This window comes from Micromonospora lacuserhaii, from assembly GCF_036902735.1.
Taxonomy (GTDB): domain Bacteria; phylum Actinomycetota; class Actinomycetes; order Mycobacteriales; family Micromonosporaceae; genus Micromonospora.
In genome coordinates this window covers 1-43,451 of the sequence record NZ_JBAKHO010000045.1, presented here as the reverse complement: position 1 = coordinate 43,451, position 43,451 = coordinate 1, and the positions used below count along the sequence as shown (strand labels likewise).

Here is a 43,451-nt window from a genome sequence, read left to right as displayed (position 1 = left end):
CTGGCCCTTCGACAACGCGTTCATCGCCTGGGGCCTTCGGCGCTACGGCTTCACCCACGAGGCAGGGCGCATCGCCGAGGGGATCATCGACGCCGCCGAGTTCTTCGACGGCCGGCTGCCGGAGGCGTTCGGCGGCTACGACCGCCAGCTGACCAGGTACCCGGTCCTGTACCCCACGGCGTGCAGTCCGCAGGCGTGGTCCACGGGCACCCCCTTGCTGTTGCTGCGGACAATGCTCGGAATGGAGCCGCGCGGGGACCACCTCGTGACCAAACCGGCCGTGCCCCCGGGCATGGGCCGCATCGAGCTGCTCCACATCCCCGGACGGTGGGGCCGGGCCGGCGCCCTCGGTCGCGCCCACGCGGCGCGACACTGACCGCGGCATCGCGTTCGCCGGTAGACCTGCGACACGCCCCGGCGGCCGGCAGCAACTACTACGCCAGGCGTACGTGGAGAGTCGCCCTACGGACGACGGCTCCGTTGCCTTCGTCACCTACCGTGACGAAAGACGGCGCGGCGGGGTTGACCATGACGTGGCGTCAGGTCCTAGCGTCGACGCTTGCGCTGTCCCGGGGTGCGGGAATCACGGTCGACCGTCGACGGCTCAGGGGCAACCCTGAGCCGGGGTCGGGGCCGACCCGCAGCGGGAAATCCGCCCCGGGTCACCCCGGAGGCGGAGGGATCCGGGCGGCACGGCGTCGAGGATGGGATCAACCCCACCGACCAGCGGGGGCGGTGGGTGCCGCAGGCAGACGGAAGAGGTAGATGAACGTGACCGCGACGGTAGGCCGGCAGGCGCAGGCCGCGGCCCGGGCCAGTGACGTGTGGAAGGTGTACGGCAGCGGCGAGGCGCAGGTCGTCGCGCTGCGGGGGGTCAGCGCCGAGTTCGAGCGCGGCCGGTTCACCGCCATCATGGGCCCGTCGGGCTCCGGCAAGTCGACGCTGATGCACTGCCTGGCCGGGCTGGACTCGGTCACCCGGGGCACCGTGTCGATCGGCGACACCACGGTCACCGGGCTGGGCGACGCCGGCCTGACGAAGCTGCGCCGGGACAAGGTCGGCTTCATCTTTCAGCAGTTCAACCTGCTGCCCACGCTGACCGCGCAGGAGAACATCGTGCTGCCGCTGTCGATCGCCGGCCGCCGGCCCGACCCGGCCTGGTACGACACGGTGATCGACACGGTCGGTCTGCGGGACCGGCTGGGTCACCGGCCGGCGCAGCTCTCCGGTGGCCAGCAGCAGCGGGTCGCCTGCGCGCGGGCGCTGGTCTCCCGCCCCGATGTGATCTTCGCCGACGAGCCGACCGGCAACCTGGACTCCCGGTCCGGCGCCGAGGTGCTGCGGTTCCTGCGCGACTCCGTGCGCGAGCACGGCCAGACCATCGTGATGGTCACCCACGACCCGACCGCCGCCGCGTACGCCGACCGGGTGATCTTCCTGGCCGACGGGCAGATCGTCTCCGAGCTGATCGAGCCGACCGCGGACACGGTGCTGGACACGATGAAGAAGCTCGACGCTCCCGCCGAGGTGGGTCACTGATGTTCCGCGCGACGTGGAAGAGCCTGCTGGCGCGGAAGGTACGCCTTCTGCTGTCCGGCCTGGCGGTGGTGCTGGGCGTCATGTTCGTCTCGGGGGCCTTCGTGCTCACCGACACCCTGGGCCGGTCATTCGACGCGGTCTTCGCCGACGGTTTCTCCGAGGTCGACGTCAACGTCGAGGGCAAGCCGAAGGTCGCCCTCGGTGAGACCGAGGGCGAGCAGGTGCCCGCCCCGGTGCCGGCGGCCGCCGTCGAGCAGATCCGCCGGCTGCCCGGCGTGGCGAAGGTGACCGGCCTGGTCAACGCCGACGGCGCCCGGCTGATCGGCAGCAACGGCAAGGTGGTGACCTCGTTCGGGCCGCCGCAGCTGGGCGAGAACTGGGTCGGCGAGGGCGAGCTGGTGGAGCTGCGCCAGGGGCGCGAGCCACGGTCCGACGGCGAGATCGTGATCAACCAGGCGCTGGCCGACGCGGCGAAGGTGAAGGTGGGCGACCGGGTCGGCGTGCTGACCCTGCAGCCGAAGAAGGAGTTCACCCTGGTCGGCGTCTTCGGCTACAGCGGCGGGCGCAGCAGCATCGGCGGCGTCAACGAGGTCGCCTTCACCACCCCGGTGGCGCAGCAGCTGATGCTGGGCGAGCCGGGCACCTTCACCAGCATCGGCGTCCGGGCCGCCGACGGGGTCAGCCCGGAGCGGCTGCGCGACGACGTCGCGGCGGCGCTCGGCGACGGCTACCAGGTGAAGACCGGCGAGCAGGCCGCCGCCGACCAGGCCGCCGGCCTGAAGGAGGGGCTGTCCTTCTTCAACAAGGTGCTGCTGGGCTTCGCCGCGGTGGCGCTGCTGGTCGGCACCTTCCTCATCCTCAACACCTTCTCGATCATCGTGGCGCAGCGGACCCGGGAGCTGGCCCTGATGCGGGCCCTCGGGGCGAGCGGCCGGCAGATCATCGGGTCGGTGGTGCTGGAGGCGATCATGGTGGGCCTGATCGCCTCGGTGCTCGGGCTGGCCGCCGGCATCGGGGTGGGCGCGCTGCTGGCGTACCTGTTCGGCAAGCTGGCCGGCGGGCTCAGCCTGGCCGGGCTCGGGGTGCCACCGGCGGCGGTGATCGGCGCGTTCGGGGTGGGCCTGGTGATCACCGTGGTGGCGGCGCTGCTGCCGGCGCTGCGCGCGGCCCGGATCCCGCCGATCGCCGCCATGCAGGACGTGGCGACGCCGGACCGGCCGCTGACCAAGGTGACGGTGGCCGGCGGGGTGGTCACGGCGATCGGCGCGGTGCTGCTCTTCCTCGGCCTCGGCGGGCACGCCGGTGACAACACCCTGGCCACCATCCTCGGCGGGGTGCTCTTCGCCTTCATCGGCGTGGCGCTGCTGACCCCGCTGATCAGCCGGCCGGTGGTCTCCCTGCTGGGGGCGATCTTCGCCTGGTCGGTGCCGGGCAAGTTGGGCCGGCTCAACTCCGGGCGCAACCCGCGCCGCACCGCGATCACCGCGGCCGCGCTGATGGTCGGCATCGCCCTGGTCACCGGGGTGACGGTGATCCTCGACTCGGCCAAGGGCAGCATCAGCAAGGTCGCCGCGGACACCATCAAGGCCGAGCTGGTCATCTCCGGGGCGCAGAGCGGCCCCCGGCCGCCCAGCTTCGACCCGGCGGTGCTGGAGAAGGCCGCGGCGATCCCGGGCGTCCAACTGGTCGACGGCGAGTACGGCGACATGGCCACCGTCAACGGCACCCGGACCTGGGTGGCGGCGTCGAGCGACGTCAGCGCGCTGGAGCGGATCTTCGGGGCGAAGGCCACCGCCGGTGACATCGGCCGGCTCGGCCCGGACCAGATGCTGTTCAGCTCGGACACCGCCAAGTCGCGGAACGTGTCGGTCGGCTCGACGGTGACGGTGCAGCTGTCGCGCGGGGAGGCCCGCACGTACACGGTCAGCGGCATCTACGAGAGCACCCAGCTGACCAACCCGGTGGTGCTGCCGCCGCAGGCGACGCGGAACTTCGCCATCCCGCAGCCGATCCAGGGCTTCGTGCAGCTGGCCCCCGGCACCCGGGTGGCCGACGTGCAGCCACGGGTGGAGACGCTGCTCGCGGACAGCCCCGAGGTGTCGGTGGCCGACCGGGACGCGTTCATCAAGCAGCAGACCAGCCAGCTGGACACCCCGCTGCGGATGATCCAGATCCTGCTCGCCCTGGCCATCGTGATCGCGGTGCTCGGCATCATCAACACCCTGGCCCTGTCGGTGCTGGAGCGGACCCGCGAGCTGGGTCTGCTGCGGGCGATCGGGCTGCGCCGGTCGCAGACCATGCGGATGATCACCGTCGAGGCGGTGGTGATCTCGATCTTCGGCGCGTTGCTCGGCCTGGCGGTCGGCACCGGCCTGGGCGCCGCGGTGGTCCGGGCGCTCAAGGACGAGGGCATCACCGACCTGCGGCTGCCCTGGGGCCAGATGGCGCTCTTCCTCGGCCTGGCCGCGCTGATCGGCGTGATCGCCGCGGTGCTCCCCGCGATCCGGGCGGCCCGGATCAACGTGCTGGGCGCCATCGCCCACGACTGACCCGGGCACCACGCAACGGCCCCCGCCACCGGAGTGTGCGGGGGCCGTCGCGCGTCCGGCGACCGGATCACCCGATCGCGACCGCGGCGTCGGCCGACCTGACAGGCTGGGGCTGCCGGGGGACGGCACGGGGGTGAGGATGTGACGGAGGGAGGCCCGCACGCGGGCGCTGGGGCAGGGGGTGACCCGCCCGCTCAGGCCGGGGGCTCCCCCAGCAGCGCCGCCAACAGCTCCAGGTCCGCGGCGGTGAGGCTCTCCACCTGGTGTACGCCGTCGGCCGGCGGGATCGGCACCTCCAGCGGTACGGCCAGCACCGCCGCGCCGGCGGCGAGCGCGCTGGCCACCCCGGTCGGCGAGTCCTCGATCGCCACGCACCGTTCGATCGGCACACCGAGCAGCCCGGCGGCGGTCAGGTACGGCTCCGGATGCGGCTTGGCCGCGTCCACCTCGTCGCCGCAGACCACCGCGTCGAAACTGTCCCGCCCCAGGGTGTCCAGGGCGACCTCCACCAGCGGCCGGCCGCTGGAGGTGACCAGCGCGGTCGGGATGCCGGCGGCGCGTACCGCCCGGAGCAGGGCCAACGCGCCCGGCCGCCAGCTCAGGCCGGTGCGGAACAGCTCCAGGATGCGGGCGTTGATCCAGGCGGCGCTCACCTCCGGATCCCGGTCCGGCTGGCCCAGGTCGTCGTGCAGGATCCGCATCGAGGCCGCCATGCTGGTGCCGACGATCGCCCGCCGGGCGGCGTCGGACAGGGTTCCGCCGTACTCGGCCGCCAGCTCCTGGAGCGCGACGTCCCAGAGCTTCTCGCTGTCGACCAGCGTGCCGTCCATGTCGAAGAGCACGGCGGCGGGGTGTGGGCTGCTCAGCGGATCCTCCCGGGTTGCGGTGGCTGCCCCGATCCTGCCAACCGGGCGCCGCCGCGGTGGTCGCCGGGTGCGCCACGGTGACGCAGATCAAAGCCACCGGCCGTGCTCACCGGTCCAGGGCGGTGACGTCGAGCGCAGCCAGCCGTTCCGGGTCGGAGAGCACGTCGATGGCGATCACCTTGCCGGCGGTGACGGTGAAGCCCATCACGGACAGCACCCGGCCCGGCGCGGTGACCACCACCCCGGCGGCACCGTTGACCAGCGCCGGCCGGACGAACGGGGCGAGCCCACGGAACATGATCGCCTGCGCGGCGACCTGGCGCGCGCCGTGGATCGTGACGGTGCCCCGGCCGCCCGGGCCGGCGTCGGCCCGCAGCACCACGTCGGGATCGAGGACGGCGACGAGGGCGTCGAAGTCGCCGTCCCGGGAGGCGGCGAAGAACGCGTCGACGACGTCGCGTTGCCGGCCGGGGTCGGGATCGGGTGCCGGGGCCTGGCCGCGGACCCGGCGGCGGGCCCGGCTGGCCAACTGGCGGGCGGCGGCCGGGGACCGGTCGACCAGCACGGCGATCTCCTCGAACGGCACCGCGAACAGGTCGTGCAGCACGAACGCCAGCCGCTCGGCCGGGGTCAGCGTCTCCAGCACCACCAGCAGGGCCAGCCCGACCGAGTCGGCCAGCAGGGCGTCCTGCTCCGGGTCGACGCCCGCGGCGGGGCTGATGAGCGGTTCGGGCACGTGCACGTCCAGCGGGTCTTCCCGGCGGCGGGTGCGGGAGCGCAGCACATTGAGACACACGCGCGCCACGATGGTCGTCAGCCAGGCCTCGAGGTTCTCCACCTCGCCCGTGCCGGCCCGGGCGACCCGCAGCCAGGCGTCCTGGACGGCGTCGTCCGCCTCGCTCACCGAGCCGAGCATCCGGTAGGCCACCGCCCGCAGCCGGCCCCGGTGCTCCTCGAAACGCTCCGCCAGCCATTGCTGATCGTCCACCGTGTCACACGCCTTTCCCCGCAGGTGTCTGAGTAGTAGACCCACGACATCCGGTGGGTGTGACCGGGGACCGGTTCCCCGGTCGGCGAACTGGAGAGAGTCATGACGTCAACCGTTCTGGTCACCGGCGGCACCGGCACCCTCGGGCGGCACGTGGTGCCCCTGCTGCGCGACGCCGGCCGCCCGGTCCGGGTGCTCAGCCGACACCGGCACGAGCCCACCGACGGCGTCGACCAGGTGACCGGCGACCTGGACAGCGGCGCGGGGATCGAGGCGGCGCTCGCCGGGATCGACACGGTCGTGCACTGCGCCGGCAGCGCCAAGGGCGACGAGGGGAAGGCCCGTACCCTGGTCCGGGCGGCGTCCCGGGCCGGCGTGCGGCACCTGGTGAACATCTCGGTGGTGGGCGCCGAGCGGATCCCGGTCACCGGCCGCGTCGACCGCGCCATGTTCGGCTACTTCGCGGCCAAGCGGGGCGCCGAACAGGTGGTCGCCGACTCGGGCCTGCCGTGGACCAACCTGCGCGCCACCCAGTTCCACGACCTGATGGCGACGGTCCTGGGGCAGCTGGCGAAGCTACCGGTGATCCCGGTGCCGGCCGGGTTCCGGTTCCAGCCGGTCGACGCCGGCGAGGTGGCCGCCCGGCTCGTGGCACTCGCCCTGGACCCGCCGGCCGGCCAGGTGCCGGACCTGGCCGGCCCCCGGGTGTACGGGATGGACGAGCTGGTCCGCGGCTACCTGCGCGCCACCGGGCGGCGCCGGCGGCCGATCGTGCCCGTCCCGGTGCCGGGCGGGGCCGCCCGGGCGCTGCGGGCCGGCGCGAACCTGGCCCCCGACCGGGCCGTCGGTCGCCGCAGCTGGGAGGACTTCCTCGCCGAGCGGGTACGGCCGGGCCGGTGACCCCGGCGTCAGCTCAGGTCGCAGGCGTCCAGCGACTTCTGGTACCCGCGGAAGAACGAGTCGGTGCGCTGCTCGGCGGTGCCGTGGGAGCCCTCGGCGAACCACGGCTGGTCGGGGTCGTCGCCGACCGCGAGCAGCCCCTCCCGGAACTCGTCCAGGTCACCCTGGTCGAGGGTGAGGACGCCGGAGCGCACCGAGTCGCCCAGGTACGCCCCCGCCATGCAGTCCGCCTGCAACTCCTGCTGGATGGTGAAGTTGTAGCGGATGCCGAGGCGGACCTGGACGCCGTGGGCGTACTCGTGGCCGAGCAGGTAGAACACGAACGCGTCGCCGACCTGCCGGAACGCGGCCACCGACCAGTTGACGTCGTAGGCGATGAAGTCGCCCTGCGAGCAGTAGACCGCGTTGTTGCGGGGCAGCGCCTGCCCGCCGCAGGAGACCTCGCCCTCACGCTGGTAGGGAACGATCCGGCGGATCGGGCGGAACTGCTGCCCGGACGCCTTGAACTGCGCGGTCCAGTAGCGCTGCGCGATGGTCACCGCGTCGTCGATGTCGCCCTTGAACTCCTCGACGCTCTTGGTGCCGTCGGGCCGGTTGGTCTGCGTGCCTGGCGAGGCGGCGGGCCCGGACTGCTGAGGTCGGGGCTCCTGCGGCTGCTCCGGGCCGCTCTCCCCCACCCCGCCGACGGCGCAGCCGGCGGCCACGACCAACGCCACCAGCGCGGCGGCGAACCCCCCGCGCGACTGCGGTCCCGAGCGTGCCGTCACAGTTGCCCTCCCAGGCGTGCGAGCCGATGAGATCCGGTACCCCGGCGGTGGGTCGATCATGCCGGGCGCGGACCGCATCGGCCACGGGCCGGACCGGGCACCGCGATCAGTGGGGATCCTGGCCGCGATGGATCACATTGCCCTGGGCGACGTGCCGGGCGCCCTCGTTGCGCTGCTGCGCCTTGAGGGCGGCCCGCGCCGCCGTGTGGTCCTCAGCGGACTGGATCCGCGCCCGGTCGCGCCAGGCCACCCAACCGAACGCCCCCACGAGCACGAGGCCGAACACCGCGAGCACCACCCATGCCGTCGTCATTCATCCACGGTACGACCGGCCCGCTAGGCTGCCCCACCATGACCAGCTTCGATGATCATGAGCGGGATCGCTGGGCGGGCCGGGCGGAGGCGTACCGGCGCAGTTTCGCCCTGCTCTGCGCGTACCCGGTGGGTGAGCTGCTCGACGCGGCGGGCGTCGGGCCCGGCGGCCGGGTGCTCGACGTGGGCTGCGGCACTGGGACGGTGACCGCGCGGGCCGCCGACCGGGGCGCCGCGGTGGACGCCGAGCCGGGCATGCCCGCCCTGCCCACCGCGCTGCTCGCCTCCGGCGTCGTGGGCTGACGGTCGCCTAGTCTCGGCCTGGTCGGGTGTCCGGAACGCCCGGCCGGCTCCGACGTCCCTGTTGCCCGGCCCACACGGGGCCGGCCGAGAGGAGAGACCGTGAAGTACCTGATCATGCTGTACGGCTCGCAGCAGGACTACGACGCGATGGCCGGGCGCCCCGGCGGCCGGCCGCCGATGACGGCCGAGCAGGTCGCCGCCATGCACGCCCACATGGAGGCAGTCCACAAGGACCTCGCCGAGTCCGGCGAACTGGTCGACGGGCGGGGCCTGACCGCTCCGGTGCACGCCCGGCGGGTCCGGCTGCGCGGTGGCGCGCCGGTGGTGACCGACGGGCCGTACCCGGAGACGGAGGAGGTGCTGGCCGGATTCACCGTGGTCGAGTGCGCCAGCTTCGACCGGGCCACCGAAATCGCCGCCCGCTTCGTCGACCCGGCCGCCGAGGACCAGTACGTCGACGTGCGCCCGGTCGCCGACGGCATCGAGGACCTCGACGGCTGACCACCCGGTGACCCCGCACCCCGTCGAGGACCTGCTGCGCTCCCTCGCGCCGCAGGTCCTCGGCGCGCTGGTCCGCCGCTACGGGCACTTCGACACCGCCGAGGACGCCGTCCAGGAGGCGCTGCTGACGGCCGCGACCCGCTGGCCGGCCGAGGGCCTGCCGGACAGTCCGCGCGGCTGGCTGATCACCGTGGCATCGCGCCGCCTCACCGACCTGCTCCGCGCCGAGCAGGCCCGCCGGCGCCGGGAGGACGAGGTGGCCCGCGCCCTGCCCGCGTACGCCGCCCCGGCCGATCGGCGGGAGCCGGACGACGACAGCCTGGTACTGCTCTTCCTCTGCTGCCACCCCGCGCTCCCGCCGCCGGCGCAGATCGCGCTGACCCTGCGGGCGGTCGGTGGGCTGACCACCACCGAGGTCGCCCGCGCCTTCCTGGTGCCCGAGGCCACGATGACCCGCCGGATCACCCGCGCCAAGCAGCGCATCCGGGACAGCGGCGTACCGTTCGCGCTGCCCGGCGCGGCCGAACGGGAGGCCCGCCTGGACGCCGTGCGGCACGTGCTCTACCTGGTCTTCACCGAGGGGTACGCCAGCACCGCCGGCCCCCGGCTGCGCCGCGTCGACCTCTCCGCGGAGGCGATCCGGCTGACCCGGATGCTGCACCGGCTGCTCCCCGACGACCCCGAGGCCACCGGCCTGCTGGCGTTGATGCTGCTCACCGACGCGCGCGGGCCGGCCCGGGTGGGCGCCGACGGGAAACTGGTCACCATGGCCGAGCAGGACCGCCGGCTCTGGCGGGCCGACCAGATCGCCGAGGGCGTGGCGCTGCTCGACGACGTGCTGCCGCGCGGGGACGTCGGGGCGTACCAGCTCCAGGCGGCGATCGCCGCGGTGCACGACGAGGCGCCGAGCGCCGCGGCGACCGACTGGCCGCAGATCGAGGCGCTGTACGCGCTGCTGCTGCGGATCGCCGACAACCCGGTGGTGGCGTTGAACCACGCGGTGGCGGTGGCGATGGCCCGGGGCGCCGCCGCCGGACTGGCCCTGCTGGACGGGCTGGACGGCGACCCGCGGATCGCCGACGACGCCCGGCTGCACGCCACCCGGGCGCACCTGTTGGAGCGGGCCGGCGACCTCGACGGGGCCCGCGCGGCGTACGAGCGGGCGGCCCGACGGGCGACGAACCTGCCCCGGCAGCGCTACCTGTACGCGCGCGCCACCCGGCTGACCGACCGCCGGTGATCGCCCCGGGCTACGGCGGCAGGTGACCGACGGGTCAGCGAGGGGCCGCGACGACGTGGAAGACCGGGTGGCGCTCGGCGACCGCGGCGAAGTCGGCCAGTGGGGCGCGCCGGTCGACGGGCACGTGCGGACGGGCGCCCGGCGCCAGGTCGAGGTAGCGGCGCAGGATCGGCGGCCGGTCGGCCACCGGCACCTCGCGCAGCAGCACCGGCTCCCGACCCCCGCGCCGCAGCACCGCCCGACCGCCGGCCGCCCGGACGTTGTGCACCCAGTTGGCGTCGCGCCCCAGCATGGACACCAGGTAGCGCTCGCCCTCCAGGTCGGCCACCACGACCGGCACGGCGACGGTCCGACCGGTGCGGCGGCCGGTCACCTCCAGGGTGACGGCCCGGCGCGGGGAGAGCCGGCCGGCGGCGAACTGGGCGGCGTCGGCCCAGATCATCACCCCGGCCAGCCGACCCGGCCGGTCACCCGGGTACATCCGGCGTTTGACCTCGTACAGCAGCGCCCCGATCCGGTTCACGATCCACCTCCGCCGTCCTGACTCCAGGGTCGGCCCGGGCCGGCGACGCCGCCAGGGGCGTTGGTCCCCCCGGGGCGGAGGGCGGCCGGGGACCGTCCCGATCGGGGCGGCCGAAGGCCCGCGCGGCGGCGGCACGGCGTCCGGGCGCCTGACGGTGCGATGATGGCCCTCGACCGACCCGTCCGGCGGGAGGACGTGCGATGCGAGCGGTGCGGGCGTTCTGGCTGGACGAACCGGTCGACCGCGAGCAGGCCGCGGACGGCCGCAGCCGGTACGACGCCGAGGTGTGCCGGCGGATCGACGAGTTCCGCGACGCCTGGGGCGACATCGCGCCGGTGACGTTCGCGGTCGCCGCCTGGCGCCTGGCCACCGGGTTGACCCCCGGATTCGTCCGCTGGCACCGGCGGATCGTGGCCGCCGACTGCCGGCGCAGCCCGTGGGACGGCAGCCTGATCTGCGCGGTGACCGTGGTGGCGCCCTGGCCGGCGGAGCTGACCTGGACCCGGCAGTGGGGGCACGACCGGGGCTGGCGGGACTGGCCACAGCTCTTCGGCCAGTACGCGCCGCCGTCCGAGCAGGACCTCACCCGCGCCCCGCACCTGCGGGCGACGCTGCTGGTGGAGGCGCCGGTCCCGCCCGACGACCTGCCGCCCGCGCCGGACGGCCCGACGGACCAGGTGGCCCCGGCCGCCCGGCGCGCCGTCACCGTGCTGGTCCGTCAGCTGGACGAGCTGCTCGCCCCGATGGTCGGGCAGCTGGAGGCCGGGGTGCCGACGGACTCGTGACCGCACGGCCCGCCCGCGCGGCGTCCGGGCGGAGTCACCACAGGTCGCCTGGCACGAGGACCCGCGCTTCGTCGGGCAGCGAGGTCAGCATCCGACGCCGGCCGGTGGTCGGGTCGGCGGCGACCAGTTCGACGGCGCCGGCGGTCCAGCGTTGCAGGAGGAGCTCGGCGCCGGCGAGGCCAAGGAAGTGTTCCCCCGCGCCGCGCCGGGACGCCACGAGGTCGATCCGGCCCGCCGGTCGGCCGGAGCGCAGGTCGACCCCGACCACCGCCGTCGCGGGCACCGCCGGCGCGCCCTCCGGCTGACCCGTCGGGACCTGCTCCTGCCGTGTGAGCATCACCCACGCCGTCGGCGGATCGCCGCCGCCGCGCACGAGCGGGACGATCGCGTTGTAGAACTCGCCGGGGCGCAGCTGGTCGGCGGTGGCCAGCGACACCGACCGGGTGGCGCCCCCGTCGACGTCCCGCACCGTGACGGTGAGCTGGCGTAGCGGCCGCCAGTTCAGGCCGCCGACGCCGAGGTCCACGGTGGCCAGCTGACGCCCGTCCAGGAAGGCCGCCACCGAGCTGAGCTGCTCCCCCCGTACCGCCAGTGGGCGCAGCTTCCCGCCGGGCAGGGTGAGCGCGGTGTACGTCTGACCGGCGGCGGAGAGTTGGACGAGCAGGGCCGCACCCGAGTCGGTCGACCACTGCGACAACTCGTACCCGGGCGGGACGGCCCGCTCGGTGGCCCCGGCGAGGTCGCGGATCCACCACTGCCCATCCCGGCGTACGGCGAGCCACCGGCCGTCCGGGGAGAGCGACTGGCTGGGCTTGCCCAGGCTGGCCGGCGTCAGCCCGACGCCGAACTGTTCACCGGAGGCGGTCACCAGGTAGATCGGGCGTCGAGAGAAGGTGCCGGTCTTCTCGTCGAAGCCGTCGGGGTCCTCGATCTGGTAGAGCAGGGCACCCCGTCCCACCGCTCGGTCGGTGGGCAGGGCGGTCGGGGTGGCCGGCGGCAGCAGCCGGCCGGGCAGCCCGGCGAGGAGTTCCCGGGCCGTGACCGGGGCGGCGGCCTCGGCGGGCGCCGGTGACGGCGGGCTGCTCGTCCGCCAGAACGCCACCCCGGCGGCCCCGCCGACCAGCACCCCGGCCAGCGCGACCGCCAGCCACCCCCGAAACGGGTGCGGTCGCGGCGGCGGAGCCGGTGCCGGTGGCGGTGCCGTGGATTCCATCGTGCTGTCCCCCGATCCGGGCGGTCCCGCCCGCGCACAGCACAAAGGAACCGGCCCGAACCGGTCAACGGCGCGGTCGGATCCGACGCGCGATCGGGGTCGAAACGTGATCTTCGGGGGCTCAGCCCTCGGCGAGCACCTCGCGCAGCCGGGCGGCGAAGGCCGCCGGGTCCTGCACGAAGCCGATGTGGCCGCCGGGGAACATCGTCGGCGCGACACCGAGCGCGTCGGCCAGCGCCCGGGAACTGCGGTCGCAGAGCTCACCGGCGGAGTGCTCGCCGATGCCGACGACGACCCGGACCGGGCCGGCGCGCAGCGCCGCGACGTCGGGCTGGAACCGGGTGGTGAGGCTGAGCATGTGCAGGTACTGGAAGCGCTCGTCGGCCGCCGCCTGCGGCGCCGGTTCGCCGCCGTACATGGCCAGCACCACCTCCTCGGGAAGGTGGATGTTGGCCGAGGCGAGGAACTTGCGGCCGGCGCCCAGCCGGTCGCCCGCCCGGTAGGTGGCGATCATGTCGTCCTCCCGGGCGCGCAGTTCGTCGCGGTCAGGGACCAGGTCGATCAGCGGTGGCTCGTGGGCGATCACCGTGTGGACGCCCTCCGGGTGGGTCTGCGCGAGGGCGAGGACGGTGACCGCGCCGCCGCTGGAGCCGAGCACCGCGGCCGGTCCGGCGTCGAGGTGGGCCAGCAGCCGGAGGACGTCGTCGGCGCGCAGCTGCGGGGTGGAGTCGCTCTCCGGATCGTGCAGCCGGCTGCGCCCGATGCCGCGCGGGTCGGTGGTGAGGACGGTGTGGTCGACGGCGAGCAGGTCGGCCAGCGGGGCGAAGGCCCCGGCGTCCATCGGCGCGGCGACCAGCGCCACCAGTGGGCCCTGGCCGCGTACCTCGTAGTGCAGGATTCCGTCGGGGATCTCGAGGGTCGCGACGGTGACGTTGTCGGCGGATGTGGTGCTCATCGGCTCTCCCGGGTCGTGGCGTGCGGTGCGTTCACGGTGGAGACTTCCGTCGTACGGCAGAATCGTCGCTGTGAGCGTGACTTTCGCGAAGGCCGCCACGCCGGCGGCCGCCGACCTGGTCCGGGCACGCGCCGGCGACCCCGCCGCGTTCACCGACCTGGTGGCGCCGCTGCGGCGGGAGCTGCACGCGCACTGCTACCGGATGCTCGGCTCCCGCCACGACGCCGACGACGCCCTCCAGGACGCGCTGCTGCGGGCCTGGCGGGCACTGCCCCGCTTCGAGGGGCGCAGCTCGCTGCGCTCCTGGCTCTACACCGTGGCCACCCGCACCTGCCTGGACCTCGCCGCCGGCCGGGCCCGGCGGGCGCTGCCGGTGGACCTGGGCCCGGCCAGCGAGCGCGCCGTGCTGGACAACGCGCCCGCCGGCGACGTCGCCTGGCTGGGGCCGTATCCCGAAGCCGGGCTGCCCGCCGGTCCGGCCGCCCCGGACGTACGCTACGAGCAGCGCGAGGCCGTCGAGCTGGCCTTCGTCGCCGCCCTCCAGCACCTGCCCGGCAACCAGCGTGCCGCGCTGCTCCTGTTCGACGTGCTCGGCTTCTCCGCCGCCGAGATCGCGGCCATGATGGGCACCTCCGCCACCTCGGTGAACTCGGCGCTGGCCCGGGCCCGCCCGATGGTCGCCGACCGGGTGCCGCCGGTCAGCCAGCAGCGGGCCCTGCACCAGCTCGGCGACGCCCGGCTGCGGGCCCTCGTGACCGGCTACGCCACCGCGCTGGAGAACGGCGACGCGGACGCGTTGGTCGCGCTGCTCACCGAGGACGTCACCTGGTCGATGCCGCCGATGCCGCACTGGTACCGGGGCGTGGACGCGGTGCGCGACTTCGCCCGGGAGCTTCCGCTGACCCGCTGTGGCGGCTGGCGGCACCGGCTCACCGCGGCGAACGGGCAGCCGGCGGTCGCCTCCTACCTGCGCGGACCCGGCGAGTCCGGCGGGTACCGCGCCTGGTCGATCAACGTGCTGACGGTGCGGGACGGCCGGATCGCGGCGATCACCTCGTTCCTGGACGTGGCGGAGTTCGCCGCGGTCGGGTTGCCCGCGTCGCTGCCGGCGCGGCCCTGACCAGCACCGTCCGCTCAGCTCCCGGTGGGGGCGGTGCCGATGCAGGCCTCGTTGCCCTCGGCGTCCGCGAGCACCCACCAGGCCGGCGCATACTCGTCGGTCACCAGATGGCCGCCGGCGGCGATCGCCGCTGCTATCCGCGCCTCGGCCTGGTCGTGCGGCACCCAGATGTCGAGGTGGATTCGGTTGCGCTGCGGACGCGGCGCGTCCATCCGCTGGAAGTAGACCAGTGGTCCGCGGCCACGCGGGTCGATCAGGTCCTCCGGGCTGTCGCCCCGATCCCGGTAGCCGAGCACGGCACGCCAGAACGGCAGCACGTCGGCGGCGACGAGCGCGTCCACCGAGATTTGGACGTTCTGCACCACGGACGGGTCGGCGGGCACGCCCAGCCTCCGCGCCACGGCGGAGATATGCCGGGCCAGTTCGACGTCGCGCCTGGTCATGCCGTAGAAGCCGGGCCGGCTCGTGACCAGGCGCACGGTCACGCCCGCCGCGCGCACGTCGACGGCGGGTTGGTGGTCCTGACCGGTCAGCTCGCTGATCTCCTGCACCAGGCGGGCACCACCGGCGAACGTTCCGGTGTGGAAGTACGCGCACGCCCCGTCGCCCAGCACCCGCCAGTCCTGCACGCCGTCGGCCTGGTGGAACTGCGCCGGGCTGATCTGCTCATCCAGGCCACGCACCGTGTCTGCCATGTCGCTCCGTCCGTCCGGGCGTCGCCGGGTCGCGCCGCCGGACCGAGTCTCACCCGAGTTCCCGACACCTTCTGTCGTATATGTGCGCGACCATGGCACCGTGCGTGCCTCGCGGATGATGACGCTGCTGCTGCACCTCCAGGTGCGCGGTCAGGCCAGCGGCCGGGAGCTGGCCCGGCTGCTGGAGGTCAGCGAGCGCACCGTGCAGCGGGACGTGGAGGCCCTGGTGGCCACCGGGATACCGGTACGCGCCACCCGAGGACCGGCCGGCGGGTACCGGCTGGACCGTGGCTACCGGACCCGGCTGACCGGCGTCGGCCTCGACGAGGCCGGGGCGCTGGCGTTCCTCGGGCTCGCCGGCCCGGCCGAGCAACTGGGGCTGGGCGAGCTGCTGCAGGGCGCCCGGACCAAGGTCCTCGCCAGCCTGACCGGCGAGGCCCGGGAACGCGCCGGCCGGACCGCGGAGCGGTTCCACCTCGACCCGATCCGCTGGTACGGCACCCCGGAGCCGGTGCCCTGCCTCACCCCGCTCGCCGACGCGGTCTGGCGCGACCGCCGGGTGCGCCTGCGGTACGTGCGCGACGGGCGGGCGACGACCCGCGAGGTCGACCCGCTCGGGCTGGTGCTCACCGCCGGCGACTGGTACCTGGTGGCGCTGCGCGACCGGCAGCGGCGCACCTACCGGATCTCCCGGGTCCGCTCCGTGGAGGTGCTCGACGAGCCGGCGGTGCGCCCGCCCGCCTTCGATCTCGCCGTCGCGTGGGCCGACGTCCGCCGCGAGTGGGAGGACGAGAAGATCGCCGTGGAGGTCACCCTCCGGGTGGCACCCCGGGCGCTGCCGCGGCTACGTCGTCTCGTGCCCGTGCAGGGGCAGGACCGGCTGCCGGTCACCGCGACCGGCGAGGTCGAGCTGACCGTCCCGTTCGAGAGCGGATCATGGGCCTGCTCGGCGCTGGTCGGCCTGGGCTCCGCCGTCGAGGTGCTGGCGCCGGCCGAGCTGCGGCGGCGGGTGGCGGACGAGTTGCGGGCCGCCGCCGCCCGGTACGCGCCGACGCCGCCGGTTCTCCCCGACGTCGCGGCCCCGCCGGCCGGCCGATAGCTCCGTGCCCTGTTCGTCAGGGTCCGTGCGGCAGGGGCTGGGCCAGCGCCCCCAGGTCGGCCGGCAACTGGGCCAGCACGTCCTCGAGCTCCCGGTGCCCGACCACCCGGTGCAGGGTCTGCAGGACCGCCCGCACGCCCCGCTCCGCGACACCCCGATCCACCCCCGCGCGCTCGGCCACCCGGCGCAGGAACTCGTCGTACCCGAAGACCTCCGGCTCCTCCGCGCCCTTGACCAGCAGCGGGCTCAGCTCGTCGGCGACGTGGCCGGCCAGGGCGGCCGACTGCCCGCCGCTGAGCCGCTGGGCGAGGGTGCCCAGGGTGGCCTCGGCCAGTGACCGCGCCGTCTCCGGCGGAACACCCGCCCGTGCCGCGACCTTGTCGACGAACCCCAGCTCGGCCATTGCCACGTCCTTCCGTCCAGCAGGCACCGTGGCTACCCGCCGCCACCGGCCGCAAACGCGCGTTCCGACCGGGCGCACCGTCGGCGTTGCTCGCGCCCGCCGCACCGGCGGTCGCTCGCCGGTGGACCACTCCCCCGCCGACGGACCAACGCCGCTATCGTGCGCGGATGCGCCTGCAACCGGGACAGACCGCCCTGCGGCGGAGCATCCACCCGGACGGGCGCATCGCGTCCGTCCAGTGTGGCCGGGTGATCGCCGACGACCATCGCGGCCTGCTGCTCTGGGTCGACGTCGGTTCCGCGACGGTCCAGCGCACCGCCCTGGACGGCACGCCGACCCGCGCGCTGCCGATCCGCACCGAGCTGACCATGCCGACGCTGCTGCGTCCCGCCACCTGGGGGCCGTACCGCACGCTGATGCTGACACCGCCGGACGCCGCCCACTCGGTCTGGTGGTCCTGGACCGCCGAGGGGAAGTTCGCCGGCTGGTACGTCAACCTGGAGGCGCCGGTGCGCCGCTGGAGGGGCGGGTGGGACTACCGGGACCACACGCTCGACGTGCTGGTCGCCGCGGACCGCAGCTCGGTGTGGAAGGACGAGGACGAGTTCGCGGCCCAGACCGGTGACCCGTGGTTCTGGGACGCCGAGGGCGCCGCGCGGATACGCGCGGAGGGGAAACGGCTCATCGCCCTGGCCGAGCGGGGCCGGTTCCCGTTCGACGGCACCTGGTGCGACTTCCGGCCGGACCCGGCCTGGTCACCGACCGGCCTGCCGTACTGGTGGGACCTGCCCGGCGACCAGCGCTGACCGTCGTTGGTTGCGCCGGTCCTGGTTGTACCTCACCGGCTGGTGCGGCACGCCGCCGACAACGAGGCCAGCACACCTGCCGGATCATGCACGATGCGGTGTCCGTCCGTGACGACCCGGCGGGTTCCTGGATCGACAGGGTCGGTGTCCGCCCAGCTCACCGGCACGACGCCCAGCTCGACCTCAAGACCTGAGGGTCGCCGTACGCGGACTTCCCGGAGCGGGCCCCAGTCTCCCAGCCGGACGACCCCACCACTGAGCAGACCCGTCCAGACGTCCACCTTCGTATGATGTGGATTGTCCGTGAGGACCAGGATGTCCACGTCGGAGTCCATTCGCGCGGCTCCACGAGCCCAGGAGCCCACGACCAGCACCCCCCGGACGTCCTCGCGCGCTGCCGCCCATCCGGCCACCAGGTCGACGACCGATCGAACTTCTCGGGTCCGCTCCTCCGTCACCACGCGGCCGAGTCTGACACGCGAGCCAGAACACCTACGACCTCACCTCCACCAAGGCACACCAGCCCCTCGCCGCAGTCGGCCGAAGTTCACGCCTGAGGTCAGGCAGCTGAACCAGGCCACTGCGTATTTCGTTCGGACGCGCCGCAGCCCCTCCACCGCCACCAGTTCGAGAGCAAGGTTCAACAGCGCGGGACCGAAGAAGCGCAGCTCTCGGAAAGAGCCGAGAGCCTCGTTGCCCTTGTCAACTGCATCGCCTGAAGAAGCCAGACCCATGGCTGCCCCAAGAGGATGAGAGCCATCCCGGACCCGGAGGATGGGCTCGACCCCGAACCGGTCTTTCGGCTCGTCCACGAGCGTCAGCTCATCGGAGTACTTCTTCGGTGGCTGCCACGGATGACTTCCTTGAGCTCCATCAGAGCATGATCGAAAGCCTCCGAGTTGCCGGGGGAACCTCACATCACCGGAACTGAAAGGCGATAACCGCCTCACCCACAAAGATCCGGACAGTCCCCCGCCCGGGTGGCTGGTTTGACGCCTATCGGTACGGGAAGTCGGGCCGCGACCGGCTCTACGGGAGTCGGGGAGATCCGTCAGCGGTCCGGACGGACGTACAGAAAAGGGATGCCGCATGGGTGCGATCGCGATCGAACCCATGCGGCCGCACCGGCACTGACCGAACTGCCACGCGACACCCGATCGAGGAGGGATCGTGCAGGATCGGTTCGACAATCCAGGGCGTACCCGGTGGCGGCGGTTCGCCGCGATGCTGGTGCCGGCGACCGCCGTCGCTGGCGCGATCGTGGCGAGCGTGGCCAACGGGGCGGTCGCGGCCTCGTTTGCGGTCTCGGGGCAGACATTCAAGGTCTCCGCCTCCGAGCTGCGCGGTGAGGGCTTCGTCCAGTTCGGCGGCATCGCCGAGGAGATCGACGGCACGAAGCATCCGGTGGCCGTTACCGGTATCCGCAACGCGCGGATCTACGACCTCTGCCAGTCGGCGAAGGTGCCCGGCGCTCCCGTGGTGCTCACCATCAACGCCGGCGGCGGCGGCAACCCCGCCACCGCGAGCGACCTGCTGATTGACGTCGACTCGCTCGAGGGCGACACCACGTTCACGAACATCAACATCGGACAGGACGCGTCGACCCTCAAGGGCGGTCCCGACGGCGCGACGGGCGACAGGAAGGGGTTCGGCCAGCAGGCCGACACGGTGACCATCAAGAACCTCCGCCAGGTGGCCCGCTCCACCCACGCCGGGACGTTCCTCCTGACAGGGCTGAAGTTGAAGGTCAACGTTGGCGCGGACGCCAAGGAATGCTTCTGAGCTGACCACCGGGGCCCCAGGGCACGCTCCGCGTGCCCCTTCCCTGCCCTCGACCCTCACCCGGCAGGAGGCATGCGTGACAACCGCCCGACCGCAGCACGCCCGGCGTGACCGGCCCCGCGAGGCATGGCGTGGCCCCCGCCGCTGGCGGCGGACACGGCCGTTCTGGGGCGGCCTGCTCACCGCCCTGGCCGGCCTGGAGATCTTCGGCACCAGCCAGATGTCGCTCGGTGGCCTCTCCTTTCAGATGGGGCCGACCGGCTTCCTTGCCTGGTTGATCCCCACCATCCTGGTGACCTGCGGACTGCTGATGTGGTTCAGGCCGCAGCACCGGATCCTCTACGCCGTGGTCGCCGCGGTGACCACGCTCTTCTCCCTGATCGGGGTGAACCTCGGCGGGTTCTTCGTCGGTCTGCTGCTTGGCTTGGTGGGCAGTGCCCTCGGCTTCGCGTGGGTGCCCGACCCCCACCCGACCGCCCGGCCCGGTCGCGAGTCGGCAGAGGACAGGACGGGGCGCAACGAGTCGGCAGGCGACGGGACGCCGCGGCACGAGTCGCCCGGCCACGAAACCGTGCGGAACGAGTCGCCGGACGACGCGACGGGGCGGGACAAGCCAACGGCCGGCGCGGGCCATGACCTGCCGGCCCCCGACGCAGCCCCCCCGGCACCGAGCGCAAGCAGCCGGCCCTCGTCAACGAGCTGATGTCGAGCCGGAACGGCATCGGTCCGCGCGTGGCCCAGCCGCAACCCACCGCATACGAGAAGACCGGCGGGCCCGGGACGTTCCGGCGAGCCGGGCGGCCGGAGGCGGGGCTGACCCGACAGCGCGATCCGCGGTTCTTCGCGGTGCTGCTCGGGCTGCTCGGTCTCTCCGCTGCCGTGGTCCTCGCTGCACCCAGCCCGACGCGGGCGTCCGCGCTGCTCGCTGCAGGGCGGGACGGGCCCACTTGCCCGACCTGGCCGTCCGCGACCGTGCTGGCCAGCCCCCGGCCTACGGTTTCCGGCGTCGACTGCGCCCGCCCGAAGCCGTCGCCGAGCCCCACCGACGGCGTCCAGGCCGGGAAGCCGTTGCCGCGGATCGCCGCCGAACCGGGGCAGCCCGTGGTGGCGGCGACCTCGTCGAGGCTGACCGGCTCCAAGGTGACCATGACCGGGCTCCAGTTCGAGGGGGTCGTCGCCCTACCCACCGCAGACGGCACCCTCACGGCGTTGAAGTTCAGCATGAACCAAGCGGTCATCGACGATTTTTTGCTACGCACGCCCGGCCCGGCCGGCCGGACCATACGGTTGGCCACCGACCGGCTGACGGTCAGCGGCGACGTCGCCTTCTACACCACCCGTTTCGTCGGGCGACTGTCCGGCACCGAGATCACGCTGGCCCCCGACCTGCCGTTGCCCGACGGTATCCCGATCACGTCGCCAATCCCGACCACCTTCGCCGACCCGGCCATCGACCTGGCCTTCGTGGACAGCGACCTGCTGACCGCGCGGCCGAAGCTGAAGCTGACCCTCGGCTGAACTCGCTCTCCAGCACAGGTGGAATAGTCGGTGAGACCCTGCGATCGATCACGCCTTCGCCGATGATCCGCCGACCCCGGACGGCCTGGAGACGGCATGATCATGCGAATCCGGGCCACTCCGAGTGCTCGGCCGCAGGTCAGAATGCCTGCGGTGATCACTTGGCGTTGAAGTAGTTCGCCTCCGGGTGGTGCACCACGATCGCGTCCGTCGCCTGCTCCGGGACCAGCTGGAACTCCTCGGACAGCTGCACCCCGATCCGCTCCGCGCCCAGCAGCCCGACGATCTTCGCCCGGTCCTCCAGGTCCGGGCAGGCCGGGTAGCCGAACGCGTACCGGCAGCCCCGGTAGTCGTTGCGCAGCAGGCCGGCCAGGTCCGCCGGGTCGTTCTCGGCGACGGTACCGCCGCCGGGCAGGGTCAGCTCGGAGCGGATCCGCCGGTGCCAGTACTCGGCGAGGGCCTCGGTGAGCTGCACGGACAGGCCGTGCACCTCCAGGTAGTCCCGGTACTCGTTGGCGGCGAACATCTTCGCGGTGTAGTCGCTGATCGGCTGGCCGACGGTGACCAGCTGCAACGCCACCACGTCCAGCTGGTCGCCCTTGGGTCGGAAGAAGTCGGCCAGGCAGAGCCGGCGCTCCTGCCGCTGCCGGGGGAAGGAGAACCGGGCCCGCTCCGCGTTGCCGTTCTCGTCCAGCACCACCAGGTCGTTGCCCTCGGCGTACGCCGGGAAGTAGCCGTACACCACGGCCGCCTCCAGCACCTGGTCGGCGGTCAGCCGGTCCAGCCAGTACCGCAGCCGCGGCCGGCCCTCGGTCTCCACCAGCTCCTCGTACGAGGGACCCTGGCCGCCCCGGGCGCCGCGCAGCCCCCACTGGCCGAGGAACGTGGCCCGCTCGTCCAGCAACGCCGCGTAGTCGGCCAACGGCACGCCCTTGACCACCCGGGTGCCGAAGAACGGCGGCGTCGGCACCGCCACGTCGGCGGCCACGTCGGAGCGGACCGAGGAGTCGTGCAGCTCGGGCAGCGCCTCGCTGACCATGGTCCGCTGCTTCTCCCGTCGGGCCCGGCGGGCGGCCAGGGCGGCCTCCCGCTCCGGATCGACCATCGGCGCGCCGCCGCGCTTGGCGGCCATCACCCGGTCCATCAGGGACAGTCCCTCGAACGCGTCCCGGGCGTAGTGCACCTGGCCGGGGAAGAGCGCCCGCAGGTCGTCCTCGACGTACGCCCGGGTCAGCGCCGCCCCGCCGAGCAGCACCGGCCAGCGCTCGGCGACCCCGCGCGAGGCCATCTCGGCGAGGTTCTCCTTCATGATCACGGTGCTCTTGACCAGCAGGCCGGACATCCCGATCGCGTCGGCCCGGTGCTCCTCGGCCGCCTCCAGGATCGCGTTGATCGGCTGCTTGATGCCGATGTTGACGACCTCGTAACCGTTGTTGGACAGGATGATGTCGACCAGGTTCTTGCCGATGTCGTGCACATCGCCCTTGACGGTGGCGAGCACGATGCGGCCCTTGCCGCCGTCCTCGGCGGTCTCCATGTGCGGCTCCAGGTAGGCCACCGCCGTCTTCATCACCTCGGCCGACTGGAGCACGAACGGCAGCTGCATCTGCCCGGAGCCGAACAGCTCGCCGACCACCTTCATCCCGTCCAGCAGGATGTCGTTGATGATGGAGAGCGGGGCCCGGCCGCCGGCCATCGCCGCGTCGAGGTCCGCCTCCAGACCGTTGCGCTCGCCGTCGATGATGCGGCGCTTGAGTCGCTCGTCCAGCGGCAGCGCGGCCAGCTCCTCCGCCCGGGTGGCCCGCGCCGAGGCGGCGTCCACCCCCTCGAAGGCCTCGATGAACCGCTGCACCGGGTCGTACCCCTCGCGGCGCCGGTCGTAGATCAGGTCGAGGGCGATCTCGCGCTGCGCGTCCGGGATCTTCGACATCGGCAGGATCTTGCTGGCGTGCACGATCGCGGAGGTCAGGCCGGCCTGCACGCACTCGTGCAGGAAGACCGAGTTGAGCACCTGCCGGGCGGCCGGGTTGAGCCCGAAGGAGACGTTCGAGATGCCCAGGGTGAAGTTGACCCCTGGGTAGCGGGCGGCGATCTCCCGGATCGCCTCGATGGTCTCGATGCCGTCGCGGCGGGTCTCCTCCTGACCGGTGGCGATCGGGAAGGTCAGCGCGTCGATCAGGATGTCCGACCGGTCCATCCCCCACCGGCCGGTCAGGTCGTCGATCAGCCGGGCGGCGACGCGTACCTTCCAGTCCTTGGTGCGGGCCTGGCCCTCCTCGTCGATGAGCAGCGCGACCACCGCGGCGCCGTGCTCGGCGACCACCGGCATCACCCGGGCGTAGCGCGACCCGGGGCCGTCGCCGTCCTCGAAGTTGACCGAGTTGACCACGCAGCGACCGCCGAGCATCTCCAGCCCGGCCTCGACCACCGCCGGCTCGGTGGAGTCCAGCATGATCGGCAGGGTGGATGCGGTGGCGAAGCGGCCGGCCAGCTCCCGCATGTCCTGCGTGCCGTCGCGGCCGACGTAGTCGACGCAGAGGTCCAGCAGGTGCGAGCCGTCCCGGGCCTGGCTGCGCGCGATCTCCACACAGGCCTGCCAGTCGGCGGCGAGCATCGCGTCCCGGAACGCCTTGGAGCCGTTGGCGTTGGTCCGCTCCCCCACCATCAGCACCGAGGCGTCCTGGGCGAACGGGACCGGGTGGTAGATCGAGGAGACGCCGGCCTCGTGCCGCGGCTCGCGGGCGACCGGGGTGGCGCCGTGCAGCCGCTCGGCCAGCACCCGGATGTGCTCCGGGGTGGTGCCGCAGCAGCCGCCGACCAGGGACACGCCGTAGTCGGCGATGAACCGCTCCAGCGCGTCGGCCAACTCCACCGGGGTCAGCGGGAAGTACGCCCCGTCGGCGGTGAGCACCGGCAGGCCCGCGTTCGGCATCACCGACAGCGGGACCCGGGAGTGCTGGGACAGGTAGCGCAGGTGCTCGCCCATCTCGGCCGGCCCGGTGGAGCAGTTCAGCCCGATCAGGTCCACCCCGAGCGGCTCGATCGCGGCCAGCGCCGCGCCGATCTCGCTGCCCAGCAGCATCGTGCCGGTGGTCTCCATCGCCACCTGGCAGATGATCGGCACCGGTCGCCCCAGCTCGGCCATCGCCCGCTTCGACCCGACGACGGCGGCCTTGACCTGGAGCAGGTCCTGCGAGGTCTCGATGATCAGCGCGTCGGCCCCGCCGGCGATCAGGCCGGCGGCGTTCTCCTGGTACGCGTCCCGCAGGCTCGCGTACGCGGCGTGCCCGAGGGTGGGCAGCTTGGTGCCCGGCCCGATCGAGCCGAGCACGAACCGGGGACGCTCCGGCGTGCTGTGCGCGTCGGCCGCCTCCCGGGCGATCCGGGCCCCGGCCTCGGCCAGCTCCCGGATCCGGTGCGCGATGCCGTACTCGCCGAGGTTGGGCAGGTTGGTGCCGAAGGTGTTGGTCTCGACGCAGTCCGCGCCCGCGGCGAGGTACGCCTCGTGCACGCCGCGCACCACGTCCGGGCGGCTCACGTTGAGGATCTCGCTGCAGCCCTCCAGCCCCTCGTAGTCGTCGAGGGACAGGTCGGCAGCATGCAGCATGGTGCCCATCGCCCCGTCGGCGATGAGAATCCGGTCGGCAAGCACATCCAGCAACGAAGTCCGCACGGCACCAGGTTAGTGCGAAGATCCGGCCACCGGTAACGACCCCTGGCGCGGTCCCACATTCTGCCGCGGTCGACCCGTACCCGTTTCGTGGCTTTCCGCCACCGGGCGCGGCGGCGGACCGGCGCGGCCGACGGGCCGCATCCGGACCCGGCACGTAGGCTGACGGACGTGAAGGACATCAGGGACGCCGCCGTGCACGGGGGGCGGACGACCGGGCCGGCGCCCGGCGCCGGCCCCGACGAGCAGGGTGAGGTGACGGCGTGACCGAGTTCGACGGGCTGCCGGTGCTGCGGTCCCCGGTGGCGATCGCCGCCTTCGAGGGCTGGAACGACGCCGCGGACGCCTCCACCGCCGCCGTGGAGCACCTGGAGCAGGTCTGGCAGGCCCGCCCGGTCACCGAGCTGGACCCGGAGGACTTCTACGACTTCCAGGTCAGCCGTCCGACCATCACGATGGCCGACGGGGAGACCCGGCGGGTGGAGTGGCCCACCACGAAGTTCACGGTGGCCAGCCCCGAGGGCACCGAGCGGGACGTGGTGCTGATCCGCGGCATCGAGCCGAGCATGCGCTGGCGCACCTTCTGCGAGCAGGTCCTGGAGATCTGCCACAGCCTCGAGGTGGAGAGGGTGGTGCTGCTCGGCGCGCTGCTGGCCGACGTGCCATACACCCGGCCGCTGCCGATCAGCGGCAGCGCCTCCGACGCGGAGGCCGCCCAGCGCTACCAGCTCACCCCCACCCGCTACGACGGGCCGACCGGGATCGTCGGGGTGCTCCAGGACGCCTGCACCAAGGCCGAGGTGGACGCCGTCTCGTTCTGGGTGCACGTGCCGCACTACGCCAACAACCCGCCCTGCCCCAAGGCAACCCTGGCCCTGCTGCACCGGGTCGAGGAGGTGCTCGACCTGCCGGTGCCGATGGCCGACCTGGCCGAGGAGGCCGCCGAGTGGGAGCAGCGGGTCCGCGGCGCCGCCGAGCAGGACGCCGAGCTCGGCGAGTACGTGCGTGAGCTGGAGGAGCGGGTCGGCGACGCCGGCATCACCCCGTTGACCGGCGACGAGATCGCCCAGGAGTTCGAGAAGTACCTGCGCCGCCGCGGCGGCTCCGCCGGCCCCACCGCCGGCTCCTGGTGACACTGATTCACTGATCCGCATCCGACGCCGGCGGGGCCCAGCCCTGTCGGCGTCGTTCGTCGTGGGTTCGGGGAAGGGACCGTGTCGGGCTTCCCTCGGCACACCCGCTAGGGCATCCTAGGAACCTAGCTGTCATGAGGAGGCGGCATGCAGATCAACCCGGGGGCGGCCGAGTTCCCGCACCGGCAGATCGCCGCGCAGCTCAAGGCCCAGGTGCGCCGGGGGGACTGGGCGCCCGGCGAGCGGCTGCCGTCCATTCCGGCCATCGCCGAGATGTTCGGCGTCGCCAAGCAGACCGTGCAGCGCGCCGTCGACCAGCTCCGGGTCGAGGGCGTCCTGATCACCAAACCCGGCTCCGGTACGTACGTCCGGGGCACCCGGCGCCGGCTCAACCGGCTCTCCCGGGGCCGGTACGGCGGCTTCCGCGGCTACCACACCGACCTGGCCGCCCGGTACCGGCAGCAACTGGTCTCGGTCGGCCGCGCCCCCGCCCCGCCCGAGGTGGCCGACGCGTTCGGCGTCGCGGACGGCACCGACCTGCTCTGCCGGCGGCACCTGGTGCGCACCGAGGACTCACCGGTGGAGGTGGGCGCCTCCTGGTTCCTGCCCGCCGAGACCGCCGGCACCTCGCTGGAGCGGGCCGAGGCGTTCGGCCGCCCGCTCTACCAGGAGGCCGAGGAGGCCACCGGCCGGCGCTACGCGTCGGCCACCGACACGATCAGCGCCCGCCAGCCCAGCCGGGAGGAGGCGGAGACCCTGCAGATCCGCCCGGACACGCCGGTGCTGCACCTGCTGCACGTCGCCTACGACGCCCACCGCAAGCCCATCGAGGTCGCCCAGGCCACCTGGCCCGGCCCGATGACCACGCTGACCGAGGAGTACCAGATCCCCGCCCCGGCGCCGGACGCCGGCCCGGACCCCGGCCTGGTCCTCGGCTGACGCCGCCGCCGGGCCGGGTGACCCGAGGGTCAGAGGCGGATGCCGAGCAGGGCGTCCACGGTGTCGGCGAAGAGCTTCGGGGCGTCCGCGTCGTCGGCCACGCCGGCCAGGGCCTGCGCCGCCCACTCGTCGGCCAGCGCGATCGCGCCGGGGCTGTCGAGGTCGTCGGCGAGGCGGGCGCGTACCCCGGCCAGGAACGCCGACCCGGACGGCCCGGCGGGGGCCGCGGCCGCCCGGCGCCAGCGGTCCAGCCGCTCCAGTGCGGTGGTGAGCAGGTCGTCGGTCCAGGAGCGGTCCGCGCGGTAGTGGCCGGACATCAGCGCCAGCCGGACCGCCATCGGGTCCACCTGGTCGGCCCGCAGCCGGGAGACGAAGACCAGGTTGCCCCGGGACTTCGACATCTTCTCGCCGTCCAGGCCGATCATGCCGGCGTGCACGTAGTGACCGGCGAACGGCGTCTGGCCGGTGAGCCGCTCGGCGTGCGCGGCCGAACACTCGTGGTGCGGGAAGAGCAGGTCGTTGCCGCCGCCCTGGACGTCGATCCGGTCGCCGAGCAGCTGCAGCGCGATCACCGCGCACTCGATGTGCCAGCCCGGGCGGCCGGCGCCCAACTCGCCGCCGGGCCAGGACGGCTCGCCCTCGCGGGCACCGCGCCAGAGCAGCGGGTCCAGCGGGTCGCGCTTACCGGGCCGCTCCGGGTCGCCGCCGCGCTCCGGGAAGATCTCCAGCATCTGCTCACGGGTCAGGTTGGACTCGTAGCCGAACGCGGGGGCGGCGCTGATGTCGAAGTAGACGTCGCCGGTGCCGTCGTCCAGCCGGTACGCGGCGCCGTCCTTGAGCAGGACGAGGACCTTCTCGGCGATGTCCGGGATCGACTCCACCGCGCCGACGTAGTGCGCCGGCGGGATGATCCGCAGCGCCTCCATGTCCTCGCGGAACAGCGCGGTCTCCCGCATCGCGAGGACCTTCCAGTCCTCGCCGTCGCGGGCCGCGCGCTCCAGCAGCGGGTCGTCGATGTCCGTGACGTTCTGCACGTACCGCACGGGCAGCCCGGCGTCGCGCCACATCCGCTGCACCAGGTCGAACGTGATCATGGTGGCGGCGTGGCCGAGGTGGGTGGCGTCGTAAGGGGTGATCCCGCAGACGTACATGGTGCCGGCGCCGTCCGGCCGGCTGGGGTGGGCACCGCGCCGCGCCGAGTCGTACAAGCTCAGTGGCGCACCGTCACCCGGCAGCCGTGGCACATCGTGTCCCGCCCAAGACTCCATGACCGTCAGCCTAACGAGCCTCCGGCCGCCCGGGAGCGGCCCCACGGGTGATCAACGTGACAGCCGCTCACATCGGTGGCCAGGGCATCGACGGCCACTCCTCCGGCGGCAGCGGGAAGTGCCCGCCGGCACGCAGCCGGTCGATCCGGGCGGCCACCTCGCCGACCTCGCCGATCGTCAGGTGCTCGGCCAGCTCCTCGCCCAGCTCCCCGGCGACCTGCCCGGCCAGCCCGTCGAGCATCTCCACCGCGTCCGGGGGGAGCTGTCGGCCGGCCCAGCCCCAGAGCACGGTGCGCAGCTTCTCCTCCACGTGGAAGCAGACCCCGTGGTCCACGCCGTAGAGCCGGTCGTCCGGGCCGACCAGCACGTGGCCACCCTTGCGGTCGGCGTTGTTGAGCACCGCGTCGAGGACGGCCAGCCGGGCCAGCCGGGGGTCGTCGGCGTGGGCCAGGGCGTACGCGGCGCCGTCGTCGTCACGCGCCGCGGCCACCGGGAACCAGCGCGGCGGCACCGCCTCGGCGGGCACGAACCCGACCAGCGGCTCGGCGTCCTCCGGCTCGTCGATCCAGAGCTGGCAGGAGCCGGGGCCGAACGGGCCGTCGCGCAGCACGGTCGGCGGGACCAGATCCCACCCGGTGGCCCGGGAGACCAGGTACGCCGAGACCTCCCGACCGGCGAGGGTGCCGTCCGGGAAGTCCCAGAGCGGCCGCTCCCCCCGGACCGGCTTGTAGACGCAGCGGGCGCTCTGCCCGTCCAGGGTGAGGATGCCGCGCAGGGTGGTGTTGGAGGCGTCGACCAGCCGACCCTCCAGGGTCAGCTCGCCGTCGCGCAGCAGCCGGAGCGCCGCGCTGCCGTCCAGGCGCCGCAGCTCCGACGAGGTCACCGGTGGTAGCCGTTGTGCCGGGGGCAGAGGTGACCGGCCGGATCCAGCGGCTGGCCGCAGAGCGGGCACGGCGGCCGGCCGGCGTTGACCACCCGTTTGGCCCGCTCGATGAACTCGCGGGTCGCCTCGGGAGTCAGTCGCACCCGGAGCCGGTCGAGGTCCTCGTCCGGCTCCTCGTCGTCGTCCTCGTCGTCCTCGTCGCCCAGCTCGACCTCGGCCTCCACCTCGCCGGCGGCGATCGCCTCGATCACCACGGTCGCGCTGTCGACGTCGAAGGCCAGCCCGAGCGTCCCGACCCGGAACTCCTCGTCGACCGGGGTGTCCAGCGGGTCGTTGTCGCCGACGGCGGTCACCGCCTCCGGCAGGTCCACGCCGAACCGGCGCTGCGCCTCGGAGAGTAGCTCCTCCAGCTTCTCGGCGAGCAGGGACACCTGGACCTTCTCCAGCGCGACGCTGACCAGCCGGCCACCGCCGCGCGCCTGGAGGAAGAACGTGCGCTCCCCCGGCGGCCCGACGGTCCCGGCGACGAACCGCTCCGGCGGTTCGAAGGCGTGCACCTGGTGGGTCATACCCACGACCCTATCCGGCCCGTGGAGGCGTCGCGCACTGCACCGACGCCGGTTCAGCCGAGGGCGAAACGCCGGGGGCCGCCCGGCCCGCCCCGGGCGTGGCGACCCGGCTCACCCCGCCGCCCCCGCGCCACCGCCGACCGCGGCGTCCGAGTCGGTCGGCTTGGTGGCCCGCCGGCGCCGCTTGCGCGGCGGCGGCACCAGCCCGGCCAGGTCGCCGCCGGTGTCGTTCAGCCGGACCAGGAAGGGCCGCAGCGGGGTGTAGCGGATCGCGGTCACCGAGGCCGGGTCCGCGACGATCCGCTGGAACAGATCCAGGTGTACGCCGAGCGCGTCCGCCACGATGGCCTTGATCACATCGCCGTGGCTGCACGCCAGCCAGACCGCCTCCGGACCGTGCTCGGCGCTGACCCGGGCGTCCCAGGACCGGACCGCGGCGACCGCCCGGGCCGACATCTGGGCCATCGACTCCCCGTCGGGGAAGACCGCGGCGCTCGGGTGCTGCTGCACCACCGGCCAGAGCGGCTCCTTGGCCAGCTTCTTCAGCGGCTGCCCCTCCCAGGCGCCGTACCCGCACTCGATCAGGCCCTCCTCCACCACCGGTTCGGCCTGCGGCAGCGCCAGGTCGAGGGTCTGCCGGCAGCGGATCAGCGGGCTGGTCACCACCGCCGCCAGGGGCAGCCCGCGCAGCCGCTCGCCGACCGCGCTCGCCTGGGCCCGGCCGGTGTCGTCCAGCTCGACCGGCTGGCGCCCGGCCAGCCCCCCGTCGGCGTTCGCCGTCGTCCGGCCGTGTCGCAAGAGCAGAAGGGTCGCCACGACACCACCCTAGGTGCCCCGCACGTGCGACGGCCCCCGGCACCGGTGGTGTCGGGGGCCGTCGCGGCGGGGCCGGCTCAGGTGGCGCTGATCGTGCCCGTCAGCAGCAGCGACAGCACCAGCGTGCCGAGCGCCACCCGGTAGAGCACGAAGACGTACAGGGTGTGGTGCGCCACGTAGCGCAGCAGCCAGGCGATGGCCGCGTAGCCGATGCCGAAGGCGATCAGCGTGGCCACCACCGTCTGGGCCACGCTGGGTACCGAGGTCCCCGGCGCGGCCGGCTCGAACACGTCGCCGATGCTGAACACGCCCGACATGACCACCGCCGGGATGGCGAGCAGGAACGAGTACCGGGCCGCCGTCTCCCGGGTCAGGCTGAGCAGCAGGCCGGCGGTGAGGGTGCCGCCGGAGCGGGACACCCCGGGGATGAGCGCCATCGCCTGGGCGAAGCCCATCACGATGCCGTCGCGCATCCGGAAGTTCTCCAGGGTGCGGGTCTGCCGCCCCCAGTACTCGGCGAAGGCCAGCACGAAGGCGAAGACGATCAGCGTGGTCGCCACCACCCACAGGTTCCGGCCGGCGGTGCGGATCTGGTCCTTGAACACGAAGCCGAAGAGCCCGATCGGGATCGAGCCGACGATCACGTACCAGCCCATCCGGTAGTCGAGGCTGGAGCGCACCGAGCGGTCCCGGATGCCCAGCAGCCAGACCCGGGTGATCCGCCAGATGTCCTTGGCGAAGTAGATCAGCACCGCCGCCTCGGTGCCGAGCTGGGTCACCGCCGTGAACGAGGCACCCGCGTCCCGTTCGAAGAAGATCGCCGAGGTGATCCGCAGGTGACCGGACGAGCTGACCGGGAGGAATTCGGTGAGCCCCTGGACGATGCCCAGGACGATGGCCTCGACCCAGGTCACTCGCCGACCCCGGAGAGGTCCAGCGCCTCCGCGACGGTCCGCAGGGTCTGCACGCCGCTGTCCCGGTCGGCGACGAAGAGGGTCACCGAGAGGGTGGTGACGCCGGCCGCGGCGTACTCCCGCATCCGCTCGGCGATGCGCTCCTTCGGGCCGAGCAGCGAGGTGCGGTCGATGAACTCCATCGGGATCGCGGCGGCGGCGTCGCGCTGCCGCTTGGCCAGGTAGAGATCCTGGACCTCGCGCGCCGCGTCGCCGTAGCCCATCCGGGTGGCGAGCTGGTTGTAGAAGTTCTGCTGCCGGCTGCCCATCCCGCCGACGTAGAGCGCGGCGTACCAGCGGACCATCTCGGCGCAGGAGGCGACGTCGTCGCCGACCACCACCGGGACCGAGGGCACCACGTCGAACCCGGCCAGCTCCTTGCCGACCTTCGCGCGGCCGGCCCGCACGGAGGCGAGCTGCTCCTCGGCGAACTCGGGGGCGTAGAAGACGGCCAGCCAGCCGTCGGCGATCTCGCCGGCCAGCTCCAGGTTCTTCGGGCCGACCGCGGCGAGGTAGATCGGGATGTGCTCGCGCGGCGGGTGGAAGCCCAGCCGCAGCGCCTTGCCGGGCCCGTCGGGCAGCGGCAGGGTGTAGTGCTCCCCGTCGTACGCGACCTCCTTGCGGGCCACGGCGAGCTTGACGATGTCGACGTACTCGCGGGTCCGCGCGAGCGGCTTGGCGAACCGTACGCCGTGCCACCCCTCGGAGACCTGCGGGCCGGAGACGCCCAGGCCGAGCCGGAACCGGCCGCCGGAGAGCGCGTCGATGGTGGCCGCGGTCATCGCGGTCATCGCCGGGGTCCGGGCGGGGATCTGCATCACCGCGCTGCCCACGTCGATCCGCTGGGTCTGGCCGGCCATCCAGGCCAGCATGCTGGGCGAGTCGGAGCCGTAGGCCTCCGCCGCCCACACCACTGAGTAGCCGAGGCGGTCCGCCTCCTGGGCGAGCGCCAGGTGATCGGCCGGCGTGCTCCACGCTGTCTGGTATCCGAGGCTGAGCCCGAGTCGCACTGATCCTCCCCCATCCCGCACCACAGGTCGCATCAGGTTACGCAATACCGGCCGTGGGACCGATCACCGGCTCACCCCAGCGCCCCGGGGGCCGCCGATCGTCCCCGCCGGGCGGTCCGGCCCGTTCGGGCCCCGCTGTCGGGGACGCGACGGGCGAAGATGCCGGGAGCGAGGATATCGGTGACGCCACGTTCGAAATAAGGTTCACCCATGCAGCAGCGACCGCTCGGCCGAAGCGGGCTGGCGGTTTCCCGGCTCGCGCTCGGCACCATGACCTGGGGCCGGGACACCGACGCCGACGACGCGGCCGCCCAGCTGAAGAGTTTCCTCGACGCGGGCGGCAACCTGGTCGACACCGCCGACGTGTTCGGCGACGGCGACGCCGAGTCGGTGCTCGGCGAACTGCTGGACACCCTCGTCCCTCGCGACGAGGTGCTCATCGCCACCAAGGCCGGCCTGCGTCCCGGCAGCGGCCGGCGGCGGGACGGGTCCCGTGGGCACCTGCTGCGCACCCTGGACGCGTCGCTGCGCCGGCTGGGCACCGACCACGTGGACCTGTGGCAGGTGCACGGGTACGACCCGGACACCCCGCTGGAGGAGACCCTGGCGGCGCTGGACCACGCGGTGGCCAGTGGCCGGGTCCGCTACGTCGGGGTGTCGAACTTCTCCGGCTGGCAGACCGCCCGGGCGGCGGCCTGGCAGGCGGCCTGGCCGGGGCGGGCCCCCGTGGTCGCCGCCCAGGTGGAGTACTCGCTGCTGGAGCGGGGCGTGGAGCGGGAGGTGCTGCCCGCCTGCGCGGCGCTGGGGCTGGGGGTGCTGCCCTGGTCGCCGCTCGGGCGGGGGGTGCTGACCGGCAAGTACCGAAACGGCCGGCCGGCGGACTCCCGGGCCGCCTCCGCGCACTTCGAGCGGTTCGTCGCCACCTACCTGGAGCCTCGCTGCTCCAGCATCGTGGAGGCGGTCACCATCGCCGCCGGCGGGCTGGGGGTGTCGCCGATGGAGGTGGCGCTGGCCTGGATCCGGGACCGGCCGGGGGTGACCGCGCCGATCCTGGGCGCCCGCACGGTGGGCCAACTGCTCGGCGCGTTGCAGGTGGAGCGGATCACGCTGCCCGAGGAGATCACCACCGCGCTGGACGACGTCTCGGCCGTGCCGGTGGGGTACCCGGAGCGCGACGGCTGACCGGGGGGCGTCGCGGGCGACTGCGGGGCAGCTCGGGTCGTGACGGGACGAGGCCCGGGCCTCCCGCTGCCAGTAGGTGAGGTCGTTTCGGACGGTCACGGTGTCGGGGTGATCGGGGTGGTCGGGTCGAGCCCCTTGTGCCGCAGTTCGACGATCAGCTACGCCAGTGGCTCGGACTGATCGGGGTCAGCAGCTAAATCATTGTCCTGGCATTGACTGCGTTCGCTGTCGCCTCGTGGATTGGGCCGACGAAGCGGGCCGTCTCGGGCGCGCGTACCGCATACCGCGCGGCAGGCTCTGGCTTCTCCAAGGCAGTCAGCATGTCGCCCATAAGGCGTCTTCTTGCGGTTTTCGCAACTGTCCTGGTGCCAACCGCTCAGCTGTCTCTGCTGCTTCTCTGCTACTTCGAATGGAACGTAGCGTCCGTCTTCCTTCGCCAGGACTCTGCCCGGTCGGCTGTTTTGGAACACCACATCCGCAGAGCGATTTTTAACCGCGAGTTTGAGGGCCTGTGGAGTGCTCTTGTGCTGGGGCCTGCCAGGCTTCGGTCAGTGGATCACGCCTGGTTGTTGAGATGTGGAGACCACTGCGACGTCAGTAGCCCACCACTCCTGGAAGGACGGCGCCACCGACTGCGTCACCGGCTGAAGCCGGAACCGGGCGTCCGGGACCACTCGTGCCGACACCACCCCGCACGACCGGCGGACGCGGCGCGGGTCACCGGCGAGGGGGGTGGCGAAGGGCCGCCGGGCTGGGCAGCATGGTTCACATGGACTACGAATACGCGCCGCTGCGGCTGCCGCCGAACGTCGACCGGTTGACCGCCGCGGCGCAGCTGGCGATCCAGGCGGAGTTCTCCGGATGGGAACTGGCCCGGGTGCAGCTGTTCCGGGACGGCACGCGCAAGGTGATGCTGCGCCGCCGTCGGGTGAACCAGCCGCAGCCGGGCCTCTCCTACTGACCCGGGGCACGCCCCCGGCGTACCCCGGACAAGCGCCCGGGCCCGGACCGTGCGGTCCGGGCCCGGGGCGACGCGGGCTCAGTGCTGGTGGCCGGCGTGGTCGTGCTCGTGGTCGTCCTCGTCCAGGAACGGGTGCTCGTCGAGCCGCCCGACCAGCCGGTCGTCGGCGGCCGGCTGGAACGGGCCCACCGGGTCGTCGTCGTCGAAGGACTCCAGGTCCACCGGGGTGCCGACCTCGCTGACCATCACCACGCCGTCCAGCGGCTCCAGCTCGGGCACGTCCAGCGCGCTCAGCGAGCCGTCGCCGCTCTGCAGCAGCTCCAGCACCGCCTCGCCCACCCCCTCGACGGGGGCCGGCTCGTCCTCCTCCGGGGTGCCCTCGCGGCGGGCGATCTCGGCGACCCGGAGCAGCGCCGAGACGCTCGGCACCCGGTAGTCGCGGCGCTGGCGCACCGAGATGACCCGCGGGTGCGGGTCGGTCGCCTCGGCGCCCTCGACCCCGCCGAACCGCTCGTCCGCCTCGTCCGGGTCGATCGACTCCACGTCCCACGGGGTGACCTCGCCGAACGCGTCCAGCAGCTGCTCGTCGTAGGCGAACGAGGCGTTGTTCAACGCGACGTACGCCTGCCAGACGTCGTCGTCGTCGATCCGGCCCTTGGCGGCGCGGACGGCCGACAGGTGGGCCCGGGCGGCGTCGATCACGCGCTCCAGGGCAGCGTCCAGCTCATCGTGCTGGTCGGTCATGAGGCAGTCCCTTCGACTGTGGGGGGAAGGTGCGGCACCGGGGTCGGTCAGCAGTTGCGGAGGAACCGGTCGAGGACCCGCACGCCGAACTGTAGTCCGTCGACCGGGACCCGCTCGTCGATGCCGTGGAACAGGGCGGAGAAATTGAGGTCGGCGGGCAGCCGCAGCGGGGCGAAGCCGAAGCAACGGATGCCGAGCTGGGAGAAGGCCTTGGCGTCGGTGCCGCCGGAGAGCATGTACGGCACCGGCCGGGCGCCCGGGTCCTCCGCGCGCAGCGCTGCCGACATCGCCTCGACCAGGTCACCGTCGAAGGTGGTCTCCAGGGCCGGCTGGCGCTGGATGTACTCGATGTCGATGTCCGGGCCGACCAGCTCGCGCAGCTGCCGCTCCAGCATCTCCGACTGCCCGGGGAGGCTGCGGCAGTCGATGGTGGCGGTGGCCCGGCCGGGGATGACGTTGTCCTTGTAGCCGGCAGCCAGCCGGGTCGGGTTGGCGGTGCTGCGGATGGTCGCGCCGATGATGTTGGCGATCGGGCCGAGCTTGGCGATCGCGGTCTCCGGGTCGTCCGGGTCCAGCGCGACGCCGAGGACGTCGGAGACCTCCTCCAGGAACGCGCGGACGGTGGCGGTGACCGTCACCGGGAAGCGGTGCCGGCCGATGCGGGCGACCGCCTCGGCCAGCGCGGTGACCGCGTTGTCGTCGTGGATGAACGAGCCGTGGCCGGGGCGGCCCTTGGCGTGCAGGCGCAGCCAGTCGATGCCCTTCTCGGCGGTCTCGATGAGGTAGAGCCGGGTGGCGTCGTTCACCGAGTAGGAGAAGCCGCCCACCTCGCCGATCCCCTCGGTGCAGCCGTCGAAGAGATCCCGGTGCCGCTGGGCGAGGAAGTGCGCGCCGTAGTCGCTGCCGGCCTCCTCGTCGGCGGTGTAGGCCAGCACGATGTCGCGCGGCGGCCGGACCCCGGTGCGCTGCCAGTGCCGGACCACCGCCAGCACCATCGCGTCGAAGTCCTTCATGTCGATCGCGCCGCGGCCCCACAGGTAGCCGTCGCGGAGCTCGCCGGAGAACGGATGCACCGACCACTCGTCGGCGTCGGCGGGGACCACGTCCAGGTGGCCGTGCACCAGCAGCGCGTCGCGCCCCGGATCGGCGCCGGGGATCCGGGCGACCAGGTTCGCCCGACCGGGCGCGGACTCGTGGATCTCGCTGTCGATGCCGACCTCGGCGAGCTTCTCCGCGACGTACTCGGCCGCCCGGCGCTCACCGGCGCTGGTGTCGTTGTCGCCGGTGTTGGTGGTGTCGATGCGCAGCAGGTCACGGCAGAGGTCGACGACCTCGTCGGTGGGGTCGGGTCGGGCGGAGGCGACGTCGGGGGTCATCGGCTCTTTCTACCAGCAGCGGGTCCGCGACGAACCGCGCCGGCCGCCGCCGGAGTTTCACGATCATCGGGTACGGGTACCGCGTCGGCGTCCCCGCACCGCCCGTCGTACCGGCCGTGACGCGTGCTCCGGCCACCGTCGAGGAGGGCACCATGACCGTCCCCCTGCCCCCGCTGCCGCCCACCGCCGACGCCGCCTACCGGCCGGGCGGGCGCAGCATGGCCGACATCGCCGACACCGAGCACCGGCAACTGCTCGGCCTGGCTGACCAGGCCACCGACCCGGACCTGCCGCCGGACCGGCGCCGCCAGGTGGTGGAGGTGCTCACCGCGGCGCTGTCCCGGCACCTCTCCGCCGAGGAGCAGTACCTCCTCCCCGCCGCCCGGGCCGCGGTCCCCGAGGCGAGCGAGCGGGTGGACCGGGAGATCGAGGCGGACGCGGCGCTGCTCACCGCGCTCAAGGCGCTCACCGGCCCGGACGACCCGGCGCTGGCCGACGTCGCCGACCGGGTCCGCCGGCACGTCCAGGCGGTCGCCGCGCTGATCACCCCGTTGCGCGAGGTGGCCACCGACGCCGAGCTGATCCGGCTGGGCAACCGGTGGGAGATCGCCGAGGAGGCGGCCCCCACCCGGCCGCACCCGGGCACCCCGTCCGCCCCGCCGTGGAACCGGATCGTCGAGCCGGCGGTGGGCGTACTGGACAAGGTGCGCGACGCGGTTTCCGGGCGGCGGACGTACCTGGCCGACCTGAAGCGGCGTACCCGCGACTGAGACATCGGCGAACGCCGATCCGATCGGGCCCTTCCGCCGACCGGCGCGTGGTCCTACCGTCACCGTATGAACCTCGAGCTGCGGCACCTGCGGGTGGTCTGCGCGATCGCCGAGACGGGGAGCGTGACCAAGGCGGCGTCGACCCTCGGGCTGGCCCAACCGGCGCTCACCGCCCAGCTGCAGCGTATCGAGCGGACCCTCGGCGGGCCGCTGTTCGAACGGGACCGGCGCGGCGCGCGCCCGACCGCCCTCGGCGAGCTGGTGCTCGCCCGGGCCCGGGTGCTGCTGCCGGCGATGAAGGGCCTGCAGGACGAGGCGGCCCGGCTGGCCGGCGCCGACGACACCCTCGGCCGGTACCGCTTCGGCGGGGTGAACAGCCCGATCCTGGGCCGGCTGGTGCACCGGCTCGCCGCCGAGCAGCCGCAGGCCCAGCTGAGCACGTACGCCTCCTGGTCGGCCGGGGAGCTGGCCGCGCTGGTGGCGGGCGGGCGGCTCGACTTCGCGCTCACCGGCGTCTGCGGTGACGCCACGCCGTCGGCCGAGTTCGGGCTCTGCTGGCAGGAGGTGGCCGTCGACCCGGTGCTGGTGCTGCTGCCGGCGAGCCACCCGATGGCCGGGCGGGACGAGATCGACCTGGCGGAGCTGCGCCGCGAGCAGTGGGTGGCCGCGCCGGGCGACGGCTGCTTCGGCGACTGCTTCGCCGCCGCCTGCGCCCGCGCCGGCTTCACCCCCCGCAAGGTGTACGAGACGGACGTGCGCGGGTGCGTGGACCTGGTCGACGCCGGCGAGGCGGTGGCGCTCTGCCAGGCCACCTTCCGGCCGGTGGACGGCCTGGTCACCCGACGGCTGGCCGGTGTGCCGCTGCGCTGGCGGCTGCTGCTCGGCTGGCACCCCGACTCCCCCGCCGCCGGGGTCGCCGAGCTGGTGCTGGAGACGGCGGTGGCCGCGTACACCGACTCGCTGGCGCCGCACCCCGACTACCTGGCCTGGCTGCTGCGCCACCCCGGGTTCGGGGCCCGGCCGGCCGGTGGGGGTGCGAATCGCCTGACGGCGGGTACGCCGGGCGCATGACCGATCTCTACCCCGCCGCCGACCAGCGGGAGCTGCTGCGTCAGGCGGCCGCCGCACACTCCGCCGCCGTCCGGGACGTCGAGGCGTTCCTGCGCCGGCTGCCGGAGGTGCCCGCCGCGGCCGACATCACCGAGTACGCCACCCTGCTCGCCAGGGAGGAGCAGACCCGCGGCGAGCGGCAGGCGACCGCCGACGCCGCCGGGCTCCAACTGCCCAGCGTGGGCACCGAGCAGTAGGGCCCGCCCACGACGGCACCCGGGACCACGGTGGTCCCGGGTGCCGACGGCCGTCGCCTCAGCGTTCGACCAGGACGTCGTGGCCCAGGTCGAGCAGGGAGTGCCGCCACTCGTCGTCGGCGTTGCCGCGGCGCGGCTTCTCCGCCGACAGCGCGCGGATCTGGTCGATCGCCGCCCGCATCACCTCGATGTCCTCCGGGGTCAGGTCCACCTTGCGCTTGCTGAGCACCCGCAGGATCTGCCGGCCCGGCTCGGGCAGGTTGAGGTCCGGGTTCGGCCCGAACGACTCCTCCCCCGAACCCCGGGTCAGCAGCCACTGGCGCAGCTGCTCGGAGGGGACGTTCACCTCGGCGTGGAAGTCGTCCCAGATCACCTCGACCTCGGGGTCGATTCGCTGCTCGCGTGCCATCACGCCTCCTCTTCCGGTGGCCCGGGCGGCGCCGGGTCCCCGTCGTCGGTCTGCTGCTTCAGGCCCTCCGGCGGCACCTTGACCCGGGCCGGGTTCGCCGTCGGTGGCGAGAGGATCGGTTCGCTGCGTTCGGCATGCTCCTCGGTCTGCTCGCGTTCGGTCATGTCCGCCCTCCGGCTCAACGGGGATGGGAGGTGGTGGCGGCGGTGTAGCCCCGCTCACCGGCGCCCACGTCGAAGGTGAGCTGTCCGTCCCGCGCGTCGACGGTGACCTTCTGCCCGGGCGAGATCCGGCTCTCCAGCAGCATCCGGGAGAGTCGGTTGTCCAGCTCCCGCTGGATCACCCGGCGCAGCGGCCGGGCCCCGAACTCCGGCTGGTAGCCGTGCTCGGCGAGCCAGTCCACGCCGGCCATGGTGAACTCCACCTGGATGTCCTGGGCGTGCAGCCGGCGTCGGGTGTCCTCCAGCAGCAGTCCGGTGATCTGGCGCAGCTGCTCGGCCTCCAGCCGCTGGAAGATGATGGTCTCGTCGATCCGGTTGAGGAACTCCGGGCGGAAGTTCTCCTGGAGCCGGCGCATCAGCCGCTCACGCAGCTCGTCGGCCTCCTGCTGGCCGCCGGGCGCGCCGACCCCGAAGCCGACGGTGCGCTGGCTGCCGGTGATCAGCTCCGACCCCAGGTTGCTCGTCATGATCAGCACGGTGTTCTTGAAGTTCACCGTCCGGCCCTGGCTGTCGGTGAGCCGGCCGTCGTCGAGTACCTGGAGCAGGATGTTGAAGACGTCCGGGTGCGCCTTCTCGATCTCGTCGAGCAGCACCACCGCGTACGGGCGGCGGCGCACCGCCTCGGTGAGCTGGCCGGCCTCCTCGTACCCGACGTAGCCGGGCGGCGCCCCGACCAGCCGGGACACGGTGTGCCGTTCCTGGAACTCGCTCATGTCGACCCGGATCATCCGGTCGGCCTCACCGAAGAGCGCCTCGGCCAGGGCCCGGGCCAGCTCGGTCTTGCCGACCCCGGTCGGACCGAGGAAGAGGAAGCTGCCCATCGGCCGGTTCGGGTCGGCCAGCCCGGTCCGCGAGCGGCGCACCGCCTCGGCGACCGCGCTGACCGCGGCGTCCTGGCCGACCACCTTCTCGTGCAGCTGGCCCTCCAGCCGCAGCAGCCGGTCCCGTTCCTCCTCGGTGAGCTGGGCGATCGGGATTCCGGTGGCCCGGGACACCACCTCGGCGATCTCCTGGGTGCCGACCGACGGGACGTGGTTGCCGCCCTCGTCGCCCTTGGCCCGGCGTACCTGCTCCTCGATCTCGGCGAGCCGGTCGCGCAGGCTGGACGCCTTCTCGTACTGCTCGTCGGCGACCGCCTGCTCCTTGTCCCGGCGCACGTCGTCGAGCTGCTGCTCCAGCTCCCGCACGTCAGAGGCGGGGGTACGGGTGCGCAGCCGGACCCGGGCGCCGGCCTGGTCGATCAGGTCGATCGCCTTGTCCGGCAGGAACCGGTCGGTGACGTACCGGTCGGAGAGCTCGGCGGCGGCCACCAGCGCCTCGTCGGTGAAGCGCACCTGGTGGTGCGCCTCGTACCGGTCGCGCAGGCCGCGCAGGATGGCGACGGTGTCCTCGACGCCGGGCTCGGGCACCAGCACCGGCTGGAACCGGCGGGCCAGCGCGGCGTCCTTCTCGATGCTCTTGCGGTACTCGTCCAACGTGGTCGCGCCGATCACCCGCAGCTCACCGCGGGCCAGCGCCGGCTTGAGCATGTTGGAGGCGTCCATGCCACCCTCGCTGCCGGCGCCGCCCGCCCCGACCAGGGTGTGGATCTCGTCCAGGAAGACGATCAGCTCGTCCCGGTGGGCCCGGATCTCGTCGATCACCTTCTTGAGCCGCTCCTCGAAGTCGCCCCGGTAGCGGGTGCCGGCGACCAGGCCGGCCAGGTCGAGCTGCACGACCCGCTTGCCGAGCAGGGTCTGCGGCACGTCGCCGTCGCAGATCCGTTCGGCCAGCCCCTCCACGATGGCGGTCTTGCCGACGCCGGCCTCGCCGATCAGCACCGGGTTGTTCTTGGTCCGGCGGGACAGGATCTCCACCGCCTGCTCGATCTCGGCGGCCCGGCCGATCACCGGGTCGATCTGGTCCATCCGGGCCAGCTCGGTGAGGTCCTGGCCGTACTGGTCCAGGGTGGGGGTGCCGCGGTCCGGCTTCGGGCCGGACGTCGGGCCGCGTTCGGCGCTGGCCGCCTGCAACGACTCCGGCTGGATCCGGCCCGCGGCGAGCATCCGCCCGGCCGGCGACTCCGGGTTGAGCGGCAGCGCCATCAGGATGTGCTCGGGGCCGATGTAGTTCGCCCCCATCGCCCGGGACAGCTGGTGGGCGTCGAGCAGCGCCCGCTTGGCCGCCGGGGTGAGCGAGAGGTTCGGCGGCACCTCCCCCCGCGGGGCCCCTTCGCCCCGCCCACCGAGGGCGTTGACCAGCGCGTCGGGGTCGGCGCCGGCGCGGCGTACCAGGTCGCGCAGCGGCTCCCGCTGCAACGCCGCCCAGAGCAGGTGGTCGGTGTCCAGGTCGTTGCTGTGCTTCTCGGCGGCCCGCCGGGCCGCGTCGGCCAGCATCTCCCGGGCGTCGGCGGTCATCAGCCGGGTGATGTCGACCCGGTGGGCCGGTCGGCGTCCACCCTCACCCCGGCCGAAGTACCGGGCCAGGAATTCGTCCCACGGGTCGGAGCCGAAGTCACCGGGTCCCATCATCTCTGTCCTCCGCTGTCGGGGCGCGGCACGGTCGCCGGGGGCGACACGGGCGCGGCACGGTCGGCGGTGGCTACCCGGCGGTCGGCGCGACAAACGCCGCCGGGTGGCAGGGTGGGGGCATGGATGCTGAGCCGCTGCTGATCGTCGACGGCGCCAACGTGGTCGGCTCCCGCCCGGACGGCTGGTGGCGGGACCGGGCCGGCGCGGCCGCCCGGCTACGGGACCGTCTGGTCCCGCTGGCCGACCACGGGCTGCCGCCGGAGCTGTCGCCCCCGGTCGAGGTGGTGCTGGTGGTCGAGGGGGCGGCCCGGGACGTGCCGGGGGTGCCCGGGGTACGCACGGTGGGCGCGCCCGGTTCCGGGGACGACACGATCGTGGAGCTGGTCGCGGCCGACCCGCAGCGGCGGCGGCTGGTGGTCACCGCCGACCGGGAGCTGCGCGTGCGGGTCGGCGCGCTGGGCGCGGAGGTGCACGGCCCGCGCTGGCTGCGCGGGGAGGCCGGCTGAGCCGGTCCCGTGGCCGGGACCGGCCGACTCGGGTACGGGACCACGGCACGCCCGTCAGGGCCTTGCGCCGCACGTCAGGGCGGTAATCGGACACCCCGGTAGGAACACCGACAGGGCGGATGTTCTCTACCCGCCGGGGATACGTTGTAATGGAGATCTCCCCGCCCCCAGGAGGTCACCGTGGCGAGCGTCGCCGAGCTGAAGGCAGCGATCGATGTCGCGCTCCAACAGATCGGTGACGGGCAGACAGCCGTGCAGGCCGCCGGCGAGAAGCTCTCCGAGGCCCAGCAGACCCTCGCCGGGGCGCTGGAGGGCAGCGGGCACGAGACCGTCGAGGCCGCCCAGGCGTCGCTCACCCAGGCCGGGCAGGAGCTGGAGGAGTGTCTCGCCGCGACCCTCGTCGCGGTGGAGCAGGCGCAGCTCTACGTCGCGTCGCTGTAGCCGCCACCGTGTCCATCATCGAGGACGTCGGGGCGCAGGTCCGCGCCGCCGCCGAGGAACTGCCGCTGGCCCCGCTGGCCCAGGCGCTGGAGAAGTTCGGCCAGGCCACCGAGCGGCTGCGCTGGGTCCGCCAGGAGTCGGCCGACCCGATGGGGGTGCCGGAGCTCTCCGCCGCCGTCGAGCACGCCGAATCGGCCGGGCACGCGCTGCGGGTGGCCCAGGAACAGCTCTCGGCGTACCTGGCCGCGATCGGGCTGGCCCCCGACGGTGCGCCGCCGCCCCGGGCGGCCACCCGCGGGCCGGTCCACGACGCGCCGCGCTCCGACGCCGTACCGCCGGCCGGCCCGCCGCCGGAGCGGGAGGCCGACCCGGAGGTGAAGCGCTGGTGGTCGGTGCGGGTGGCCGAGCTGACCGGCGGCCGGGCAGGCCCGCCGGACGAGCCGGACGAGCGGGTCGGCGACTCCCGCGAGCTGCTGCGCCGGGTGGTCACCGGGATCCGCTCCGGCGACCGGGACCGGCTGCACCGGGAGCTGCGCCGGGCGCACGCCGACGTCGGTCTGGGTCTGGCGGCGATCGCCCCGCCGCTGCTGCGCGACCTCGCCGGGGAACTGCTCGGCCATCCGCCCCGCTCCGCCGACCTGGGCCGGCTCCGCGGCGAGCTGGGCGGGCGGGTCCACGACCTGCTGCCCGGGCTGCCGCCGCCGGTGCTGGAGACCCTGCTGACCCGGGTCTGCCGGATGCCCCCGCCGCGACGCGGCGAGGCGGAGCAGCCGCACGCCGCCGACCCGGCGGTGACCGCCGGGGTGGTCGCCGGGGTGCTGCTGGCCCGGCTCGGCCGGGACCTCCCCCGCGAGCCGGACCGGCCGGTGACCCGCCCCCCGCAGCCCACCGCCGGGCGGCCGGCGGCGCGGCCCCCTGC

At 73.7% G+C, this 43,451-nt stretch carries 46 protein-coding genes and 1 pseudogene; 24 read left to right on the top strand and 23 right to left on the bottom strand.

The window, feature by feature from the left end; genetic code table 11:
* The 3 genes and pseudogenes from V6U81_RS22960 to V6U81_RS22950 all read left to right on the top strand — a co-directional run.
* Positions 1-376 (top strand): annotated as a pseudogene (locus tag V6U81_RS22960) (glycogen debranching N-terminal domain-containing protein); the annotation flags it as partial.
* 395 nt (positions 377-771) lie between these two features.
* The gene (locus tag V6U81_RS22955) at positions 772-1,539 is read left to right on the top strand and encodes an ABC transporter ATP-binding protein (protein ID WP_334491987.1); all 768 of its coding nucleotides are present in this window, start codon (positions 772-774) and stop codon (positions 1,537-1,539) included.
* Entirely contained in the window at positions 1,539-4,088 is a 2,550-nt protein-coding gene (locus V6U81_RS22950) for an ABC transporter permease (RefSeq protein ID WP_334491985.1), read from the top strand. Before V6U81_RS22955 ends, V6U81_RS22950 begins: the two co-directional genes overlap by 1 nt.
* 194 nt (positions 4,089-4,282) lie before the next feature.
* Here V6U81_RS22950 and V6U81_RS22945 read toward each other — a convergent pair whose 3' ends face one another.
* Positions 4,283-4,930 carry an HAD family hydrolase gene (locus V6U81_RS22945; protein ID WP_334491983.1) on the bottom strand — a complete coding sequence of 216 codons (648 nt, stop codon included), beginning with the start codon at positions 4,928-4,930 and terminating at the stop codon, positions 4,283-4,285.
* Between the two features lie 130 nt (positions 4,931-5,060).
* The gene (sigJ, locus tag V6U81_RS22940) at positions 5,061-5,942 is read right to left on the bottom strand and encodes an RNA polymerase sigma factor SigJ (protein ID WP_334491981.1); all 882 of its coding nucleotides are present in this window, start codon (positions 5,940-5,942) and stop codon (positions 5,061-5,063) included.
* Between the two features lie 102 nt (positions 5,943-6,044).
* Here sigJ and V6U81_RS22935 point away from each other — a divergent pair, with 102 nt between their 5' ends.
* Positions 6,045-6,842 (top strand): SDR family oxidoreductase, encoded by a 798-nt coding sequence (locus V6U81_RS22935; protein ID WP_334491979.1) that lies wholly within the window; start codon positions 6,045-6,047, stop codon positions 6,840-6,842.
* 8 nt (positions 6,843-6,850) lie between these two features.
* Here V6U81_RS22935 and V6U81_RS22930 read toward each other — a convergent pair whose 3' ends face one another.
* Together V6U81_RS22930 and V6U81_RS22925 are read right to left on the bottom strand one after the other, a co-directional pair.
* Positions 6,851-7,609 carry a neutral zinc metallopeptidase gene (locus V6U81_RS22930; RefSeq protein WP_334491977.1) on the bottom strand — a complete coding sequence of 253 codons (759 nt, stop codon included), beginning with the start codon at positions 7,607-7,609 and terminating at the stop codon, positions 6,851-6,853.
* 106 nt (positions 7,610-7,715) lie between these two features.
* The gene (locus V6U81_RS22925; protein ID WP_334491975.1) at positions 7,716-7,922 is read right to left on the bottom strand and encodes a hypothetical protein; all 207 of its coding nucleotides are present in this window, start codon (positions 7,920-7,922) and stop codon (positions 7,716-7,718) included.
* A gap of 38 nt (positions 7,923-7,960) precedes the next feature.
* Between V6U81_RS22925 and V6U81_RS22920 the strand changes: the two genes are divergently transcribed.
* The 3 genes from V6U81_RS22920 (at position 7,961) to V6U81_RS22910 (ending at position 9,965) form a co-directional block, all read left to right on the top strand.
* Complete coding sequence (locus tag V6U81_RS22920; RefSeq protein ID WP_334491973.1) at positions 7,961-8,224, top strand: class I SAM-dependent methyltransferase; 264 nt, start codon at positions 7,961-7,963, stop codon at positions 8,222-8,224.
* A gap of 99 nt (positions 8,225-8,323) precedes the next feature.
* On the top strand, positions 8,324-8,725 hold the full coding sequence (locus tag V6U81_RS22915) for a YciI family protein (RefSeq protein WP_334491972.1): 402 nt from the start codon (positions 8,324-8,326) through the stop codon (positions 8,723-8,725).
* A gap of 7 nt (positions 8,726-8,732) precedes the next feature.
* The gene (locus tag V6U81_RS22910) at positions 8,733-9,965 is read left to right on the top strand and encodes an RNA polymerase sigma factor (RefSeq protein ID WP_334491970.1); all 1,233 of its coding nucleotides are present in this window, start codon (positions 8,733-8,735) and stop codon (positions 9,963-9,965) included.
* Between the two features lie 34 nt (positions 9,966-9,999).
* On the opposite strand, the gene V6U81_RS22905 is transcribed toward V6U81_RS22910, so the two are convergent.
* The gene (locus V6U81_RS22905) at positions 10,000-10,488 is read right to left on the bottom strand and encodes a nitroreductase/quinone reductase family protein (protein WP_334491969.1); all 489 of its coding nucleotides are present in this window, start codon (positions 10,486-10,488) and stop codon (positions 10,000-10,002) included.
* A 200-nt stretch (positions 10,489-10,688) separates the two neighbouring features.
* Between V6U81_RS22905 and V6U81_RS22900 the strand changes: the two genes are divergently transcribed.
* Positions 10,689-11,273, top strand: a complete 585-nt coding sequence (locus V6U81_RS22900; RefSeq protein ID WP_334491967.1) for a hypothetical protein — start codon at positions 10,689-10,691, stop codon at positions 11,271-11,273.
* Between the two features lie 34 nt (positions 11,274-11,307).
* Here the strand turns inward: V6U81_RS22900 and V6U81_RS22895 are convergent, their stop codons facing one another.
* Both V6U81_RS22895 and V6U81_RS22890 read right to left on the bottom strand, forming a co-directional pair.
* Positions 11,308-12,486 (bottom strand): hypothetical protein, encoded by a 1,179-nt coding sequence (locus V6U81_RS22895; protein ID WP_334491965.1) that lies wholly within the window; start codon positions 12,484-12,486, stop codon positions 11,308-11,310.
* A 121-nt stretch (positions 12,487-12,607) separates the two neighbouring features.
* Complete coding sequence (locus tag V6U81_RS22890; RefSeq protein ID WP_334491963.1) at positions 12,608-13,441, bottom strand: alpha/beta fold hydrolase; 834 nt, start codon at positions 13,439-13,441, stop codon at positions 12,608-12,610.
* Between the two features lie 70 nt (positions 13,442-13,511).
* On the opposite strand from V6U81_RS22890, the gene V6U81_RS22885 reads away from it, so the two are divergent.
* Complete coding sequence (locus V6U81_RS22885; RefSeq protein ID WP_334491961.1) at positions 13,512-14,561, top strand: sigma-70 family RNA polymerase sigma factor; 1,050 nt, start codon at positions 13,512-13,514, stop codon at positions 14,559-14,561.
* 14 nt (positions 14,562-14,575) lie between these two features.
* On the opposite strand, the gene V6U81_RS22880 is transcribed toward V6U81_RS22885, so the two are convergent.
* Entirely contained in the window at positions 14,576-15,256 is a 681-nt protein-coding gene (locus V6U81_RS22880) for a VOC family protein (protein WP_334491960.1), read from the bottom strand.
* A gap of 100 nt (positions 15,257-15,356) precedes the next feature.
* Here V6U81_RS22880 and V6U81_RS22875 point away from each other — a divergent pair, with 100 nt between their 5' ends.
* Positions 15,357-16,355 carry a helix-turn-helix transcriptional regulator gene (locus V6U81_RS22875; protein WP_334491958.1) on the top strand — a complete coding sequence of 333 codons (999 nt, stop codon included), beginning with the start codon at positions 15,357-15,359 and terminating at the stop codon, positions 16,353-16,355.
* Positions 16,356-16,371: 16 nt separating this feature from the next.
* Here the strand turns inward: V6U81_RS22875 and V6U81_RS22870 are convergent, their stop codons facing one another.
* Positions 16,372-16,758 carry a DUF2267 domain-containing protein gene (locus V6U81_RS22870; RefSeq protein ID WP_334491957.1) on the bottom strand — a complete coding sequence of 129 codons (387 nt, stop codon included), beginning with the start codon at positions 16,756-16,758 and terminating at the stop codon, positions 16,372-16,374.
* Positions 16,759-16,925: 167 nt separating this feature from the next.
* Between V6U81_RS22870 and V6U81_RS22865 the strand changes: the two genes are divergently transcribed.
* The gene (locus V6U81_RS22865) at positions 16,926-17,564 is read left to right on the top strand and encodes a ribonuclease FAU-1 family protein (protein ID WP_334491955.1); all 639 of its coding nucleotides are present in this window, start codon (positions 16,926-16,928) and stop codon (positions 17,562-17,564) included.
* A 32-nt stretch (positions 17,565-17,596) separates the two neighbouring features.
* On the opposite strand, the gene V6U81_RS22860 is transcribed toward V6U81_RS22865, so the two are convergent.
* Together V6U81_RS22860 and V6U81_RS22855 are read right to left on the bottom strand one after the other, a co-directional pair.
* On the bottom strand, positions 17,597-18,025 hold the full coding sequence (locus tag V6U81_RS22860; RefSeq protein WP_334491954.1) for a nucleotidyltransferase family protein: 429 nt from the start codon (positions 18,023-18,025) through the stop codon (positions 17,597-17,599).
* Positions 18,026-18,064: 39 nt separating this feature from the next.
* Entirely contained in the window at positions 18,065-18,376 is a 312-nt protein-coding gene (locus V6U81_RS22855) for a hypothetical protein (protein WP_334491952.1), read from the bottom strand.
* A 358-nt stretch (positions 18,377-18,734) separates the two neighbouring features.
* On the opposite strand from V6U81_RS22855, the gene V6U81_RS22850 reads away from it, so the two are divergent.
* The 3 genes from V6U81_RS22850 to V6U81_RS22840 all read left to right on the top strand — a co-directional run bounded on the left by V6U81_RS22850 (position 18,735) and on the right by V6U81_RS22840 (position 20,864).
* Positions 18,735-19,346, top strand: a complete 612-nt coding sequence (locus tag V6U81_RS22850) for a DUF6230 family protein (protein WP_334491951.1) — start codon at positions 18,735-18,737, stop codon at positions 19,344-19,346.
* A gap of 76 nt (positions 19,347-19,422) precedes the next feature.
* Positions 19,423-20,049 carry a DUF6114 domain-containing protein gene (locus V6U81_RS22845; protein ID WP_334491949.1) on the top strand — a complete coding sequence of 209 codons (627 nt, stop codon included), beginning with the start codon at positions 19,423-19,425 and terminating at the stop codon, positions 20,047-20,049.
* On the top strand, positions 20,049-20,864 hold the full coding sequence (locus V6U81_RS22840) for a hypothetical protein (RefSeq protein WP_334491948.1): 816 nt from the start codon (positions 20,049-20,051) through the stop codon (positions 20,862-20,864). Before V6U81_RS22845 ends, V6U81_RS22840 begins: the two co-directional genes overlap by 1 nt.
* A gap of 157 nt (positions 20,865-21,021) precedes the next feature.
* Here V6U81_RS22840 and metH read toward each other — a convergent pair whose 3' ends face one another.
* Positions 21,022-24,537 carry a methionine synthase gene (gene metH / locus V6U81_RS22835; protein ID WP_334491947.1) on the bottom strand — a complete coding sequence of 1,172 codons (3,516 nt, stop codon included), beginning with the start codon at positions 24,535-24,537 and terminating at the stop codon, positions 21,022-21,024.
* A 260-nt stretch (positions 24,538-24,797) separates the two neighbouring features.
* Between metH and V6U81_RS22830 the strand changes: the two genes are divergently transcribed.
* Both V6U81_RS22830 and V6U81_RS22825 read left to right on the top strand, forming a co-directional pair.
* Positions 24,798-25,667, top strand: coding sequence for a PAC2 family protein (locus tag V6U81_RS22830; protein ID WP_334491945.1), 870 nt, complete (start codon positions 24,798-24,800; stop codon positions 25,665-25,667).
* Positions 25,668-25,814: 147 nt separating this feature from the next.
* Positions 25,815-26,606 (top strand): GntR family transcriptional regulator, encoded by a 792-nt coding sequence (locus V6U81_RS22825; protein WP_334491944.1) that lies wholly within the window; start codon positions 25,815-25,817, stop codon positions 26,604-26,606.
* Between the two features lie 29 nt (positions 26,607-26,635).
* On the opposite strand, the gene mshC is transcribed toward V6U81_RS22825, so the two are convergent.
* From mshC to V6U81_RS22795, 6 genes are all read right to left on the bottom strand, one after another.
* Positions 26,636-27,874: a cysteine--1-D-myo-inosityl 2-amino-2-deoxy-alpha-D-glucopyranoside ligase gene (gene mshC, locus V6U81_RS22820; protein WP_334491943.1), complete on the bottom strand. Its 1,239-nt coding sequence runs from the start codon at positions 27,872-27,874 to the stop codon at positions 26,636-26,638.
* Positions 27,875-27,941: 67 nt separating this feature from the next.
* Positions 27,942-28,757, bottom strand: coding sequence for an SCO1664 family protein (locus tag V6U81_RS22815; protein ID WP_334491942.1), 816 nt, complete (start codon positions 28,755-28,757; stop codon positions 27,942-27,944).
* Positions 28,754-29,326 carry a DUF3090 domain-containing protein gene (locus V6U81_RS22810; RefSeq protein ID WP_334491941.1) on the bottom strand — a complete coding sequence of 191 codons (573 nt, stop codon included), beginning with the start codon at positions 29,324-29,326 and terminating at the stop codon, positions 28,754-28,756. The genes V6U81_RS22815 and V6U81_RS22810 overlap by 4 nt, the downstream gene beginning before the upstream one ends.
* Before the next feature lie 111 nt (positions 29,327-29,437).
* Positions 29,438-30,142, bottom strand: coding sequence for a histidine phosphatase family protein (locus V6U81_RS22805; protein ID WP_334491940.1), 705 nt, complete (start codon positions 30,140-30,142; stop codon positions 29,438-29,440).
* 77 nt (positions 30,143-30,219) lie between these two features.
* Complete coding sequence (locus V6U81_RS22800) at positions 30,220-31,056, bottom strand: undecaprenyl-diphosphate phosphatase (RefSeq protein WP_334491939.1); 837 nt, start codon at positions 31,054-31,056, stop codon at positions 30,220-30,222.
* Positions 31,053-32,105, bottom strand: coding sequence for an LLM class F420-dependent oxidoreductase (locus V6U81_RS22795; protein ID WP_334491938.1), 1,053 nt, complete (start codon positions 32,103-32,105; stop codon positions 31,053-31,055). Before V6U81_RS22795 ends, V6U81_RS22800 begins: the two co-directional genes overlap by 4 nt.
* 210 nt (positions 32,106-32,315) lie before the next feature.
* Between V6U81_RS22795 and V6U81_RS22790 the strand changes: the two genes are divergently transcribed.
* Positions 32,316-33,287 (top strand): aldo/keto reductase, encoded by a 972-nt coding sequence (locus tag V6U81_RS22790; RefSeq protein ID WP_334491937.1) that lies wholly within the window; start codon positions 32,316-32,318, stop codon positions 33,285-33,287.
* 769 nt (positions 33,288-34,056) lie between these two features.
* Entirely contained in the window at positions 34,057-34,248 is a 192-nt protein-coding gene (locus V6U81_RS22785; RefSeq protein ID WP_282341856.1) for a DUF5703 family protein, read from the top strand.
* A 78-nt stretch (positions 34,249-34,326) separates the two neighbouring features.
* On the opposite strand, the gene V6U81_RS22780 is transcribed toward V6U81_RS22785, so the two are convergent.
* Both V6U81_RS22780 and V6U81_RS22775 read right to left on the bottom strand, forming a co-directional pair.
* Entirely contained in the window at positions 34,327-34,992 is a 666-nt protein-coding gene (locus tag V6U81_RS22780; protein WP_334491936.1) for a hypothetical protein, read from the bottom strand.
* A 47-nt stretch (positions 34,993-35,039) separates the two neighbouring features.
* On the bottom strand, positions 35,040-36,368 hold the full coding sequence (locus V6U81_RS22775) for a M20/M25/M40 family metallo-hydrolase (protein ID WP_334491935.1): 1,329 nt from the start codon (positions 36,366-36,368) through the stop codon (positions 35,040-35,042).
* Positions 36,369-36,520: 152 nt separating this feature from the next.
* Here V6U81_RS22775 and V6U81_RS22770 point away from each other — a divergent pair, with 152 nt between their 5' ends.
* From V6U81_RS22770 to V6U81_RS22760, 3 genes are all read left to right on the top strand, one after another.
* Positions 36,521-37,138, top strand: a complete 618-nt coding sequence (locus V6U81_RS22770; RefSeq protein WP_334491934.1) for a hemerythrin domain-containing protein — start codon at positions 36,521-36,523, stop codon at positions 37,136-37,138.
* Positions 37,139-37,204: 66 nt separating this feature from the next.
* Positions 37,205-38,209, top strand: a complete 1,005-nt coding sequence (locus V6U81_RS22765; protein ID WP_334491933.1) for a LysR family transcriptional regulator — start codon at positions 37,205-37,207, stop codon at positions 38,207-38,209.
* Positions 38,206-38,445, top strand: coding sequence for a hypothetical protein (locus V6U81_RS22760; RefSeq protein ID WP_334491932.1), 240 nt, complete (start codon positions 38,206-38,208; stop codon positions 38,443-38,445). Before V6U81_RS22765 ends, V6U81_RS22760 begins: the two co-directional genes overlap by 4 nt.
* A 58-nt stretch (positions 38,446-38,503) precedes the next feature.
* Here the strand turns inward: V6U81_RS22760 and V6U81_RS22755 are convergent, their stop codons facing one another.
* The 3 genes from V6U81_RS22755 to V6U81_RS22745 are packed head-to-tail and all read right to left on the bottom strand — an operon-like array spanning position 38,504 to position 41,585.
* Positions 38,504-38,854, bottom strand: a complete 351-nt coding sequence (locus V6U81_RS22755) for a DUF3140 domain-containing protein (protein ID WP_334491931.1) — start codon at positions 38,852-38,854, stop codon at positions 38,504-38,506.
* Entirely contained in the window at positions 38,854-39,018 is a 165-nt protein-coding gene (locus V6U81_RS22750; RefSeq protein ID WP_334491930.1) for a hypothetical protein, read from the bottom strand. The genes V6U81_RS22755 and V6U81_RS22750 overlap by 1 nt, the downstream gene beginning before the upstream one ends.
* Before the next feature lie 14 nt (positions 39,019-39,032).
* Positions 39,033-41,585, bottom strand: a complete 2,553-nt coding sequence (locus tag V6U81_RS22745; RefSeq protein ID WP_334491929.1) for an ATP-dependent Clp protease ATP-binding subunit — start codon at positions 41,583-41,585, stop codon at positions 39,033-39,035.
* A 119-nt stretch (positions 41,586-41,704) separates the two neighbouring features.
* On the opposite strand from V6U81_RS22745, the gene V6U81_RS22740 reads away from it, so the two are divergent.
* From V6U81_RS22740 to V6U81_RS22730, 3 genes are all read left to right on the top strand, one after another.
* Complete coding sequence (locus V6U81_RS22740) at positions 41,705-42,091, top strand: hypothetical protein (RefSeq protein ID WP_334491928.1); 387 nt, start codon at positions 41,705-41,707, stop codon at positions 42,089-42,091.
* A gap of 180 nt (positions 42,092-42,271) precedes the next feature.
* A complete protein-coding gene (locus tag V6U81_RS22735) occupies positions 42,272-42,532 on the top strand; it encodes a hypothetical protein (RefSeq protein ID WP_334491927.1) in 261 nt (86 codons plus the stop codon).
* 8 nt (positions 42,533-42,540) lie between these two features.
* Positions 42,541-43,451 (top strand): hypothetical protein (locus tag V6U81_RS22730; RefSeq protein WP_334491926.1); only part of this gene is annotated, 911 nt, incomplete at its 3' end.

Bases quoted from the DNA above. Each gene is read 5' to 3' on its own strand.
- V6U81_RS22870 (WP_334491957.1), bottom strand. From the start codon at position 16,758: ATGGCCGAGCTGGGGTTCGTCGACAAGGTCGCGGCACGGGCGGGTGTT.
- V6U81_RS22935 (WP_334491979.1), top strand. From the start codon at position 6,045: ATGACGTCAACCGTTCTGGTCACCGGCGGCACCGGCACCCTCGGGCGG.
- V6U81_RS22825 (WP_334491944.1), top strand. From the start codon at position 25,815: ATGCAGATCAACCCGGGGGCGGCCGAGTTCCCGCACCGGCAGATCGCC.
- V6U81_RS22925 (WP_334491975.1), bottom strand. From the start codon at position 7,922: ATGACGACGGCATGGGTGGTGCTCGCGGTGTTCGGCCTCGTGCTCGTG.
- V6U81_RS22895 (WP_334491965.1), bottom strand. From the start codon at position 12,486: ATGGAATCCACGGCACCGCCACCGGCACCGGCTCCGCCGCCGCGACCG.
- V6U81_RS22810 (WP_334491941.1), bottom strand. From the start codon at position 29,326: ATGACCCACCAGGTGCACGCCTTCGAACCGCCGGAGCGGTTCGTCGCC.
- V6U81_RS22745 (WP_334491929.1), bottom strand. From the start codon at position 41,585: ATGATGGGACCCGGTGACTTCGGCTCCGACCCGTGGGACGAATTCCTG.
- V6U81_RS22900 (WP_334491967.1), top strand. From the start codon at position 10,689: ATGCGAGCGGTGCGGGCGTTCTGGCTGGACGAACCGGTCGACCGCGAG.
- V6U81_RS22755 (WP_334491931.1), bottom strand. From the start codon at position 38,854: ATGGCACGCGAGCAGCGAATCGACCCCGAGGTCGAGGTGATCTGGGAC.
- V6U81_RS22865 (WP_334491955.1), top strand. From the start codon at position 16,926: ATGCGCCTGCAACCGGGACAGACCGCCCTGCGGCGGAGCATCCACCCG.
- V6U81_RS22785 (WP_282341856.1), top strand. From the start codon at position 34,057: ATGGACTACGAATACGCGCCGCTGCGGCTGCCGCCGAACGTCGACCGG.
- V6U81_RS22880 (WP_334491960.1), bottom strand. From the start codon at position 15,256: ATGGCAGACACGGTGCGTGGCCTGGATGAGCAGATCAGCCCGGCGCAG.
- V6U81_RS22840 (WP_334491948.1), top strand. From the start codon at position 20,049: ATGTCGAGCCGGAACGGCATCGGTCCGCGCGTGGCCCAGCCGCAACCC.
- V6U81_RS22780 (WP_334491936.1), bottom strand. From the start codon at position 34,992: ATGACCGACCAGCACGATGAGCTGGACGCTGCCCTGGAGCGCGTGATC.
- V6U81_RS22790 (WP_334491937.1), top strand. From the start codon at position 32,316: ATGCAGCAGCGACCGCTCGGCCGAAGCGGGCTGGCGGTTTCCCGGCTC.
- V6U81_RS22890 (WP_334491963.1), bottom strand. From the start codon at position 13,441: ATGAGCACCACATCCGCCGACAACGTCACCGTCGCGACCCTCGAGATC.
- V6U81_RS22920 (WP_334491973.1), top strand. From the start codon at position 7,961: ATGACCAGCTTCGATGATCATGAGCGGGATCGCTGGGCGGGCCGGGCG.
- V6U81_RS22760 (WP_334491932.1), top strand. From the start codon at position 38,206: ATGACCGATCTCTACCCCGCCGCCGACCAGCGGGAGCTGCTGCGTCAG.
- V6U81_RS22950 (WP_334491985.1), top strand. From the start codon at position 1,539: ATGTTCCGCGCGACGTGGAAGAGCCTGCTGGCGCGGAAGGTACGCCTT.
- mshC (WP_334491943.1), bottom strand. From the start codon at position 27,874: ATGGAGTCTTGGGCGGGACACGATGTGCCACGGCTGCCGGGTGACGGT.
- V6U81_RS22765 (WP_334491933.1), top strand. From the start codon at position 37,205: ATGAACCTCGAGCTGCGGCACCTGCGGGTGGTCTGCGCGATCGCCGAG.
- V6U81_RS22770 (WP_334491934.1), top strand. From the start codon at position 36,521: ATGACCGTCCCCCTGCCCCCGCTGCCGCCCACCGCCGACGCCGCCTAC.
- V6U81_RS22740 (WP_334491928.1), top strand. From the start codon at position 41,705: ATGGATGCTGAGCCGCTGCTGATCGTCGACGGCGCCAACGTGGTCGGC.
- V6U81_RS22775 (WP_334491935.1), bottom strand. From the start codon at position 36,368: ATGACCCCCGACGTCGCCTCCGCCCGACCCGACCCCACCGACGAGGTC.
- V6U81_RS22750 (WP_334491930.1), bottom strand. From the start codon at position 39,018: ATGACCGAACGCGAGCAGACCGAGGAGCATGCCGAACGCAGCGAACCG.